We start from the raw sequence: 40,627 nt of genomic DNA, 5'->3' as shown, positions 1-40,627 counted from the left end.
GCGATCGCTATATTGAATCGGCGGCTCATGGGATTTAAATTTATGGAGTTTGCAACTCCTCTATTATATGCAGCTTCATATTAAATTGGTATTACTTTGAAATTGAGCCGCACTACCCAAATCAGCCAACACAGGTGATACTTGCGGTGTTGTAGAATATGTAATTGCTTCCCCTGCTGTCCCAGGTGTTCCCGTTGCTAAAGTGAGGAGATTAGAAGAATAACCATAGCGACTGGATTGACCAGAAGCAAGATTCCGGGCTGAAACCAAATTACCTTCGGTGTCATAGCTATAAACCACCAAACTACCATCTGGTGCAGTAATCTGCGTTAACCTGCCTTTCTCATCCTTGACAAAACGCACCGTTTCCCCAGTGTCACTGGTAATACCGCTATCGCTATATATTAGACGTGTCCCATTAACCCCAATCTGCTCAGTAACACCACCAGCAGAACTCAAGTGATAAACAGTACCATTTGCCGAAGAGAGCGTGTAATCAGCACCATCAAACTCCCCACTACCAGGATTATAAGCATGACCCGTCTTCAAGTCATAGAACCGATTACCAGCCAAAGTCAGTTTCGCATCAGCTGAAGAGAGGGTATAATTCACCCCGGAATCTGCCACCCAACTAGGCGTGTAATAAGTAAGACCGGAAATGGTGTGTTTCTGTGGTGCAAACGTAAACCCAACCCTTTCTCTAGTAGGAGTAGTTAAGTAAAGCCTTGTCCCAACACGGAATGGCTCGTATACCCCCAGTTCTTCACGCCCAGTCAGTGGTACTAGGGTTTGAATGTTGGTATCCACATTCGCTAACTGCCAAGCGTTACCAAAGCTGCCAAACTCATCAGTATTCAGAGAACTGTAAGTGCGTACTAGGTTAATAGTATTGCCACCCAAAGTTACAGACAAATCAGTTTGGGTTCTGGTATACGCACTCGGCTTGGTGGTAGTATTGACCTCGACTACAGCTTCAGTGAAACTAGTGCGATCGCTAATATCAGTCGCTCGTAACCGCAACTGGTAGAAACCATTTTCTAGCTTACCTGGGTCAAATTGAGCCAGAGTCAAATCGCTTACAGCACCATTACCACTAGCTAGTGTTCTGTAGACATTCTCACCAAAATCAGCGATTTCTAGTACCCAGCTATCAAGATTACTATCATTAACACTGCCAATAATATTAGTAACACTCTTTACTAGCGCCCCATCTAACCCAGGTGCAAATGCAACTATGGGTGCAGCCAAGTCTTGCAGGTCGCGCACCTTAACTACAGTGCTGTTGTGACCAACGCGACCATCAGCATCAGTAGCAGTCACATCGACAACCAAACGACCAGGAGTAGTCGGAATAATCTCAATTCTGCCTTGACTATCAACAGTTACAGGTCTACCATCAACCGTGGCAGTTATATTGGTAATTGCAGCCAAACCATTCGCTAGAGTCTGCACTATCACCTTTTGTCCGGGAACTGCTGGGAAACTCGGCGTGAGGTCAAAATTAACAATTGGTGGTGTTGGTGCAACAGCCACCCGCACAAGGGAAGTCTGCGTTACTGTTTTCTCCCCATCAGTAACCGCATAAGTTACAGCATAATCACCCACTTGTCCAGGGTTAGGTGTCCAAGTAAACCGTCCCGTCAACCCATCAAGTACCGCACCCAGAGGTAAATCAACAGCACTGTAGGTAAGATTTGTACCATTATCTGGGTCAGTCCCAGCAACTGTAAATTGCAGCCTTTCAACCAGCGCCACAGCATGGGGTGACACAGATATTGCGGGACTGCGGTTGACGTTAGCAATACGCAAATTCACATCGCGGATATCGGTAGCACCTTGAGCATCAGTTGCCGCAAATCTTAATATATATTCACCCGCTTGTTCATAATTGGGCTTCCAGGGAAACTGACCTGTGCGTGGGTCAAAGGCAGCACCAGTAGGCAAAGGTGAAACAGCCGAGTAGATTAATGAATCGTTATCAATGTCTCCCGCGGCCAAGGTAAACTGGACGAGGTTGTTTTCAAGTCCAGTTTGAATAGGCAACGGTGCTAGTACAGGAGCCTGATTTGTATTATTTACCAGAATGGCAAAACTTTGAGAACTGCTCTTATTACCATCACTTGCACTCACAATGATGTTATTATAAGTTCCAGCCTGTGCTAGATTGGGCGTCCAAGTGAGTATCCCTTGTGCAGAGTCAAGTACCGCGCCTGGGGGTAAATTTGATGCAGAGTAAGTAAGAGTATCACCATCAGCATCACTGCTTGATAATGCTAAAGTGAGAGTTTGCCCTTCAGCTACAGTTTGATTGGCAATTGCTCTTAGTATCGGTGCAGTGTTAGCAGTGCGAACAACTAAATTAAAAGCTTGCTGGCTACTAAGAACTTCTGAAGAGTTACCATTACCGCTATCTTGAACCTGAATTGTGACAGGATATGTGCGGATATCAGCAAGTGTTGGTGTCCAACTGAATAATGCTTCACCGTAAATTGCAGTAGGTGTAAGAGTCGCACCAACAGGTAGACCATTCAAATTAAAGTTTAAATTATCTTGATTGCGGTCTGACGCTTTAACAATAAACTCCAGAGTTTCGCCAACAACTGCAACTTTGTTCCCAAGAAAGGGCAATTTCGGTGCGTCATTGGGTGCATTTACTGAAACAACAAAGGTATATTCATCTCGTTGCACAGCATTGACACCACCGCCATTTCCGTTATCAACTGCGGTGAGAGTCAAGGAATAATTGCCACCATCACTAACTCCAGGAGTTAAATGCAATGTAGCTGTACCATCGCCATTATCAGTAAATTTGACAAAATCAGGTATATTGTATCCCACATTCCGCACTTCAATCAGTAGCATTAATACTATCAGCAGCAGCGGCATTTTCAAAGCGAATCGTGTAGGGGAGTGCTGTACCCGCAGGAATGATATTCTCCATCCCATAGCCCAAGGGACCAGTTAGGGTAGCGAGATTACTGGTAGTGACGGCACCGTTGAAGAAGCTACCAAAACTAGGAGGCGGGACAGCAACACCTTGAGGTAGTTCAACCCTGGCTTCACCAAAAGGAACGTAGACGTTGAAAGATTGGGCGTGGGTTTTTTGCGATAGACCTAAATCGTATTGTTTGAGGTCAACAGCCGATTCTTGTCCTTTTAAACTGCGATTATTACCATACCATTTGCGGACTTGTTCAAAGAAGTTGACTAGGTTATTACTAGAGATAATTTGATTCCCCGCAGGTCCCAGCAGTAAACCAGTGGCGAGTGTCGCCATCAAGCTAATTACTTGCGGATTTTCCCGAATTGGCGGTGCTTGGTTTTCAGGACGTAATAATCCGGCTTGTTCTAAGGCTGCTAAATATGCGTTTGTCCAAGTGTTAACATCTGCCGCCAGCACCGTCAGGGAAACGGAAGCTGTTGGATCTTTGAGGATAGCATTTCGCAGCCGCAGTGCTGAAGTCGTTTGTTCAAGGACAAATTCCGCACGAGTCATCGCTGTTGCTGTCGCTAAAATATGGAAGCGGAAAGCAATATCCTCATCTAGAACATCGTCTAAGCCTTTGGGGTCTTTGGCAAGTTCGTCTTGCAATCCAGGGTAAGTTTGAACGTTAAATGTGCGACCAACAAATCCGGCATTGGGGAGGTCGAGGACATAACCTGGTGCTAAGATTTCCCCATTGGTATTGATATCGGAAGTTAAGCTGGCCCAAGGCACATCTTGCAAAACGCCTTCTGGATTGCCGCGCAGATTTGAACTAAACTCCGTGTAGGGAAGACTGAAGACTTCTGTGTTTATTAAGAGTTCGGGAGTGCCAATAGCAAAATGCACGTAGGGAGTATCAATATTGGTCAAACTTTGGACTGAGACACCGTAAGTACCTGTATCTCCGGGTGCGAGGATGCTTGGTCCACCCAAACCGAGTTCTACTGTTTCCCTGTCACTTATGCCTAGTTTCTCTTTAATTATTAATGCACCTAACGCCATCCGAAATGACTTTGCTGGTGCCCCCATCTCTGCGGAGAAAGATAAAGAATATTCCGACTCAAATTCTGTCCAGGGTATTAAATCAGCCATAATGACCCAACGATTATCTGATGATAACTTTCCCTCAAATGGAAGTTCAAAGCTTGACGGTGGAATTGGAGTTGATTCTTCTTTTCGGTACATAGTTACATCGGATACACGCTTGTCTGGGCTGACCACAGTCATGCAAGGATTTTGGGCTATTTTACCTTCTTATCTTGCACTGGAATATACTTCTTTGGTCTGATAATCTATATACTGCAACCTTTTCTTTTTTTTTCAGCATGTTAACAATCATCTCATCAGCGTATTCAAAACCTGCACCGTAAGCATCTGCGTAGGCGTAGCCCGCCGTTCGCGTAGCGTCTCGCAGAGAAGGCATCGCTAACTCTAACAGCATATTAGGGTTAAACTAAAAATGGACGCGCCAGAAAAAAGCTAGAAACTGATTTAGCATCTACCGGTTCTCCCTCCAGAATAGCTTTCTCTAATTCTTCGGGAGTCAAAAACACAGTTTCGATATCCTCATCTCCATCTTGTGGCGGCGGTGTCTCCAACTTTTCTAAATCTCGCGCCAGAAAAGCATAGATAATTTCATCAGAATAGCCGGGAGCTAGGAAAAATTCGCCTAACTTGTCCCATTTTTGGGCGCTATAGCCAGTTTCTTCTTGAATTTCACGCTGTATTGTTTCTAAAGGCTGTTCATTTGGTTCCACAGTTCCCGCCGGAAACTCTAATATCCGTCCCTGAATTGCAAAACGATACTGGCGCACGAGTACAAGTTTACCTTCTGCTGTCACTGGTACAGCTAGGGCACCCCCAGGATGACGAATACATTCCCATTCTCCTTCCGATTTATTCGGCAAACGCAACCGATTGACTTCAAAATCAAACTTGCGTCCTTTATAAAACAAGCGTTGTCTCAGCAGTTGTGGTAATTCTCTACCTAATGGCATAGTAAAATTCTGATTATCTGTGAATGCAGAGGCGAAATCAGCGTTCTTCTGCGTTTAAGGATGGTAATTTTAATTGCCCATCAAATAAATGCACATCTGAACAGTCTACCTCTTTCAGCATTTCTTTAATAACACACCCAGAAACCGGTTCTATCCAATCTGGGACAATTTCTGTCAATGGTACTAACACAAAAGCTCGATCCCGCATTCGCGGATGGGGAATCTGGAGATTTGGTGTATCCACGATCAAGTCATCAAATAATAACAAATCCAAATCCAGGATTCGTGGACCCCAGCGTTCCTGACGCACACGCCCAAATTGTTGTTCAATTCCTAACAAAATTTCTAATAACTGCTGGGGTAGCATTTCTACCTGCAATGTGACACAGCCATTTAGGTAATCTGGCTGTGGTGGCCCCACAGCTTTGGTTTGATACCAATTGGATCTTGCTTCTAAGAGAATACCTGGCGTTTGAGCTAAAGTCCCTATAGCTGCTTCTAAAACTGCCTGGGAATCGCCGATATTACTACCGAGAGCAACGGCGCTTCGTTTGGGCATCGTACTCTCCTTGAGTAAGCCGTTTTCGGGCTGTATTTGCGGATACTTAGCTGCACCTGTTCCAGAAAATGCCAATAGTTTTTATCTTCCCAATATCTATCAAAATTGCAGCATTTTTACAAAACTAAATTCACTAAATGTAAAAAACATTATTTTCCGGTGAATTTAGTTAATTATTTATGGGATATTATACTAACACAAAGGTAGTGCTATAACCTCAAAGCTGATTGATCGTGGTTATTATAGTTACTATTTTGAGCGAGGAACTGACGTGGGGAAGCTTACCTCCTGGTTCAAGCGAAAACCAACCAATTAGAGTGACTCTGGACAAGGAGGAACAGATGAGAGCTTACCACCACCATATCTGGCGCAGAAGAGGCAGTTACTGAGCAAAATGAAAATTTTACCATCTAGGATGAAGGCCAATCAGTCAACTGGCGGTAAACCACTCTATCGTCGCTTATGGTTTTGGGCCGGCTTGGGTGTTGTCGGTGGCGGGATAGCTGGCTTGATCTACGGCGTTAATTTAATAGATCGGACTTTGCCAGATCAGGCGGAGTTGAATGCCGTGCTGAGAGAGCAAACACTGACCATCAAAGCTGCTGATGGCACCATATTACAACAACAAGGTGAAGCGACTAGAGAACAGCTAAAGCTGGAACAAATACCAGATAATTTAAAAAAAGCTTTCATCGCCTCAGAAGATAGAAGATTTAAGGAACACAACGGAGTTGATGCTCAAGGGATTGTGAGAGCGAGTTTGAATAATTTGCGATCGCAAGGTGTGGTAGAAGGTGGTAGTACCATCACCCAACAGCTAGCGCGGATTCTCTTTTTGAAACAAGAACAGACAATCTGGCGCAAACTCAAGGAAGTCCGTTTAGCACAAAAAATGGAGCATGAATTAACCAAAGATCAGATTTTAGAACGTTACTTGAATCTGGTTTATTTGGGATCTGGAGCTTACGGGGTGGCAGATGCAGCCTGGGTATACTTTAGTAAGTCACCAGACCAACTTTCTTTAGCGGAAATGGCAACGATTGCGGGATTAGCTCCGGCTCCTAGCTTATACGCCCCCGACAAAAATCCCACGGCTGCAATCCGGCGGCGGAATCTGGTATTATTACGGATGCAAGAAGATAAAGTTATTACACCAGAGCAAAGGCAAGCAGCCATTCAGGAGCCATTAACCCTCAAAAGCAGTTTACCGAAACGAGTCCAAGTAGAATCACCTTACTTTACCAGCTACATCCAAAAAGAATTGCCGAAGTACGTTTCTGCTGACGTGCTAAAAAGTGGGGGTCTAGTAGTGGAAACCACGCTGAATCCAACTTGGCAGAAAGTGGGAGAAGAGGCAGTAGCGAAAACACTACGAAATCAAGGACGCTGGGAAAACTTTAAGCAAGCAGCAATGGTAGCCATTGACCCCCGCAACGGTGAAATTAAGGCAATGGTTGGGGGAAAAGACTTTGGTAAAAATCAGTTTAATCGCGTTACCCAGGCACAACGGCAACCAGGATCGACATTTAAAGGGTTTGTATATGCCACTGCGATCGCTAGCGGTAAAAGCCCCTACGATAGCTACGAGGATGCCCCCTTTGTCGTAGACGGCTATGAACCGAAAAACTACAGTGAAAACTTCCACGGTTCAATGAACATGAGAGATGCCCTCACCCGCTCTGTGAATATTGTTGCGGTAAAGGTATTGATTGATGTCGGATTTACGCCAACGATTAAACTTGCCCATGATATGGGAATAAAATCTGAACTTAAGCCCACCTACTCCTTAGCACTCGGTTCAAATGAAGTGAATTTGCTGGAATTGACCAGCGCTTATGGCAGTTTTGCTACTATTGGATTGCATACAGAACCTCATGGTATTACTCGCATCCTCAACCGCCAAGGCAAAGTAATCTGGTCCGCTAATTTCAAGTCTAAACGGGCACTTGACGCTGACAGTGCCGCCATCATGACTTGGATGCTACGCAACGTCGTCGAAGAAGGAACTGGTGCTGCTGCCCAATTAGATAATAGACCCGTTGCTGGCAAAACCGGCACCTCCGATGCCGCCCGCGATTTATGGTTTATTGGCTACATTCCCCAGATGGTGACAGGGGTCTGGCTAGGTAACGATGATAACCGCCCCACAGACGGCAGCAGTGGTAGTGCTGCTTACACCTGGCACGAATTTATGGAAAAAGCGGCACAGGGGATGCCTGTAGAAAAGTTTCCCAAACGACCCAAGTTAGAAGGTCGCAAAGGCACTATTAAAGCCCAGTCTATCAAGCCCAAAGAAGTGCTGAATCGTTCTATTGACTCTGATGATGAATCAGAAGGGGAGAGTTCTAAAAATTCTAATTCTGAAGAGAGTGGTTCATCCAAAAGACGTAGAAGCAGGAGGAGCTATTCTCAAGATGAACAGCAATCAAGCGATTCTACCCCAAGACGGAGAAGGCGCGATCGCACCGAAGAATCAAGTTCCAGTAAATCTTCTGAGGAATCATCTACTCCACAACGGCGTTCCAGAAGAGTAGAATCTGATTCTTCTTCTCCCTCGCCTGGAAGAACTCAACGAGAGCCTTCTCCCGCCAATAGTTCAGGTTCTTCAGGTTCTTCATCACCACAACCTAGCTGGCGGGATAGACTTAGACCTCCTCATTGACACTCTCAGGTCTATTGTGCATTGGGCATGGGGCATTAGTTATTAATTATTAGACATCTCCGAAAAAGATTTAGATACCACAAATTTGCACCCAGACCTAACACCCCTTCCCCCCTTCCCTACGAGGGAAGGGGGGTTTTAAAGCCTCTCGACCTTTCGGGAAGAGGTTTGGAGAGGGGTCTTTTTTCTTTTCTGGAGATGTCTATTCTTCCCCATCTCCCCCTGCCCCTCTACCCCTCTACTCTCTGCCATACAATATCAAGTTACTCAAAACTCAACTACGGGGGGATGTTAATTGATACGCTCATCTTATAGTGTGTTAATTAGTGTTATCTAACCGTGGAGAATATACTCATGCATTTATTTTTTATGCAAACAGCAGCACCAGCTGTAGATGCTGCTCCTCATTTTCCCTTGGCTTTTACCTTGGTGTATGTCGTTGGTTTTATTGCTGCTGTCACCATTGGTTCAATAGCTTGGTACAACTCGAAACGCCCCGCAGGTTGGGAAAGCAAAGACCGTCCTGATTTTGTGCCTAAGGTTGATAAAGAAGAAACTCCGGGTCTGGGTGAACCGAAGTCATAATTTAGTCATTAGTCATTAGTCATTAGTCATTAGTTATTAGACTATAGACTTTTGACTATGATTAGTTTTGCACTTCAACCCAACGGCGGTAAAGCTTTTGAATTTGTTTGAGAAGCGCAGTGTGAGCTAGTTGAGTGGAATCATTCTGCTTCGCTATATCCTGCAATTCTGTCAGGAGTCTAGCTTCTTCGACGGCAACTTCACCATCGCTATAAATTAAGCCACTGATGGCTTCAATCAGATTTTCACAATCTTCAAGGGTGGGGCGATCGCCTAAATACTCCCGCACCCATTCATAGCACTCTTTTGGCTGTACAGGAACTAATTCGTACAGCCAAGGCTTAATTTCTGGATCGTTAGCCAAACCTTTTGCTTGAGCTATTTCACGGAGATATTGCCGTTCTTCAGGCTGGATTTTACCATCGATCCAGGCTGCTCCAATCAGGATTTTTACTAAGTTTTTTACATTGGAAGGGCTAACCATTGCTGCCACCTCTGGTAGATTAAGACCTCCACCAAATAGTACAATCCCAAACAGTATTCACTCGGAATTATTGGTTTTTCTTAAGCGCACCATGAAAAAGCCATCCATATCCTGTCGGTGAGGCCAGACTTTAAACCAACCTTGAGGCGTACTATAAGCAGAATCAGGGAACTCAAAGCCTCTCGGAGACTCAATTTGCCAATCCGGTGACTTAGCTAAAAATGCCGCAATCGCTTCTTCATTTTCTGCTGGATGCAATGTACAGGTGGCATAAACTAATACACCACCAGGTTTGACAAAAGTAGATGTATGTGTTAATAATTCTTGTTGCAGCACCGAAAGTTCCCGGACAGATTCTGGTGTCTGTCGCCAACGCGCATCAGCATGACGGTGCATGGTTCCCAAACCGGAACATGGAGCATCGAGTAATACGCGGTCTGCGGTGTTTTGAAATTGGGCAAAGTGGCGGCTGTCGCCAGTATAAATTTGAATAGATTGTAAATTTAGCCGTTGAGAATTTTCTTGGAGTTTGCGAAGACGAGAGGGAGTGCGATCGCAAGCCCAAATTTTCCCTTTATCCCCCATTAATTCAGCAATGTGGGTTGTTTTACCCCCTGGTGCAGCACAGGCATCAATTACCACCTCACCTGGTTGGGGGTCGAGCAAATGACCTACCAATTGGGCACTACTATCTTGTACAGTCCACCAACCTTCTTTGAAACCCGGTAGTTTTTGAATTGATCCAGCACTACCAATCAATCGTAAAGCTTGGGGTAAATAAGGAATGCGTCTTACCAAAACACCAGCAGATTGCAAAGCCGCCTCAACTTCCTCAATGGAAGTGCAAAGTGGATTGATACGTAAGTCAATTGTTGGTGATTGGTTCATCCATTCACACAGTTGTTCTGTGTCGGACAAACCCAGTTGTTCTAACCAAACTTGAATCATCCAGTCAGGAAAGCTGTGTAAAATACCCAAGCGTTCCACCTGACTTTTGATGTCATCTGGAAAAGTTAACGCGAAACCTAACCCCCCAGCCCCCTTCCCTACTAGGGAAGGGGGAGAATTCAAAGCCTCTTCCCTTAAAGGGGAGAGGTTTTCCAGATGAGGTGACAAGTCAGACCGTTCTACTGGATTTTCGGGAAGTTGTAACGGATCTCCGTTTATCTTTTCTGCAAGGCGGATGTACTGGCGTAATAAACCGTTAACAAAACCCGTTAGTCCAGAAAAACCGTTTTCTTTAGCGAGTTGGACTGTGGTATTGACAGCAGCTGAGGCGGGAATACGTTCTTGATAACGCAGTTGGTAAAAGCCTAGATGTAAGATGGTGCGGAGGTCTTGTGGTTGTTGGTGAGATTTCTTTTTGGCGAATTGATCAATGAGAGTATCAAGGGTACGTTGCCTTCTGACGCTCCCATAAACCAATTCTGTCACCAAGCGGCGATCGCAATCAGCCAAATTAACTTTTTGCAGCACTCTATCTAGGGCTACATCAGCATAAGCCCCCTTGTGAACATCTCGCAGGGCGATAAAAGCTAGTTGACGGGGGTTTGTCATGGAAACACGATTCAGGAGTCAGGAGGCTTTTGTATTCTAACTCCCAACTCCTGTACAGACGCGATTAATCGCGTCTCTACTCCCAACTCCTGTACAGACGCGATTAATCGCGTCTCTTCCCTATCGAGTCAGATACGGGTCTACACTGGCGATTTCAAACTCACACGCCCTAGAAACCTGTTCTGCGGGTAATTTTCCAAAGCTGATTAATGGTAAATAAGTAGGGTTTGCCATTAGTTCTTTTGCTAATAAGAACCCAGTAATTGTCCAAGTTTGATATTTCCTAGCTTGTTTCCCAATCAGTCGCCCTTTCTTACCATCGTAATATTCTGGCCATTCATCTGTACTGAGGCGTCCTTGGGCAGTTTCAATCGCCTTTTGTGCAAGACTTGTTCTATTAGTTTTCACCGCCGCCGCCGCCAACATCCACATTAAAACTGGCCAACTACCAGCATTATGATATGACCAGGGTATATTTTTGGGGTCACATCCAGTTACAATTCTGTATTCTTCATGTTCCAAAGCTGGGAAACATATTTTCATTGGCATATCTCCCACCAAGTCGTCCCATCGTTCCTCAATGAGAGTCATAATCGCTTGTGACTGTTCTTCCGTGGCTAAGTCGGAAATGATTGCCATTAAGTTTCCGAGTGAAAAGAAGCGAGTATCTAACTGTGACGGACCAACATTCCCTGCTAGATAACCACCTTTTTTCGGCAGCCACTTATCTAATTCATAATAGGGAATAGAATCTACATATATGTTGAACAGATTAACAGCAGCCTTGCCATATTCTTCACTTTTGAAGCGATAAATTGCATTCAGGCGATTAATATCTATCCAATAATGCTGGCGGATATGAGCGCATAAAAGAGGCAATCGGTTATCAATAGCTGCAACGATATCAGAATTTCCTTGGCAAATTAGCAATTCACGAGATGCACGCAGTGCCGTGTAGAAAAGAACTTGTAGTTCTAGAGGATGGCCATAAATGCCCATACGACGGTCAATCATACAAGCGCCATCTGGAACCAACAGCGTTGGATACATATCAAAACGATTCGCCAAGCAGATTTCCATGATTAACCTGATGCCATTTTGGAATTCAGGTTGATAGGCTAGAGAAAAATCTTCTGTGGCGATTACATAAGCACGCAACAAAATAATCCACCATAGGCAAGAATCTACAGGTGTAACTCTAGCGATCGCATGTTCACCAAAGTCTGCTTCTAAATATTCTTGCCCATTGTCTGATACCACTTTAAAGCTAGCTGGTATTAATCCTCGTCCCGGCTTATAGGCATCTAATGCCTTTTCTTTAGGCTGTAACTTTAAGGTTTCTTCTAAGAAATTACGAACAATATCTGTTCTACCTTTGATCAGAAAAATTAGAGCGGAAGAGACAAAATCTCGGACAAAGCACTGATCGTAATTGAGCGCTTCTACAGATGCATCATAGGCGGCTATCGTCCCAACGGGGCGGCCTTGATAGTAGAGAATTGATTTTTCTAGCGCTTGCCAAGCTTCTTCCAGTTCTTTTAAATTTTCAGTAGTTTCCAATTCGTTTAGTTGCATCGCCAGAATAACTCCATTTCAGTTGTGAATTTGTGGTAGATGCGTCTTCATTTATTATTTTTGCCATTCTCAGCATAACAAAAACGATTCCGGGAATAGCAAATATAATTGAGAGAAAAATTAACCAACAAATAAGGAATAAATCTGCTGACATTTATACAGATTTATTGCTAGTTCATTTGCTTATAATCGATTACTTTTTTGGTGAATTATAGTTGTTGTTATCCACCGCAAGTAGTAATATAACTCCTAAAAACAGTCACACAAGATATATTTTTAGATGATTTATTGTTCTGTTGTATACCTGGAATGTTTGCTTTACCAAACAAAAATATATCTTCAGTGCTGCTTAGGGTTTGTGTGAAGTTAAAGCTGGTTGCAGTATATTTACTTGAGCAGGATTAGTTTTTGACACGAATAACTGAGACTATTCCCCCATAATCTAATAATCTATAACGTTTTTTCAAAATATGCAATATGAATGCTAGAAAATTTAATATGTCAATACTTCTCAAGGGTTATATATAAGGTGAGTTCGACAAGTCTTATTTGACCTCTCCCCCAGCCCCTCTCCGACACGGAGAGGGGAGCAAAAAGCTGAATAATTGGCTCCTCCCTTTCCGTTCTGCCGTTCTCCGGTTTCCATTCGACAAATTCTTCAAAATTTATCGCCTCTACTAAATGTTGAAACATAAGACTATTTCCTCAAATATTATTCATATTTTGACTCTGACTTTTCACGATATCTGGAAAACCTCTCTCTAAATCTCTCTCCTTCTAGGAGAGAGACTTTGAATTTCTCCATATTACCTACTGCTGGAATTCTTTATAAGCTCGATTAATTGCTTGCATTGAGGCTTTTGCGATCGCAGAACTATTGACATCAGGATGATACAATCTTGCTAATCTACGGTAGGCAAGTTTGACAATGTTGGGATGATCGCCCTGATTTACACCCAAAACTTCCCACCATTCCCCAGATAATACGGAGTCGAGAGTAAATTTTTCAAAGCTTTGTATTTGACTCCAAATCTTGATACTTCCGCCATTACCGCCACTTACCAGCGTCTTACCATCAGGACTGAAAGTAACGGGATTACACCCAGAAAGATTTTGTATTAGTTCCCCAGTGTGGAGGTTCCAAAGTTTGATCGTACCGTCTCTGCTGGCACTGGCAAGGGTTTTAACATCGGAGCTGATGGCAACAGATAAAACCGCCGATGAGTGTCCAATTAGAGTAGAAAGTAATTCTCCAGTTTGGAGATTCCACAGTTTTATTGTGGCATCTGTGCTACCACTAATAAGAGTTTGACTGTTAAGACTGATGGCAAGTGTATTGACTGCGCCCAAATGTTTACTGAGAACATAGCGTTCTTGCCCAGTTTTGACATCCCAAAGCCTAATAGTTTGATCAGCGCTACCACTTGCAAGGATTTTACCATTGGGACTGATGGTAACAGACAAAACTGCATTTGAGTGTCCATTTAAGGTGCGTTTTACTGTTCCCGTGTAGCATCCCCAAATTCTAATTGTCTTATCGGCAGCACCACTAGCAAGAATTGCTCCATCAGGACTGTAGGCAATGGAGTTAACAAAACCATTATGACTGTAGGGAGAGTTTAAATAAAAGAATGTATGGAGAAATTTTTTTGTGTCCATGCGCCAACTGGTGATTTTGCAATCGACACTACCACTTGCAATCTGCTTTCCATCAGGACTGATAGCAACAGATAAAACTGCTTCTGCTTGTCCAGAGAATGTGTAAAGCCATTTTCCGGTTTTCAAGTTCCACAAATTAACTTGTCTGTCATCACTGCCACTAATTAAGGTAGTATTATCAGGACTGATAGCGATCGCATTAACTGCCCCTAAGTGTCCCTTGAGTGTGCGTAGACATCTCCAAGTTTCAGGTAGCTGGATTGTCAGAGATATTCTTTCTGGTTCAATCTTGGGAGTAGAAGCTTTAGGCGTAACAAATTCTGATTTTTTCTTCAATTCAGCCTTAAGCGCTTGTAACTCATCTTCGACTTCCAAAACCGCAAATTTTTGGTTGAGATCGTCACCAGATAAAAATGCTTCTAATTCCATGACTGCTTCGGAATAGTAGCCCATCTGCAAGACTTTCTCTTCCATCCGTTCAAAAAGCTGTGCTGGAGTTTCCCTAATTCCAGATTCATCTAATAGTTTGGCAATACCATAAGCGGCGAGTCCCATTACTGCACCTATTCCTGCCATCGGTACTGCACCAATCCCAAATGCCAGCCCTACTTTCGGTGCGACTAAACCCATACCACCGACGACGCTATAAACACCAGCACCACCGACTGCACCAATTCCCATTGTAGCGAAGGCAACTGCATCTCCCTCTGCGATCGCTTTAAAAGCGCCATAAGCAGCTGCACCAACCACAGCGCCAGCAGCGACCACAGGAGTTGCACCAATACCAACAGCGCCAAATCCCCCTGCTAGTCCCATCCCACCGACTGTTGTGGAAACACCAATACCTGCTATGGTTCCGCCTGCAATAAATGCTGCACCTGTTTTAGAGTTTTGTATCATTGCGTAAGAGGTTGTTTGAAAAGTGGTTAGCTGTGATTTTAGGCACTTAATGATCCCCCCTAACCCCCCTTTTTAAGGGGGGAACCGGAGTCAAAGCCCCCCTTTTTAAGGGGAGCCACTGCGCCCTTGCGGTTCCCCGACTTGAAGCACGTGGCGTGGATTTAGGGGGATCTCCAAGGGTTAGGCGTATACAAAAAAACTTTTCAAACATCCTCTAATGCTTTCTTGAAATTTTCTAGAGTCATCAGATTTTGTTTTAGTACAGCTACTACTGCTTCCTGCTGCTGAAGCTGAGTTTGAAGAGTCAGCGCAATTTTGTTTTGAACTTTTTTCTTGAGTACAGCTTTAATAGCTAAATTGTCATCATTATTTTTCAGAGCTATATGAGCATATCGATTCCACAATTTAACTTCTTCTTGAGCTTTCTCATAATCTTTCTGGATACATTCTTGATTTATAACAGCAGTGTTGATAGCTTCTTTTGTCTCACCAATAGCCTCTGATAAAAGTACGTTACTGTCTTTTTTTGCTTTAGTTTGCTCTTGAGGTTTAGGTGGTAGCATTAATGCTTTAAGTTGCTCTAATTCATCATCAATCGATACATCAACACTTTTGTATTCAACCGATATATCAACATCTTTATATTCAAAGCTGATAAATGTTGGTGAAACCTCACTGGTGTTAGGCTTACTGCGTAATACTTCATTCTGTGCTTCTGAAACCTTTTTTCCCAAGATTTCAAACTACTTTTAATTGCGTCTACTTGTGGTTTTTGCTCCTCTACCAGGGTTTTTAGCCTACTAGCAATTGCTTGGTATCGTTCCTTTTGGAATTTTGCTTGACGAATTAAATCCTGATTACTTCCTTTCAAAGCAAGTTGATATTCTTGTTCCCATTTATCAGCTTCGGCTTGAGCTTTCCCATAGTCTCGTTCAGCAATTTCTTGGGCTACTCTGGAGTGGCTTGCTCCTTGGCGTAACTTTTGTAGTGCATCCTGTGATGATTGATTTTGGTCGTAAAGTCCCATAAACTTATCTGAGTAACCTTATTACTCAGAGCGTAGACTAATTTATACTGTAGCGTCTTCGTAAAAATTACTGAAGCCTTGATTTTTGCTTTTAACTATAACCCTTTGCTATGCAGCCAATTGATAAACAGATCAGCGATCGCTAAGTTACCATGTTCAAGCATTGGCAGATGACCGTGACCAGGGAGGCCAACTTCAGGAAGCCAAATAAAATCACCCCGAAAGTATTTTGCAGTTTTTGCATCTATCTCACGAGGATGGCGCGGGTCTTGGTCGCCCGTAATCACACAAATGGGAATACTATATAGTATCTGAGGGAGTATCTGAGGGTCGCCAATATAAAGCCCTCGTCCTTCAACATTTCTGAGTTCGTTGCTCATCCGCGCACTCTCAGCGATCAAACTGCAAAAGTAATTCTCAAATGCCTCTTGCGGAAAAGTATCTGAGTTGGTAAAGTACTTTTTAGCATCTTCAAGCGAGTGGATACGTGGACGGTCTTCGGGAAAAGCCAAAGAAGAGTTTTTTGTAATAACTGGTAATAGATTCGCTGGTGGACTTGGTGCAATGCCGATAATAGCTTTAACAAGTTTGGGATAAGTTTGTGCCGTCTGCCAACCAACGACACCAGACATACTGTGGGTAAGAATCACAGCCGGCCCAATCCGTTGGAGTAGCGCGACTGTAGCATTGATTACCCGTTGATATGACATCACACGGAAGTCTGGAACACAGCCCGACCGACCATGCCCTGGCCAGTCAACAATATAGGTTGGGTAGCCAAGTTCTACCAGATATGCTGCCCAACCTTGACGATTATCGGGTGTTTTGACAAAGCAAGTACCTGTATGAAAGGCACCATGTAAAAGCACAATAGAAACTAAATTTTGGTCTTGACTCGGACGGTAATATTGAACGTACATTTGGTACGGAATAGCACCAACAAAGAATTCTGTTTCAGTGTATGAATTCATTTTGAGAACAGACTTAAATCTTTACAGCAATGTTCGTTGTTCACTCGCTACAAAAAACTATTAACTGAAATTTTGAACAGTTGCTCTTGTGCAATTATATCATAGTCATGGGAACATAATCTGCTGAAATCACCTTCTAATCTACCTTTCAAGCACCTCTGTTCTGGATGGATTTAAGAGCGAGCGCGTTTAAGTTTCTCTAATGGTTATTTGTGGAGATTGAGGAGAAACGAACCACAGAGGCGCAGAGAACACTGATAAAGAGAGAAGAGGAACAAACTAGAAAGGAAGAAGACAAGTGCGATCGCCTTTTCATCCTCTGACAATTCAGCAGCATCTGAAAAACCTCACTTCTATTTCTCTCTTCCTTTAAGGAGAGAGACTTTGAATTTTCCCCCTTCCCTAGGAGGGAAGGGGGTTAGGGGGTTAGGTTTTTGGTGGACTTTTCCACATAACGTGAAAAGTCAGTTTCATCCTCCCTCAGTTGAGATAAAGTCTTTTGAGAATAGCAAATACCCTCCAGTAAATTAACTGGAGGGCTATTTATAATATTTGACGAATTTTTACCATCTACAGCTTAGTTAAAAAAGACTGTTTTTACCCCATAAGCTGCAAGTGCGGCTGTGGCTACAATTGCTGCTGCTGGCAATGCTACAACTGTCGTTGTTGTAAATCCCAAAACACCTAAAATTCCAGGAGCGCTAGTAGTAACTGTAGCTAGTGTAATTGAGCCTAGACTAGCAGCAGCAGATGAAGCAGCCGCAATAGCACCTATAATAGCCGTAGAGTCATCAGGGTTTAGCATTTGTTTGTTTCTTGTATTATTTAGTCTAAAAGCTTCTTCAAGTTAATAGATTTATAACAAAAGTAACCAAATATTTTTTATGACCACATTTGTACTTTTACTGAAATATTGAATGAACTTTTCGTAAAGTATAAAAAGCCAAAATACTCAAATTAACCAAGCTTATTTAGAGGATGTTTGAAAAGTCCTCCTATCGGTAGCAAAAAGTTTTAGATCCCCCTAAATCCCCCGCTCAATTGCGGGACTTTGATTCTTCCCCCTTTTGAAGGGGGGTTAGGGGGGATCAGTAAGTGCCTAAAATTACAGCCAACCACTTTTCAAACAACCTCTTAGATAAAATTCAAACTGCCATCACAAATCTTCAGGTGTTAAACCTGTCACTTTGGCAATTCTTGCTAACATCCGAGGTCCAATCTCTTGACCATCGTGAAAGGCAAACACAAAATCAGCCCAATCAGGGCGTGTCAGAATTTTATGCGAACCTGACTGGCGTTTAATCGCCCAACCAATACGCAGCAAAGCAGCTAGGACACGCTTTGCCTTTGTGCTAGACCACTCACTCATGCTGCGGCAAATGAAACGCTGACTAGCTTTGGAGTTACTTCCCCATGTTCCAGCTTATCTGCCAACACACGCAGAGCTAATGCTTGAACTCTAGCAACTGCTTCTTCTCGTGTCTGCCCATAAGTCAGTACACCAGGAAAATCAATCACTTCAGCTAGAAAGCGTCCATCCTCTTCTTGTTCAATCTCTATCGTGAAGTTCATAGCGTCTTTTCTATTGATTGTTCATGCCCAGAAAACATACCAAACCGCATTATCTGCTTTTGGATTTGAGATTTTTTAGGTTCTAAAGCGGGGTTTTGAGTATACTTTACAACTTTTCAAACAACCTCTAAGCGAATTATAGCTTGCTCAACTAATGATCTCGACCGTGCTTGTATGCTTTGCATCCCATCTTGAATTCCCTTATGTTTGGATTAACGCAGAAATTTATCTCTGTAACTGAGACTCTAGGTAGCGATCGCACACGGTACAATACACACTACATACACTATGTCAAGGAAACCTGTGCTTTTATTAATCAGTAAATAGGCGAACTTGAACAAAAAACGCACACCCAATGGCGAAATATTCCACAACCCTGATGAAATCTACCGAAAAGATCGAATAACATTTGTGTGTGCTTCAACAAATTGTGTACAAGAGTTGAAAATGACGATATGGCAACATCTGATATCCTCAAAGAACCACTGCTTTTGCGTCTGAGTCGCTTCTTTAGCGGACTGCGTGGCGATTTGACGGGAGGACTAACAGCAGCAGTGGTAGCATTGCCTTTGGCTTTAGCCTTTGCGGTGGCTAGTGGTGTGGAACCAAAGGCGGGACTTTACACGGCGATTGTGGCGGGAATTGTCGCCGCAATTTTTGGTGGTTCATCAGTACAGATTACAGGGCCAACAGGTGCAATGGCTGTGGTTTTGGTGGGAATTGTCGCCAAGTACGGCCTTGAGAAAGTTTGGATTGCTGGGGTGATGGCTGGGATTATCCAAATTGCCTTGGGGGTTGCCAAACTTGGACAGTTAGTAAAGTTTATTCCTTATCCAGTGACGGCAGGTTTTACTAATGGTATTGCCGTTATTATTTTTTGTGGTCAATTAAATAATTTCTTTGGTTTAACATTACCACGTAGTGAACATTTTTTGCCGGGACTTTGGCAAAGTCTAACTCATGTAGAAGCTCTAAATTGGGCAGCAGTTGGCTTGGCAGTGGTGGTGATTGCAACTAATGTTTTGTGGCCGAGGATTAATACGACAATACCAGGTTCTTTAGTGGGGCTGGTGTTGGCAACTGCGATCGCATCTTCTTTCCATCTGAATGTACCAACAATTGGCACTATTCCTCAATCTTTACCGATGCCTCAAGGTATTCCCCATTGGAATGATTTTAGCGTGATTCGAGAACTAATTAACCCGGCTTTGGCTTTAGCTGCACTGGGAAGTATTGAATCGTTGCTATCGGCAGTAGTGGCTGATGGGATGACTGTCAGCGAGAAACATAATAGCGATCGCGAATTAATTGGTCAAGGTTTGGCTAATATGATTGTGCCATTTTTTGGTGGTATTCCCGCCACAGGTGCGATCGCTCGGACTGCTGTAAATGTCCGTTCTGGTGGGAAAACCCGACTATCTGGGGTAATTCACGGCCTTGCCTTAGCCATCATCGTCTTAACTTTAGCACCCCTAGCAGCACAGATTCCTTTAGCTGCACTTGCTGGCATTCTGATGGTGGTTAGCCTGCGGATGATTGAGTGGGAAGCCATTGGTTTATTGATGCGTGCTACCTACTCCGACTTTGCGGTGATGATTCTCACCTGGCTAGTGACAATCTTGTTTGACTTAGTTCTCGCTGTGGAAGTGGGATTGATTGCAGCCGGAGCCTTGTTTATCAAACGGATGAGCGATTTAAGCCTAGTTAAAATACCTGAAACCGAAGTATTTCCCCCTGGTACACCTCTGGAATTAGGTAAAGAAATTGCCGTTTATCGGGTAGATGGCCCCGTATTTTTTGGTGCTGCTGAACGCTTTGCTACCTTCCTCCGCGATGAACCGGAAGTAAAGTATTTAATTCTGCGGTTGCGGTTTGTCCCAAATATGGACACAACTGGGTTAGTAGCTTTAGAGGATATTTATCATGACTTAGAACGGCACAATTGCCGCTTAATTCTCACAGGTTTACAACCCGAAGTCCAACAACTACTAGAGCGTACAGGATTGTTAAAAACAATTGGGTTATCAAATTGTTTTGAAACAACTACAGATGCGATTTGCTCTATCTCTCCTCAGATTGCATGTTCTCAACCTGTGGCGGCTAATTTGAAAACAAAGGAATTAATGGAACTAATTGACTGATAATATTTTGCCAATTCACCCCCCAAGCAAGCCTTTCCTCTAAGAGGATGTTTTAAAAGTGGTTGGCTATAATTTTAGGCACTTGGAGAGGGTGCATCCCAGTTTTTATTTCGCGGTTAGAGAATAAAATCTGAATCTCCGCAGAATGGATGGTTTGACAATTAGTACTTTTGCACTACTAAAAAAAGTGGGATGCTCCCGTTGGAGATCCCCCCTAACCCCCCTTAAAAAAGCAGGGCTGATTCATTCCCTAAAAGACCTTAATTTACAAGCGTATCAGTCAAAAAAATCAGGTTTTTAAACACTCTAATTGGGTCAAAAACCAGGCGATCGCACTTAAATTTACCGATTGAAACAGTAATTTTTCGATTACCAACTCACTAAATTTTCTGGTTGATACTCTTGACAAAATTCTGATCTGAACGAATGAAACAGCCCTGCCTTAAAAAAGGGGGAAGAATCAAAGTCCCCCTTTTCAAGGGGGATTTAGGGGGATCTTCAACTAATTAGTTAAAGCCTGTATTCATAGCTCTGACAATTCAGCAGCATCTGGAAAACCTCACTTCTATTTCTCTCTTCCTTTAAGGAGAGAGACTTTGAATTTTCCCCCTTCCCTCCTAGGGAAGGGGGTTAGGGGGTTAGGTTTTTGGTGGACTTTTCCACATAACGTGAAAAGTCAGATTCATAGCTGAATCAGGCTTTTAAGGTTTGTGATTAAATTTATCCGGTTAACTTCAGTTTAATTACTGAATGGCGAATCCTTCTGGTCTGATTGCATCTTCCAAATCAACGCCCATCAGGTTAGCTCCTTGGATGTTTGCATTTGTGAGATTTGTCTTTTCTAAGTCTGCGTTTTGCAGGTTAGCCATTTGCAGGTTAGCTCCGAGAAAGTTGGCTTTCTCTAAGTCTGCATCAAGTAGGTTTGCTCCCACCAGGTTTGCTCCCAAAAGGTTTACCTTGCCTAAATCTGCTCCTTGAAAGTTAGCTCCTTGTAAGTTTGTTTGTTGTAAGTTAGCTCTTTCTAAGTCTGCATTTTGTAAGTTAGCACCCTCTAAGTTTGCCGCTTGTAGGTTTGCGTCCTTTAACATTGCTCCAGTCAGGTTACATCCGACACATTCATTGGTTTGCAATAAATGTCTAACGTTTGCTGCTACAGACACTATTGGCGATACCACCGGGGATATTACTGGTGCTGTTACAGACTCCATTGGTGATTCCATCGGAGATATTGCTGGTGCTGTTACAGACTCCATTGGTGATTCAATTGGAGATACTACCGGAGCTAGTTCAGATTCCGTGGGTATGGATGGTGTTAGTGCTTGCGCTCTAGCGCTGGGCTGGACAAGCAGAGTAAATCCCGCTACAACTACTAGAAATACGGCAGTTACGAGCCACTGAGTTAATTTTTTAGAATTTGATTGATTCATTAGTTCCTTCATAAGGCTGATTTGTAGTGGTTGGCTTGCTTTTATAAGAGCCATCGATAATGTGCTTTATTCTCACTTTAGATAACTTGATTGATAAGAGCAAATATTATTTTGATTCAAATTAATAAATTCAAGTGATTGAAAATTTAAGCAAATTAAGACAAAGGGATTGTTTTTTAAAATGATAAGTAAAAGTGATTGATAACTTGACTATTATGTTTTCCTCGTTTCCATGCTCCATATCGGAACGAGAGAATACCTAATATTGAGCTATTGTTTGAGTTATATAGCGGTTCCCCTTCCCTTCTAGCGTTGGGGAGTAAAATTCAAAGCCTCTCTCCTTTTAGAATACTGGAATGGAGGTGAGGTCAAAATGTATTGCATCCGAACGAGAAGCGCTATATTCTGTGCGTAGTTTACCAACCTAGGCATCGCTCCGATTGAACAGAACTCTTGTCAGATGGTAAAACCTGAGATATCCTTGGCTACTAGCGTTCAACATCGGTTAATATGACTAATTGCGCTCTGGCTTCGGTTTGAAAATTTACAGTAATGTTTGATGTTTAACTTGTAATTATGCTAACCAGTGTTGACCGTTTATTATTTGTCCGGCGAGTCCCGATTTTTAAGGAATTGCGGGATGATTTTATTGTGCGGCTCACTTCAGTAATGAACGAATTATCATTCCCAGCTAATTACACCATCTTTCGACAGGGAGAAGAAGGGCGATCGCTCTATATTGTGGTGTCAGGTAGAGTTAAAGTTCACATTGGGAATAAACAGTTGGCAGAGGTGGAACAGGGAAAATACTTTGGTGAGATGGCAGTATTTGATACTCAACCTCGTTCCGCCAGCGCCACGACTCTGGAACCTTGTGAATTTTTAGAACTGACCCAAGAGCAACTTTATGATGCGATCGAAGAAACTCCCGAAATCGCGGTGAATATCATTCGTGAGTTATCCCGTCTGATTCGCAGATTGAATGACGACATGAGTGTAACGAATCCCCCACGAACAAATCCGGGGGTTTTTAGCAGAGAGTAAGTTCAGCACTCATTTCCGAACCCATAATTTATAGACGTTTTGGCTTTTCTTAGTGCCATTCAGAACAGAGTGTAAATGTTGAGATCACACTTCGCTGTGGATGGCTTAGTAATCGCTCTGATAGTTCCAACCTGCTGATATAGGAATCATATTTGATTTCTGAAAAAATCTAAGTATTTGTAGGGTGTGTTATGCCGTAGGCTAACGCACCTGAGATTGTTGAGGGTGCGGCGCTTGGCGACAACACACCCTACATTAAAATTCCTTAACATAGCTGGAAATATTAGCACCGACTTACTTACACAACACCTTGAAAGGGCTATAGGAATCATATTTGATTTCTGAAAAAATCTCGGTAGCAAAAAAATGTAGGTTGGGTGGAGGCTTTGCGTAACCCAACATCCTGATGATATATGTTGGGTTGCGCTCCGCTCCACCCACCTACCTACGTCTAATGCACTATTTTAGCCTAGACAGTCTACTACGTGTATTTCAAAAATCAAATACTAGTCCTATAGTTCTAATAACTAATCGCTTTCTAGCTTTAACTGAACCGTATTATCACTCTCCGTAAATAGAAATTACGGAGAATGACAGAAAAGGGTTAATCTGACTAATCTTTGTTCCTTCGAGTGAGTTAGATCAAGGAATGTGAAGCTGAAAATTATAGCGTGAACATTTACTCCTGTCTTAAAGGTGGTGAATTTAAAAAACCACTACTAACGAAATATGAGAAGTATTTATCTAGGAGTTTAATATCCATTTGTGGACAAACAATTGCAGAATCTGCCAATCCATTGAGGGTATTCTGATAGTCATAATCAACTGTATTTTGATACAATTCCATGATTGTCAAAGAATTTTGATAGACTTTTTCAGACATCATCGATAAAAGCGGATGTAAAGCATTTTCCTGAGAGTGCCTGAAACTTGCAATTAGCTCATCTTTCCACTGAGTATATGGTAACTTCTTGAGTTGGTAACCATAAGAACAAATAAACTCAAAAAGCTCGATGATTGGAATATTTTGGTCTGGTGGCGGTACTATATGGAAAGCTTTTCCTAGAGATTCTTGCTTTTTAGATAAATGGACAATTGCTCTAGCGGCATAATCCACAGGAATCAATTCTTCTTTTTGATCTATGAGTTCCGGATAACTACCAAGCTGTATGCATCCTTTAATAACTCTAGGCACATAAGCATCTTTTGTATGAGCAACACCTGTACCGCTATCTCCCATAAGAAATCCTGTTCTGAAGATGCTAACAGGTATTCCCCTAGACTTGGCAACCCATACAAGATTTTCGGCTACCCATTTGGTTTGAGAATAGCCAAGATCCAGAGCAACATAGTCTTTAGAAAGCTCGATATCGTCATCTTCATAAACTACTTTTTGTCCTGTAAAATGGTTGATTGCACCAAAAACAGCAATGGTAGAAATGTAATGCATTGGTTTAATTTTGCCCAGACAAGCTAATCTGAGAACTTCTTGAGTTCCGAGAACATTGGATGCCTTGATTGCAGAGTATGGTTTAGCAAAATTGACTTGGGCAGCACTGTGATAAATAGCATCAATTTGCAGAGCTAGTTTTTCAAACTGTTTGCTAGAAAGACCCAAGTATGGCTGTTCTAAGTCTCCCGGAATCGCAATCACATGAGAGCTAAAATTTGGGTGATGAAGGGAATATTTTTCTAGGTTTTGTTGAATCTTTTTTAACCCTTCATGCTCGTTCGGAGAGCGCACCAGGCAGTATATTTTTGCTTGAGTTTGATGTAGCAGTTCATCAATTAAAAAAGCCCCCAAAAAGCCTGTAGCTCCTGTGAGAAAAACATGACGCAATTCATTGATCTGAGCAGCAGGCCTTCCTTGAGCATCGATGGCGGGATCGAGTACTACCTCGGATTTTAGATCGATGGCACTGGTTAAAGTAGAAACGCCATCCCGACGCACTCTCTCTATTACCTGAGCCAGCGCTTCTATAGTAGATTTTTCAAACAAGCTTTTTAGAGGTAAATCTAATTGAAAGGTTTCTCTCACAAAAAAAATCAACTGAGATGCTAGTAGGGAATTACCGCCAAGCTCAAAGAAATTATCGTGAATCCCAACTTCTTCGATCGCCAGAACTCTGCTCCAAATTTCAGCCATTTGTTCCTCAATTGGAGTCCGAGGTGCAACAAATGCTGCTTCCAAATCGCTTCTATCCATTTCAGGCTCTAGTAGACTGGGAATATCTATATTGCCGTTGTATATTCGCTGAGTTTGCCGATCGCCAGGGAAGCTTAACAGGGGGAAGTTGGAAATTGTCTGGTCTGGGTTAGAGACAATACTCTGCAATAGAGTAGAAAAATTTTCCACCATCAGAGCGATCGTCTCAGCTTTAAATAGGTCAGTATTATATTCCAAGTTGCCTGATATCCCTGCTGCTGTCTCGCGCAGTTCCAGGTATAGATCGAACTTGGATGTCCCGTTATCAATTTCCAGACGGTTCATTGTCAATCCGGGAACAGTCAGCTGAGGCTTTGGGGTATTCTGAAGATGAAACATCACTGAAATCAGTGGATTCTGGTTCAAGTCCCGCTCGATCTGTAGGGCATCAACTAGCTTCTCAAACGGTAGGTCTTGGTAGCTATAACCCCATAAAGCTACTTCCCGGACTCGGACTAACAACTGCCGGAAACTTGGGGAATCAGACAAGTTCGTTCGCAATACCAAAGTATTGAGCAAAAACCCAATTAGTCCTTCTAATTCAGAACGGTGGCGGTTGCTAATCGGAGCAGCTACTAAAATGTCTTCTTGCCCTGTGTAGCGAAATAGGAGTGTCTGGAATGCTGCCAACAAGGTCATAAACAAGGTAGCACCCTCTTGGCGCGAGAGAACATTGAGGGCATCTGTTACGGATTTGGGGATCAGAACCGATTGACGCGCCCCCTGATATCTTGGCTCTAATGGTCGTGGATAATCGGTGGGCAATTCTAATATGGGTAGATTACCACTCAAATGTTGCTGCCAATATGGAAGCTGATTATCTAAAATTTCACCTTGCAGCCACTGCCGTTGCCAAGCTGCAAAGTCTGCATACTGAATAGCTAAGTCAGGCAGAGGAGAGGGGTTGCCAGTGGAAAAAGCTGGATACAGAGTTGACAGTTCCTCGAAAAGAACACTTAAAGACCAATCATCACAAAGAATATGGTGTAGGTTGAGAAGGAATATATGTTCCTCTGAACTCAATTGCAGCAATGTTGTTCGCAGCAATGGCCCTTGAACTAAATCGAAAGGACGTTGGGCTTCTTCAAGGATCAGCTGACGGATTTGAGATTCCCGATCGTCTGGAGACAGCCCTTGGAGATTCACAACTAAGAGTTTGATGGGAAAAGTTGAGTGGACGATCTGTATGGGTTGTCCCTTCAAGCTGGAATAGGTAGTTCGGAGGATTTCATGGCGATTGATAATTTCATTCAAACTTTGTTCTAATATTGTGGAGTTGAGTACACCTCTGAGGCGAAAGGCTTCGGAAACATTGTAAAAAGCATGGTTGGGTACTAACTCGTTAAGAAACCACAACCGTTCTTGCCCAAAGGAAAGCGGTAAATCGCCATCGCGCCCAATAGATTGTATTGGCACAACAGAACATCCTCTGTCTTCCTGTTGTGCTTGTATAATGCTGTCAGCTATTTCAGAGATGGTGGGCGCTTCAAAGAAATGCCGCATTGTCAACTCAACTTGAAAGATATCGCGGATACGGCAGAGGATCTGAAAGGCTAGTAAGGAATGTCCTCCCAACGCTAAGAAATTGTCATGAACGCCAATGTTTTTTAGACCCAATACATTAGACCAAATTTCTGCTACTCGTTCCTCAATAGGAGTGCGAGGAGCGACAAACTTCTGATTTGCATTCAAAGTTTGAACGGGTGCTGGGAGCGCCTGACGATCAACTTTTCCGTTAGCTGTTAAGGGTAAAGCACTCAATTGCACAAAGCGAGAAGGGATCATGTAGTCAGGCAATTTCTGTTTGAGAAAATGGCGTAAATTACCAACATTCGTGTCTGATGATTCGGGCTTGAGAACTACGTAAGCTATTAGGCGTTGGTCACTAGGGGAAAATTCTTTAGCAATCACTACAGTTTCTTGCACATCAGGATGTTGCCACAGTGCAGTTTCAATTTCTCCTAGCTCAATACGGAAGCCGCGAATCTTTACTTGTTGGTCAATGCGCCCAATATACTCAATGTTGCCGTCTGGTAAGTAGCGAGCTAAGTCGCCTGTTTTATATAATTTTGAATTTTGAATTTTGAATTTTGAATTGTTGAATGGGTTGGGGATGAATCGCTGATCTGTCAGTTCTGGACGGTTGAGATAGCCTCTGGCTAGTCCCTCACCGCCAATGTATAGTTCTCCAGAAACACCTGTGGGTACTATCTGCATTTCTTCGTCCAACAGAAGACAGTATGTGTTGGCGATCGCACGACCAATGGTGACGATGCTGTCACCTTTCTTCACCAAGGCAAATGTGGAATAGGTCGTATCTTCCGTAGGGCCGTATAGATTAAAGACTTTTTGAATATTGTCCAACGCATATATCTGCTGCACCAAACGATTTTGTAGAGCTTCACCGGCTAAGTTAACGATGCGAACAGAAGCGGGTATACCTTGAATTCTCAGTAACTCGGCGATCGCAGATGGCACTGTATTGATGAGAGTGACTTCTTGAGCGGCAAGTAAGGTCGGTAAATACAAGGCATTTTCTGCCAAAATCACCTTACCACCCCAACTGAGGGGAACAAATATTTCAAAAACTGAGAGATCGAAGCAAATAGATGTTGCGGCCAGCACTCCAGCTAGATCCTCTGTTGTAAAAACTTCTCTTGCCCAATGCAACAGAGCGACTGTGCTGTGATGTTCAATAGCTACCCCTTTCGGTTTACCAGTCGAACCGGAGGTGTAAATGACATAAGACAGGTTTTTATCTGTAACTAGGCTGGTCAGATTCTCCTGGTTTTGTTGAGTAATTGCCTCACTATCACGATCTAGACAAACTATATGGGCCTGATAGTCTGGAAGCTTTAAAAGTAAATTTTGTTGTGTCAGCAGTATCGATAACTGTGAGTCCTCTAGCATTAAAGCCAGGCGCTCTGAGGGATAGGCTGGATCTAAGGGGACATAAGCTCCGCCTGCTTTGAGGATTGCTAATAGTCCAACAATCATTTCCAGCGATCGCTCCAGGAAAATGCCAACTAGTACCTCCGGTTTGACATTCAGGGTTTGTAGATAGTGCGCTAGTTGATTAGCTCGTTGGTTAAGTTCTTGATAAGAAACTTGTTTGTCTTCAAAAATGACCGCAATTTGCTCAGGTGTTTTTTCTACTTGATATTCAAACAACTGATGGATGCATATATCATTTACGTAAACTGCTGGATTTTCTTGCCATTCCAGAAGCATCTGGTCTACTTCTATCTTGGGTAGACTGAGGTCTTTTTGAGAACTTTCAGGAGAATTTTTCATCGTAAAACAGTATGTTTTAATACTACTATTTTATTCACCAATACTTAAAGTGGCAAGTATGAGTTTAGAAGAATGAAAGCAGAGTGGTTATTGTGTAAGAATTACAGCAGATTACAACAGGCGTGAGGTACAGATGATCCCAAGGGCACAGCACTGCTGTGCCCCTACGTGTGTATTTCACTTGGGTAGTGGTTTGAATCCCCGAACAATTTTCCCAGTCCCCAGTCCCCAGTCCCCAGTCCCCAGTCCCTTTTTCAATAGATAGGGAGAACAATCTCAAATTCAGTTCCCTCAGTGGGCTGAGAACGCACAGTTAAAGTACCGCGATGTTGTTGGATAATAGAGTAGCTAACAAATAACCCCAAACCTTGACCACGACCAACGGGCTTTGTGGTAAAAAACGGTTCAAAAATCCGCTCTTGCAGACTTACAGGAATCGTACTATCTGTATTAGCGATCGCAATTCGTAACCATTCACGATCTATCACTCCAGTACGAATCCGAATTTCTGGGTGTTCGCTGCTTTGGGGATTATCTCGAATCGCATCAATGGCATTGTTAATAATATTCAGGAAGACTTGATTCAACTGGCTAGGATAGCAAGTAACTAAAGGTAGATTGCCATACTCCTTAATGACGCGCACTTCGGGTTGATTTTCAGCAGATTGTAAGCGATGTTGCAAAATTAACAGCGTGCTTTCAATCCCACTGTGTAAATCTACAGCTTTGATTTCGGCTTCATCTAAGCGAGCAAAGTTGCGTAAACTCTGGACAATTTTGCTGATGCGCTCGCTACCAACCTTCATAGATTCTAAGGTTTGATTGGCATCTTTAAACAGAAAATCAAGCTCAATTTCTTCCTTCATCGCTCGAATAGCTGGACTAGGTTGGGGATATTCCTGCTCATAAAGTATCAGCAAACTCATCATATCTTGAATGTAATTTTCTGTATGGATGAGATTACCCTTAATAAAATTAACTGGATTGTTAATTTCGTGAGCAACACCAGCTACCAATTGACCAAGGGATGACATTTTCTCGCTATGAATTAATAGTCCTTGAGTTTGCTGCAATTTTTTCAAAGTCTGCTCTAAATCTTGGGCTTTTTGGTTGAGAACTTGGGTTTTGTGTTCTACCTCTGCTTCTAGGGTGTAAGAATAGTTTTCGGTTTGTTGATACAAACGGGCATTTTCCACAGAGATAGCGGCTTGACTAGTTAGGAGTTGGAGAATCTCGATGCGATCGCTGGTAAAAGCGCCTAAAGTTAAGTTGTTCTCTAGGTACAAAATACCGATGAGTTTTCCTTGGCGACTAATGGGACTACATAAAACTGATTTGGGTTGGTGAGTGATGATGTAGCGATCGCTGGCAAATTGCACTGAATCACTCAAGTCTTCAAACACAGCCGTCTCTTGAGTTCTTGCTACTGTATAAATCAAACTTTGGGGAATTTCTGGGTATTCCTCCAGGGGAATTTCTAAGGTTTTTACCAGTTGTTGATCGCCTTGAGCTACAACTAACCATTGTTCCTCTTGGCAAAGAACAAAATGACCGATTTGTGCGCCAGCATTGGCGATCGCGATCTGCATCAAGGTTGCCAACAGTTTCTCTAATTCAATTTCTTGAGAGATGGCTTGTCCAGCTTTCATCACCGCTTGTAAATCCAAGTATAAATTTTGGTTACTAGAGCTTTTAGTTACACTCTTCATCAAAGTTGAGGCGATGGTTTCCGCAGATGTGATGGCAAAATTAGTCGGTGGGAGAAAGGCTGTTAGTAGTAGCGGATATTGTTGTTCTAAATGGGCGATTTTCGCCTTTGCACCCCAATGGGCGTAGCAGTAGTAGGCTTGTTGTATATAGTCTGCGGCCACCTTCTCTTTGCCCCAAGCAAGGTAGAATTTGGCGGCTAGCTCATTGCTGAGTGCTTCTTCTTGGATATAGCCGTTTTCTTTTGCCCCCTGAATGGCTTTGTCATAGTAGGTTATTGCGTCTAAATGACCCAAAATTTTTGCCCGCTCTGCTTCTACTAAATCGTATTTGTGTTGATGATTGGCGGGAGCGTGGAACGCCCACTGACTCATCAATTTCTGGTTTTCTGCAACTTTTTCTAGTGCCGATTGTTGCTCTGCCTGATTGCCATTTGAACAGCTAGCCAGGAGTGCGAGGGAGTAGTAAAAATTATGTTCCGCAAACTGCAAGAAGCCAACCATGTTTCCCTGGTATTTTTCGGCTTCTTGAGCATGGATGAGTGCCTGCTGATAGTCCTGAAAGATGAATAGAAGAATCGTCTTTGCCAGATGAAGCAGGAACAAGAGAGTTCCGTTTTGAGTTTCAATTAAAATCGGCAGCATTTTCCGCTCGTCGAAACTCTCCCCAACGAGTATTAGGGAATCTTCTGCTGCTCCCATCAAATTCAACACCAGCTGACGACAAATCTGCCCGAAGTAAATTTGATACTCTTGTTTGAATTTCAACAACAGATCAATGTATTTTTGCTGTTGCTGATTCACCTGCTCCAGTGTTTCACCAACGAAGAAAAGATAGTTACAGTAGGAGGAGGCGTTGTAGCAGGCATACTCGACATCACCCGCTTCTAATCCCACCTGAATAGCTTCACGTAGGGGAGCGATCGTTTTGCGAGCGGGTTCCCGCCAGTGCCGCACAAACACATCAAAAATGTTAATCACTTTTGCATACAATTTCCTGTCGTTGAATAGCTCCAGCAATTTTAATCCTAATTGTCCAAACCGATAGCCTCTTTCAATTCCGGTTGGGCTACCACATAAAACCAGGCCATAAAAGGTGTAGCCAAATGCTGAAAATGCCGAGTTGCCAAATTGAATCGATAGGTTCACTAATGTGTAAGCAATCAGTGGTAACATATCTGGTTTAGCGTTCAGGCTGGGAGTGACCATTGTGATCGCAATTCGCATGGCTGCTAACTTGTGCGGATCGAGCATCTCTGGCAGGTTCATTAAATCCTCGATCGCTAACTCTAGTGGGGGTTCTTTAAACAGCGGTTCACCCAAAAACTCCAGCACTTGTAGAGAGGTGTCGATCGCTGCCAGCATTTGATTCTGAGCAATGTAGAAATAGATCCTAATTTCATACATCTTGACCTTTTGCAGCAAATCCTGGGCGTGCTGAAGAACAATTTCTGAAAGCCGTTCTGCCTGCTCGAAATGGGCAGTTAAGTACTCAATTTCAGCCGCTTCTGTATGAAGGGCAAGGGTCAGGTCGTAATCATGTTCCCAACCGTTTTCTGGAAGCACTGTCAGCCCTGCTGTGAAGTATTTACTTGCCGTTTCATAGGCGGTTGCAGCCTTAGCTTTTTGTCCTGCTTGCAGGTTCAGTTGAGCCAGTTGATTCCGTTGAGCTTGATCCAATTCTTCCAGCCTGGAGATTTCGTCACCAGAGTTGTGTACATGCAACAATCCGGGAAAAGTTTTTTGAGATGTCAATCCCAGCCCGTAATTCAATTGATTGACAATTTCAAAAATTTTCCCTTCTCGCTCTGCTTCAGGCGTATTTGCCCACAGTTGTTGCCCGATTTTGAAGTGGGTAGACTGTTTAATATCTTCTGGAATCAGACCGTAGGCAGCTTGTTGGACGCGATCGTGCAAGAATTTATAAGGAACGGCAATCTGACTACCGCAATCGATGTTGTCTGAGTTATTTGATTGGAAGAACTTGTAGGTTTCGCTAATGGGGAGAATTAGCCCTTCTTGTAACGCCGTCCATAAGTTGATCGCCGTATCAATAGGTGATTTTTCAGAGACCATTGCCAAGGTATTCAAATCAAATTGGTTGCCAATACAAGCCGCCAGTTTCAAAATCTCCTGTGTCTCCACCGGAAGTTTCTGCAACTGCAATGCCATGAACTCTACCACTCCATCGGTCAATGCCAACTGTCGCACCGAAACCATGTCACATCGCCAATAACCCAGTTCTGGGTCGAACTGAATCCTACCCTCCTCGTGCAGTGCTTTGAGAAACTGGGTTGTAAAAAAGGGATTCCCTTGAGTTTTCTGATATACCAACTGCGTCAAGGGTTGAGCCAGTTCATCGGGACAAATCAAGGTGTCTACCACCAACTGATTCACCGTTATTTCCACCAAGGGTTCCAGGATAATCGTATTGACAGTAGCTTCGGCTTGCTGAATTTGTTCCAGCATTAGCATCAAGGGATGAGTCGGAAACACTTCATTATCTCGATAGGCACCCAAAATCAGTAAAGATCCAGAACTGGCTTCACTCATCAATAATTGCAGCAAGTTCAGAGAAGCCGAATCTGCCCATTGCAAGTCATCTAGAAACATCACCAGCGGATGCTCAGTGGTGGTGAAAACCTGGATAAATTTCTGAAAGAGCAAATTGAAACGATTTTGGACAGCACTACCAGATAGTTCCGGGACTGGCGGCTGTTGACCGATAATTCGCTCTAGTTCAGGAATCACATCAACGATCACTTGTCCGTTTTCACCCACAGCAGCCAAAATTTTCGCTTTCCACGCCGCCAATTGGACATTACTCTCACTCAGTAGTTGTCCCATCAAATCACGAAAGGCTTGCATCAAGGCACTGAACGGAATATTCCGCCCGAACTGATCGTATTTGCCTTTGATGAAGTAACCGTGTTGTCTGACAATCGGTTTATGGACTTCATTGATCACCGCAGTTTTACCAATCCCGGAAAATCCTGCTACTAGCATCATTTCTGAACTGCCATTAGCGACACGCTCAAAAGCTTTGAGCAAGGTGGCAACTTCTGTTTCTCGCCCATAGAGTTTTTCGGGGATCATGAAGCGATCGCACACATCCCGTTGTCCCAAGACAAAGGTTTCTATTCTCCCCGTTGCTTTCCATTGATTGAGACAGCATTCTAAGTCATACTTCAAACCCAAGGCGCTCTGATAGCGATCTTCGGCATTTTTTGCCATCAACTTCAATACTATCTCTGAGGCGATCGCGGGAATTTTTGGATTAATGCTGTGTGGGGCGAGTGGAAGCTTGGCTAAATGACAGTGTATTAACTCCATTGGATCGTCGGACTCAAACGGTAATTGTCCGGTCAAAAGTTCGTACAATGTCACACCTAAAGCATAGAAATCACTGCGGTAATCAATACCACGATTCATTCGTCCGGTTTGCTCTGGGGAAAGATAGGCAAGGGTTCCTTCCAAAACATTGGGATTTTGGATTTCCTGGTTTTCGCGGGGCAGGAGAGAGGCAATACTGAAGTCAATCAGCTTGACTTGGTGCGATTCTGGATGAATCAGAATGTTAGCAGGTTTGATATCTTTGTGGATGACTCGATCCTGGCAGACATCATGGAGAATATCAGCAATTTGTCGGGCTATTTCTAAAATTTCCCGTAAAGATAGGGCATAATTTTGCGTATAATCCCGTAGGGAAATGCCGCCAAAGTCTTCCATCACTAAGGCATAGCTGTTACCGTATGCTTGTAGGCTTAATGGATGGATTATGCCAGGAATGTTAAGATTTTTGGTAATTGTATACTGGTTGCGAAACTGTAATAATTCGCTAAAGGTGGGGTAGTCTTGCCGTAATAGTTTAATCACCACTGGACGCTGACTTGACTCCTGCACTGCTCGATAAACTATTGTCTGAGAACCTGCATAGAGCTGCTCAACAATGGCATATCCAGGGATATACGGCAATAGATTTGAATCGGGGATTGCTGCCAGTGTTGTCATAGCGTCAAGTTAAAATCTTTAGAAGAAGTTTATAACTTTAATATTTCCCAAGAATTTGGCAGAATAAACATTCCGTAACTTGTATATATAATTAATTAGTCACAACTAGGCAAGAATGCTACGAGATAACGGAATTCAATGCTGCTTGCACGAAGGTTTTAAGAAGTAAAAAGCAAAAAGATAATCCCCATAAATAAATTTAGGGGATTTATAGCAGTTCTCGTTCACGTGGGGTACACCCATAGGGGCAATACCCTGCGGGAAGCCGCAACTCTTGGAGACGCACTCGCGTTCGTGTCTACATGAATTGCCCCTACACCTTGCGATATAATTTTGTACCGCATTTGAGTGGGAACCGCTATAATAAGGGCGTATTATTTCTCTCTACGAGACACCAAAGGCGAACGCGCTGTGCATTTAACTATTACTCTCTCAAAGATGCTACTTTCAGACATTCTTTAAGAAACTGCTGGGGAATCTCTACACTTTCTCCCCAATGCAAATGCACATAAGAAGCATGAACATTTGTAGGTAAACCCCATCCTTCGCATCCCATATTTTCTTCAGAGTCGTAGCGAGAGGTTGCAAATAAGGGCTGAGTGGGAGTTACGGTTAAATGGGAACGATGAAACTCATGTCCGTAAACAGTTGTATTTGCATTAACTAACAGATTATCTTGCAAAGCGACTGCCCGACGATAGCCCAAAGTTAAACGCCCACCCATCACAGCAGATGTCGGTAAAACTCCCGCCATTGGCCAAGATTTGCCTTCAAAATCGGTAATTTGCTCACACAAATACATCAATCCGCCACATTCGGCAATTGTGGGCATTCCTTTAAGTATTGCCGTTTTCACTGCATCACGAACGCTGATATTTTCTGCTAATTGCTGGGCAAAAACTTCTGGGAAACCACCCCCAAAATACATTCCCTGGATATCTTTTGGGATATCAGCATCTTCTAAGGGACTCCAGAAAACCAGTTCTGCACCAAGCTGTTGTAGCAAATCGAGATTGTCTTGGTAGTAAAAATTAAAAGCGCGATCGCGGGCTACTGCAATTCTGACAGAGGAGGGGCGATGAGGAGGATGAGAGGGATGAGGGAGAGGTTTTGATTTTAACAAAGGTAATAAGCGTTGCCAATCAAAGCAACTATCTCCTAAATCGGCGAGGCGATCAATTAAAGCGTTGAGTTCGGGAAGTTCGGCTGTGGGTACTAAACCCAAATGGCGATCGGGAATTGTGATGTTATCTTGACGGCGCAGTACGCCGAGAATGGGTAATTGTAGGGGTTCTAGGGAATCTTTGAGGAGAGAGAGATGGCGATCGCTCCCCACGCGATTTAATACTACCCCAGCTATTTTAATTCGGGGATCAAAAGAGCAGTAGCCGTGAGCGATCGCCGCGACAGAACCAGATAAACGACTACAATCAATCACCAACACCACAGGCAAATCTAAAAGCCGCGCAATATGTGCAGTACTCGCAAAGTCAGTTGGGCATTGGGCATTGGGCACTTGTACTGAGCGTACCCCTTCGGGGAAGCAAGCTACGCGTAGCGTCTCGTAGAGAAGTATTGGGCATTGGGCATTATTATTCTTCTCCTCCTCCTCTGCTTCCCCACTCCCCACTCCCCACTCCCTACTCCCCTTTACTCCATCAAATAACCCCATTACCCCTTCCACTAGGGCATATTCACTCAGATGACTATGACGGGCAAAACATTGCTGAACATAGGCTTCAGAAGTCAGCACTGGGTCTAAATTGCGACAAGCACGACCGGTTACGTGTCGATGAAACATCGGATCAATGTAGTCCGGGCCTACCTTAAAAGATTGCACCAGGCGATCGCGACGGCGTAAAGATGCTAAAAGGGTGAGGGTGACTGTTGTCTTGCCCACTCCACTACGTTCCCCGGCAATGACTAAAGCCATAAATGAAACAAATGAGGTTTTTTATGCAGTAACTATTTTGACTATTGCCTGTGCATCTCTGGTCACTTTTGGTAAAAGCAGATGCGCCAGTTTCTAATTTATCTAGAATCAACTAACTCAAATTTATACCAATTAGAAACAAGAAAACCACCCAATTAGGGGAATTCGGCTGGAAAAGTCTGTCTAATAATATAGTTGGAGATTAGCCGAGATCAGATAGTAATACGCAACCAAAAGAGGAACCTTTTATGATAACCGTGCATCATCTTAACAACTCGCGATCGCAGCGTGTGCTGTGGCTGCTGGAGGAATTAGGTATCGAATACGAGATCAAATTTTATGAACGCGATCCAAAGACGATGATGGCACCGGAATCGCTGCGCCAAGTCCATCCCCTCGGCAAGTCACCAGTAATCACAGATGGAGATTTGACGATTGCTGAGTCAGGTGCGATTATCGAATACCTAGTTAATCGCTACGGTAATGGTCAGCTAATCCCAGCATCCCATACACCGGAGCATCTGCGCTATACATATTGGCTGCATTACGCTGAAGGCTCGGCAATGCCCCTGCTGGTGATGCGGCTGGTCTTGGATAATTTCGGGGTAGGAGACAGCAGCGTAGTTAGGGGATTTGTCGCCCCTCAGATTAAACTTCACTTTGACTATATAGAAGGTGAACTTCGTAAAAGTACGTGGTTTGCAGGAGAAGAATTCACCGCCGCCGATATCCAAATGAGCTTTCCCCTGGAAGTAGTCGCCATGCAAAAAGAAGAAGTTCAGAACTGGCCAAAGCTGAAAGAATTTGTCGATCGCATTCAGACGCGACCTGCTTACAAACGCGCCCTTGAGCGTGGAGGCAAATATGACTTCTCGTTTCAATAATTCGGGGAAAGTAACAACAAATTCAGTAGGCAGAAATAAACTTAACTAACGCGATGTGCAACTTATTCTTGGAACCCCGCTTCCATTCCTCTCCCCGAAAGGTGATAGGCTTTGATTCTTGCTCCCCAACGCTACAAGGGTTGGGGTTGGGGGTTAGGTTTGAGATAAAGTCGCACACGGCGTTAAGTATGTAACGAAACGTAAAATACTCAAAACCCTTGCGATTGCTTCTCTACAAAACCCTACGCGAACACTTCGCTTCACTCTGTACCCTGCGGGAAAGCTGATGCCAACGCAATGATATAGTTATAAATTTTCTCGCCTACCTACTTAGGGACTGACAAATCAAAAAATATCCCAAAACTGACGCAAAAATCCTCTCTATTTCTCTTCTCTCTGTGTTCTCTGCGTCTCTGTGGTTCGAACTAGGTGAAATATTTAATAAGTAAATCCTCATGTTGATTAGGTGTCGCCTGGGGGAATACTAAATTGGCGAAATTAGCGAAAACTTCCACCCGACTGGGTGCTGGTTGGTTTCTGATTGAAAGTAAATTGGGCTATCAAGGCGAGAACCAAAGGGAAAAGCAAAAATGGAGCATTCGACACCGATTCGGTTACAGCGCACTTTCACACCTGGAGAAGCCTGGGGATTTAGTGTTGTAGGATTTCTCACTTGGCTGACACTGGCTCCCACAGTTAATCAAGAACTGGGTACAGCAGCAATGTGGGTTTGGATTCCCGGTGTTGTGGTGGGGATGCTATTAAGTCTACAAATGCGTCAACTTGGTAACAGGTGGCAAAATGTCTCCGGCGGCACCCCAAGCTATGTGGCTCGCTTGCTGCCTCACAATCCATTAGTGCGAAGATATATAGGTTTTGCCTATTATTTGGGTTGGGTATCGTTTCCGCCAATCAATGCGATCGTCCTCACCGATCTACTGCAACATCATCTCAAAACCCTGGGTCTGACTGCGCCAGATAAACCCCTAGAAATTTGCTTCACGCTTGTTGCCTACCTCATAGCGTTTAGTGGGTCACGAACGCTGGCAATTTTGCACCTTTTCTTTGTGCTACCTTCAATCGGCTTTCTTTTCCTATTCATTGCTCAAGGCTTAGGCTGGTTAGCATTGGCACCGGACAGTCCCGGCTTATTGCCGTCTGGCTTCAGTGGCATTAGTTCTGCCAATTGGCTGAAGTGGTACTTCTACGCAGCTTATGCTTTCTACTCCTCTGAAACCGCCGCGGCCTTTGTTGCAGATAGTAAAAAACCTGCGGATACACTTAAATTCCTGTCGTGGTTTGCCTGGTTAATGCCTTTCGTTTACATTGGGGGTAGTTGGGTCTTGATGCGACTGGTGAGAGATAAATCACTCGGTTCTGATCTCTATACCAATTTAGTGGCAGCAGCTACACCATTTTGGGGATCTCAGACTAGTTTTTTAATTACCCTATTGATTACCTCTAGCTGTTTATTGGGAACTGCCACAACGGTATCTAATACACCCCGGATTCTGTATCAGGGGGCATTAGATGGAAATATGGCTTCAGTATTTGGGGTGGTATCCCATAGAGGAGCGCTAGAACCTGCCCTCATTTTCACATTACTAAGTAGCTTCCTATTTTTGGCATGGGGCGATGTTAACAGCATTTTAGTGATATCGGGAGTGTGCTGGTTTGTGGCAATTATGCTTGTTCATCTAGCGTTATGGCTGCGCCGCAAAGATCCAGATGTCCGATGGGGGCGCTGGTCAGTTGGGATTCTGTTCATAGAATTTATTGCTTTAGTGGTTGGAGGCGTTGCTTGGGGTTGGCAAGATTTCCTGATTGGTATGATGTTGCCGATCGCTCTAATTGCCCTCGATACGATCATTCGTCGCATTCCCTTCGCGCCATTCCGACCAGCCTGGTGGGAACGACTGCACACAAAACCCCACCACTTAACCAAAGACCGGGATTTTCTGGTTGTTCAGGTCAGCATTCTCATTTTTCTCATCTGTGCTGCATCAACAACTAGCTGGTTCATCTGTGCCTGGATTCGGCCAGCGAGTAATGCCACCAATTCCGAAGTTCTGATTATTGTATTGATGACGCTGGCATTTGTAGCGGTAGCGATCGCTTGCTGGACTTCACTGCCTCAAGTTATTGCTATTGACGAACTAGCATCTCTTACAAGTATACAAGCTAGACAGCTCAACCAAACCCTAAGCGAACTGAAAAATGCTCAGGTGCAAATGGTGCAAAACGAAAAAATGTCCAGCCTGGGTCAACTGGTGGCAGGTATTGCCCATGAGATCAACAACCCAGTGAACTTTATCCACGGCAATATTAACCACCTGACTGAATACACTCAAGATTTGCTACGGATGCTCCACTTCTATGAACAGCACTATCTCAGCGATGACTCGCAAGCTCGCGTATTAGCCGAGGAAATAGAACTGGAATTTCTCATAGAAGATGTGCCGAAGATACTGTCTTCGATGAAAATGGGAACCGACCGCATTCGTAACATTGTGCTATCGCTGCGGAACTTTTCGCGCATAGATGAGGCGGAATTCAAGCTAGTTGATATTCATGAAGGTATTGAAAGTACCCTATTGATTCTCCAATATCGTCTCAAAGACAAACCAGAACGTCCGGCAATTGAAATGATTCGAGATTATGGCAAATTACCCGAAGTAGAATGCTATCCAGGACAACTCAATCAAGTCTTGATGAATATTCTCGCAAATGCCATCGATGCCCTTGATGAAGTAAATGCCTTGCGTACCTATGAAGAGATTAAGGAAAATCCCAGTCAAATCAGCATCCGTACCTTAGTAAGCAGTTCGCAATGGGTGGAAATTGCGATCGCTGATAACGGCTTAGGAATGCCAGAGCATGTTAAAAACCGCATCTTCGATCCCTTCTTCACCACTAAACCTGTGGGTAAGGGAACAGGCATGGGTATGGCGATCAGTTATCAAATCATTACCGAAAAACACCGTGGCAAATTAGAGTGTTTCTCCACCCTTGGACAAGGAACCGAGTTTATAATTCAATTGCCTATCCGACAACAAGTTTGTTAAGCAGTCTCTCAAATATAGGACTTACGCAAACAATAGCCTAAACCCTTATTTTATGCTATGGGCAATTCATGAATTGCCCCTACCGCGTGTAGTTTTGCGTAAGTGGCATCACCGTGCCAAAAAAGGTTTTTTGTACGCTAAGAAATTTTCAAGTGTCTGAAACGACGATTTTTCGTTCAAACTAGATTAAAACTAGCAGCAGAACCATAGTTATTTCACCAATTTGATAGTGGAAATCACTTCTTGAAAAGCTTACCCCATCTTGGTTTCAGCCTTAGCGTACAATTTTCCCGGTTTGGTACGGTGATGCCCATTACCAATTTATTTCCTTAGTGATTAACTGGAGCCACCGCAACCCCATTTCCCGGATTCATCTTCCCGT

Annotated in this window: 25 protein-coding genes and 1 pseudogene (1 of these 26 running past the window's edge); 6 read left to right on the top strand and 20 right to left on the bottom strand. The window is 43.5% G+C overall.

All coding sequences use genetic code 11. The features are described 5' to 3' along the window. Positions 1-75: 75 nt before the first annotated feature. From V7K97_RS15560 to folK, 4 genes and pseudogenes are all read right to left on the bottom strand, one after another. The gene (locus V7K97_RS15560; RefSeq protein ID WP_334801931.1) at positions 76-2,862 is read right to left on the bottom strand and encodes a putative Ig domain-containing protein; all 2,787 of its coding nucleotides are present in this window, start codon (positions 2,860-2,862) and stop codon (positions 76-78) included. Positions 2,863-3,925: 1,063 nt separating this feature from the next. Next, a pseudogene (locus tag V7K97_RS15555) lies at positions 3,926-4,171 on the bottom strand (IS5/IS1182 family transposase); the annotation flags it as partial. A gap of 263 nt (positions 4,172-4,434) precedes the next feature. Next, a complete protein-coding gene (locus V7K97_RS15550; RefSeq protein ID WP_334801930.1) occupies positions 4,435-4,983 on the bottom strand; it encodes an NUDIX hydrolase in 549 nt (182 codons plus the stop codon). Positions 4,984-5,020: 37 nt separating this feature from the next. Next, the gene (folK, locus tag V7K97_RS15545; RefSeq protein ID WP_334801936.1) at positions 5,021-5,542 is read right to left on the bottom strand and encodes a 2-amino-4-hydroxy-6-hydroxymethyldihydropteridine diphosphokinase; all 522 of its coding nucleotides are present in this window, start codon (positions 5,540-5,542) and stop codon (positions 5,021-5,023) included. A gap of 394 nt (positions 5,543-5,936) precedes the next feature. Between folK and V7K97_RS15540 the strand changes: the two genes are divergently transcribed. Then, on the top strand, positions 5,937-8,204 hold the full coding sequence (locus tag V7K97_RS15540) for a transglycosylase domain-containing protein (protein ID WP_334801929.1): 2,268 nt from the start codon (positions 5,937-5,939) through the stop codon (positions 8,202-8,204). Positions 8,205-8,558: 354 nt separating this feature from the next. Further along, positions 8,559-8,789 carry a photosystem II assembly protein Psb35 gene (gene psb35, locus V7K97_RS15535; RefSeq protein WP_334801928.1) on the top strand — a complete coding sequence of 77 codons (231 nt, stop codon included), beginning with the start codon at positions 8,559-8,561 and terminating at the stop codon, positions 8,787-8,789. A 61-nt stretch (positions 8,790-8,850) separates the two neighbouring features. Here the strand turns inward: psb35 and V7K97_RS15530 are convergent, their stop codons facing one another. The 11 genes from V7K97_RS15530 to V7K97_RS15480 form a co-directional block, all read right to left on the bottom strand. Then, entirely contained in the window at positions 8,851-9,273 is a 423-nt protein-coding gene (locus V7K97_RS15530) for a tellurite resistance TerB family protein (protein ID WP_334801927.1), read from the bottom strand. 57 nt (positions 9,274-9,330) lie between these two features. Next, the gene (rsmB, locus tag V7K97_RS15525) at positions 9,331-10,830 is read right to left on the bottom strand and encodes a 16S rRNA (cytosine(967)-C(5))-methyltransferase RsmB (protein WP_334801926.1); all 1,500 of its coding nucleotides are present in this window, start codon (positions 10,828-10,830) and stop codon (positions 9,331-9,333) included. A 120-nt stretch (positions 10,831-10,950) separates the two neighbouring features. Then, positions 10,951-12,405, bottom strand: a complete 1,455-nt coding sequence (locus V7K97_RS15520) for a glycoside hydrolase 100 family protein (protein WP_334801925.1) — start codon at positions 12,403-12,405, stop codon at positions 10,951-10,953. Between the two features lie 501 nt (positions 12,406-12,906). Next, positions 12,907-13,098 (bottom strand): hypothetical protein, encoded by a 192-nt coding sequence (locus tag V7K97_RS15515; RefSeq protein WP_334801924.1) that lies wholly within the window; start codon positions 13,096-13,098, stop codon positions 12,907-12,909. Between the two features lie 117 nt (positions 13,099-13,215). After that, complete coding sequence (locus V7K97_RS15510; RefSeq protein WP_334801923.1) at positions 13,216-14,964, bottom strand: DnaJ domain-containing protein; 1,749 nt, start codon at positions 14,962-14,964, stop codon at positions 13,216-13,218. A 203-nt stretch (positions 14,965-15,167) separates the two neighbouring features. Next, positions 15,168-15,527 (bottom strand): PspA/IM30 family protein, encoded by a 360-nt coding sequence (locus tag V7K97_RS15505; protein WP_334801922.1) that lies wholly within the window; start codon positions 15,525-15,527, stop codon positions 15,168-15,170. Positions 15,528-15,544: 17 nt separating this feature from the next. After that, on the bottom strand, positions 15,545-15,991 hold the full coding sequence (locus tag V7K97_RS15500) for a PspA/IM30 family protein (RefSeq protein ID WP_334801921.1): 447 nt from the start codon (positions 15,989-15,991) through the stop codon (positions 15,545-15,547). A 95-nt stretch (positions 15,992-16,086) separates the two neighbouring features. Then, positions 16,087-16,962: an alpha/beta fold hydrolase gene (locus tag V7K97_RS15495; RefSeq protein ID WP_334801920.1), complete on the bottom strand. Its 876-nt coding sequence runs from the start codon at positions 16,960-16,962 to the stop codon at positions 16,087-16,089. Between the two features lie 577 nt (positions 16,963-17,539). After that, positions 17,540-17,767, bottom strand: coding sequence for a hypothetical protein (locus tag V7K97_RS15490; protein WP_334801919.1), 228 nt, complete (start codon positions 17,765-17,767; stop codon positions 17,540-17,542). Between the two features lie 351 nt (positions 17,768-18,118). Next, entirely contained in the window at positions 18,119-18,331 is a 213-nt protein-coding gene (locus tag V7K97_RS15485) for a type II toxin-antitoxin system HicA family toxin (RefSeq protein WP_322713367.1), read from the bottom strand. Beyond that, complete coding sequence (locus V7K97_RS15480; protein ID WP_334801918.1) at positions 18,328-18,534, bottom strand: type II toxin-antitoxin system HicB family antitoxin; 207 nt, start codon at positions 18,532-18,534, stop codon at positions 18,328-18,330. The genes V7K97_RS15485 and V7K97_RS15480 overlap by 4 nt, the downstream gene beginning before the upstream one ends. Before the next feature lie 455 nt (positions 18,535-18,989). On the opposite strand from V7K97_RS15480, the gene V7K97_RS15475 reads away from it, so the two are divergent. Then, entirely contained in the window at positions 18,990-20,675 is a 1,686-nt protein-coding gene (locus V7K97_RS15475; protein WP_334801917.1) for a SulP family inorganic anion transporter, read from the top strand. 743 nt (positions 20,676-21,418) lie between these two features. On the opposite strand, the gene V7K97_RS15470 is transcribed toward V7K97_RS15475, so the two are convergent. Beyond that, positions 21,419-22,102 carry a pentapeptide repeat-containing protein gene (locus tag V7K97_RS15470; protein ID WP_334801916.1) on the bottom strand — a complete coding sequence of 228 codons (684 nt, stop codon included), beginning with the start codon at positions 22,100-22,102 and terminating at the stop codon, positions 21,419-21,421. A gap of 576 nt (positions 22,103-22,678) precedes the next feature. Between V7K97_RS15470 and V7K97_RS15465 the strand changes: the two genes are divergently transcribed. After that, entirely contained in the window at positions 22,679-23,146 is a 468-nt protein-coding gene (locus V7K97_RS15465; protein WP_334801915.1) for a Crp/Fnr family transcriptional regulator, read from the top strand. 679 nt (positions 23,147-23,825) lie between these two features. Here V7K97_RS15465 and V7K97_RS15460 read toward each other — a convergent pair. From V7K97_RS15460 to V7K97_RS15450, 3 genes are all read right to left on the bottom strand, one after another. Continuing rightward, positions 23,826-28,646, bottom strand: a complete 4,821-nt coding sequence (locus V7K97_RS15460; protein WP_334801914.1) for a non-ribosomal peptide synthetase — start codon at positions 28,644-28,646, stop codon at positions 23,826-23,828. A 254-nt stretch (positions 28,647-28,900) separates the two neighbouring features. Beyond that, the gene (locus tag V7K97_RS15455) at positions 28,901-34,363 is read right to left on the bottom strand and encodes a trifunctional serine/threonine-protein kinase/ATP-binding protein/sensor histidine kinase (RefSeq protein ID WP_334801913.1); all 5,463 of its coding nucleotides are present in this window, start codon (positions 34,361-34,363) and stop codon (positions 28,901-28,903) included. A 424-nt stretch (positions 34,364-34,787) separates the two neighbouring features. Further along, complete coding sequence (locus V7K97_RS15450) at positions 34,788-36,296, bottom strand: cobyrinate a,c-diamide synthase (protein WP_334801912.1); 1,509 nt, start codon at positions 36,294-36,296, stop codon at positions 34,788-34,790. A 248-nt stretch (positions 36,297-36,544) separates the two neighbouring features. On the opposite strand from V7K97_RS15450, the gene V7K97_RS15445 reads away from it, so the two are divergent. Further along, positions 36,545-37,180 (top strand): glutathione S-transferase family protein, encoded by a 636-nt coding sequence (locus V7K97_RS15445; protein ID WP_334801911.1) that lies wholly within the window; start codon positions 36,545-36,547, stop codon positions 37,178-37,180. Positions 37,181-37,770: 590 nt separating this feature from the next. Then, entirely contained in the window at positions 37,771-40,245 is a 2,475-nt protein-coding gene (locus V7K97_RS15440) for an ATP-binding protein (RefSeq protein ID WP_334801910.1), read from the top strand. A gap of 336 nt (positions 40,246-40,581) precedes the next feature. Here V7K97_RS15440 and V7K97_RS15435 read toward each other — a convergent pair whose 3' ends face one another. Continuing rightward, positions 40,582-40,627 carry the 3' end of a hypothetical protein gene (locus V7K97_RS15435; protein WP_334801909.1) on the bottom strand. It continues 110 nt past the right edge of the window, so the window shows 46 of its 156 coding nt (coding positions 111-156); its start codon lies off the right edge, out of view; the stop codon is at positions 40,582-40,584.

This window comes from Nostoc sp. (assembly GCF_036917815.1).
Taxonomy (GTDB): domain Bacteria; phylum Cyanobacteriota; class Cyanobacteriia; order Cyanobacteriales; family Nostocaceae; genus Nostoc.
Note: the sequence above shows the minus strand (reverse complement) of the source record. Positions and strands in the feature narration are given on the sequence as shown.

Coding starts and splice junctions, on each gene's coding strand:
- V7K97_RS15560 (WP_334801931.1), bottom strand. CDS start 2,862: ATGCTACTGATTGAAGTGCGGAATGTGGGATACAATATACCTGATTTT.
- V7K97_RS15550 (WP_334801930.1), bottom strand. CDS start 4,983: ATGCCATTAGGTAGAGAATTACCACAACTGCTGAGACAACGCTTGTTT.
- folK (WP_334801936.1), bottom strand. CDS start 5,542: ATGCCCAAACGAAGCGCCGTTGCTCTCGGTAGTAATATCGGCGATTCC.
- V7K97_RS15540 (WP_334801929.1), top strand. CDS start 5,937: ATGAAAATTTTACCATCTAGGATGAAGGCCAATCAGTCAACTGGCGGT.
- psb35 (WP_334801928.1), top strand. CDS start 8,559: ATGCATTTATTTTTTATGCAAACAGCAGCACCAGCTGTAGATGCTGCT.
- V7K97_RS15530 (WP_334801927.1), bottom strand. CDS start 9,273: ATGGTTAGCCCTTCCAATGTAAAAAACTTAGTAAAAATCCTGATTGGA.
- rsmB (WP_334801926.1), bottom strand. CDS start 10,830: ATGACAAACCCCCGTCAACTAGCTTTTATCGCCCTGCGAGATGTTCAC.
- V7K97_RS15520 (WP_334801925.1), bottom strand. CDS start 12,405: ATGCAACTAAACGAATTGGAAACTACTGAAAATTTAAAAGAACTGGAA.
- V7K97_RS15515 (WP_334801924.1), bottom strand. CDS start 13,098: ATGTTTCAACATTTAGTAGAGGCGATAAATTTTGAAGAATTTGTCGAA.
- V7K97_RS15510 (WP_334801923.1), bottom strand. CDS start 14,964: ATGATACAAAACTCTAAAACAGGTGCAGCATTTATTGCAGGCGGAACC.
- V7K97_RS15505 (WP_334801922.1), bottom strand. CDS start 15,527: ATGCTACCACCTAAACCTCAAGAGCAAACTAAAGCAAAAAAAGACAGT.
- V7K97_RS15500 (WP_334801921.1), bottom strand. CDS start 15,991: ATGGGACTTTACGACCAAAATCAATCATCACAGGATGCACTACAAAAG.
- V7K97_RS15495 (WP_334801920.1), bottom strand. CDS start 16,962: ATGAATTCATACACTGAAACAGAATTCTTTGTTGGTGCTATTCCGTAC.
- V7K97_RS15490 (WP_334801919.1), bottom strand. CDS start 17,767: ATGCTAAACCCTGATGACTCTACGGCTATTATAGGTGCTATTGCGGCT.
- V7K97_RS15485 (WP_322713367.1), bottom strand. CDS start 18,331: ATGAGTGAGTGGTCTAGCACAAAGGCAAAGCGTGTCCTAGCTGCTTTG.
- V7K97_RS15480 (WP_334801918.1), bottom strand. CDS start 18,534: ATGAACTTCACGATAGAGATTGAACAAGAAGAGGATGGACGCTTTCTA.
- V7K97_RS15475 (WP_334801917.1), top strand. CDS start 18,990: ATGGCAACATCTGATATCCTCAAAGAACCACTGCTTTTGCGTCTGAGT.
- V7K97_RS15470 (WP_334801916.1), bottom strand. CDS start 22,102: ATGAATCAATCAAATTCTAAAAAATTAACTCAGTGGCTCGTAACTGCC.
- V7K97_RS15465 (WP_334801915.1), top strand. CDS start 22,679: ATGCTAACCAGTGTTGACCGTTTATTATTTGTCCGGCGAGTCCCGATT.
- V7K97_RS15460 (WP_334801914.1), bottom strand. CDS start 28,646: ATGAAAAATTCTCCTGAAAGTTCTCAAAAAGACCTCAGTCTACCCAAG.
- V7K97_RS15455 (WP_334801913.1), bottom strand. CDS start 34,363: ATGACAACACTGGCAGCAATCCCCGATTCAAATCTATTGCCGTATATC.
- V7K97_RS15450 (WP_334801912.1), bottom strand. CDS start 36,296: ATGGCTTTAGTCATTGCCGGGGAACGTAGTGGAGTGGGCAAGACAACA.
- V7K97_RS15445 (WP_334801911.1), top strand. CDS start 36,545: ATGATAACCGTGCATCATCTTAACAACTCGCGATCGCAGCGTGTGCTG.
- V7K97_RS15440 (WP_334801910.1), top strand. CDS start 37,771: ATGGAGCATTCGACACCGATTCGGTTACAGCGCACTTTCACACCTGGA.